This is a genomic window from Bartonella sp. OC16QHHD (assembly GCF_042194035.1).
In the GTDB taxonomy this organism is placed as follows: Bacteria; Pseudomonadota; Alphaproteobacteria; order Rhizobiales; family Rhizobiaceae; genus Bartonella.
In genome coordinates this window covers 115,343-173,013 of sequence record NZ_JBHIMJ010000014.1, presented here as the reverse complement: position 1 = coordinate 173,013, position 57,671 = coordinate 115,343, and the positions used below count along the sequence as shown (strand labels likewise).

General features: G+C 36.8%; 34 protein-coding genes and 1 pseudogene (2 of these 35 running past the window's edge). 16 read left to right on the top strand and 19 right to left on the bottom strand.

Annotation, left to right across the window (positions count from 1 at the left end; all coding sequences use genetic code 11):
- The 4 genes from ACFIK1_RS02475 to ihfB all read right to left on the bottom strand — a co-directional run.
- Positions 1 to 515, bottom strand: the 5' portion of a protein-coding gene (locus ACFIK1_RS02475) for a TrmH family RNA methyltransferase (protein ID WP_375662005.1). It extends 340 nt beyond the left edge of the window; only the first 515 of its 855 coding nucleotides appear in the window; the start codon lies at positions 513 to 515; its stop codon lies beyond the left edge, outside the window.
- A 2-nt stretch (positions 516 to 517) separates the two neighbouring features.
- Positions 518 to 1,450 (bottom strand): class I SAM-dependent methyltransferase, encoded by a 933-nt coding sequence (locus ACFIK1_RS02470; protein ID WP_375662004.1) that lies wholly within the window; start codon positions 1,448 to 1,450, stop codon positions 518 to 520.
- Positions 1,451 to 1,621: 171 nt separating this feature from the next.
- Entirely contained in the window at positions 1,622 to 1,918 is a 297-nt protein-coding gene (locus ACFIK1_RS02465) for a lipopolysaccharide assembly protein LapA domain-containing protein (protein ID WP_273790185.1), read from the bottom strand.
- Positions 1,919 to 1,925: 7 nt separating this feature from the next.
- Entirely contained in the window at positions 1,926 to 2,204 is a 279-nt protein-coding gene (gene ihfB / locus ACFIK1_RS02460; protein WP_273790186.1) for an integration host factor subunit beta, read from the bottom strand.
- Between the two features lie 183 nt (positions 2,205 to 2,387).
- Between ihfB and lptC the strand changes: the two genes are divergently transcribed.
- From lptC to rlmN, 6 genes are all read left to right on the top strand, one after another.
- Positions 2,388 to 3,032: an LPS export ABC transporter periplasmic protein LptC gene (gene lptC / locus ACFIK1_RS02455; RefSeq protein WP_375662003.1), complete on the top strand. Its 645-nt coding sequence runs from the start codon at positions 2,388 to 2,390 to the stop codon at positions 3,030 to 3,032.
- A gap of 76 nt (positions 3,033 to 3,108) precedes the next feature.
- Positions 3,109 to 3,708 carry an LptA/OstA family protein gene (locus tag ACFIK1_RS02450; protein WP_375662002.1) on the top strand — a complete coding sequence of 200 codons (600 nt, stop codon included), beginning with the start codon at positions 3,109 to 3,111 and terminating at the stop codon, positions 3,706 to 3,708.
- Between the two features lie 6 nt (positions 3,709 to 3,714).
- On the top strand, positions 3,715 to 4,509 hold the full coding sequence (lptB, locus tag ACFIK1_RS02445) for an LPS export ABC transporter ATP-binding protein (RefSeq protein WP_012754448.1): 795 nt from the start codon (positions 3,715 to 3,717) through the stop codon (positions 4,507 to 4,509).
- Positions 4,510 to 5,420: 911 nt separating this feature from the next.
- Positions 5,421 to 5,885, top strand: a complete 465-nt coding sequence (gene ptsN, locus ACFIK1_RS02440) for a PTS IIA-like nitrogen regulatory protein PtsN (RefSeq protein ID WP_375606109.1) — start codon at positions 5,421 to 5,423, stop codon at positions 5,883 to 5,885.
- 1,884 nt (positions 5,886 to 7,769) lie between these two features.
- Positions 7,770 to 8,273 (top strand): invasion associated locus B family protein, encoded by a 504-nt coding sequence (locus ACFIK1_RS02435; RefSeq protein ID WP_375611465.1) that lies wholly within the window; start codon positions 7,770 to 7,772, stop codon positions 8,271 to 8,273.
- 41 nt (positions 8,274 to 8,314) lie between these two features.
- The gene (gene rlmN / locus ACFIK1_RS02430; RefSeq protein WP_375662001.1) at positions 8,315 to 9,541 is read left to right on the top strand and encodes a 23S rRNA (adenine(2503)-C(2))-methyltransferase RlmN; all 1,227 of its coding nucleotides are present in this window, start codon (positions 8,315 to 8,317) and stop codon (positions 9,539 to 9,541) included.
- Positions 9,542 to 10,048: 507 nt separating this feature from the next.
- Here rlmN and ACFIK1_RS02425 read toward each other — a convergent pair.
- Positions 10,049 to 10,690: a LysE family translocator gene (locus ACFIK1_RS02425; protein WP_375662000.1), complete on the bottom strand. Its 642-nt coding sequence runs from the start codon at positions 10,688 to 10,690 to the stop codon at positions 10,049 to 10,051.
- Positions 10,691 to 10,859: 169 nt separating this feature from the next.
- Between ACFIK1_RS02425 and ACFIK1_RS02420 the strand changes: the two genes are divergently transcribed.
- The 6 genes from ACFIK1_RS02420 to trxA all read left to right on the top strand — a co-directional run bounded on the left by ACFIK1_RS02420 (position 10,860) and on the right by trxA (position 23,193).
- Positions 10,860 to 12,095 (top strand): argininosuccinate synthase, encoded by a 1,236-nt coding sequence (locus ACFIK1_RS02420; protein ID WP_375636390.1) that lies wholly within the window; start codon positions 10,860 to 10,862, stop codon positions 12,093 to 12,095.
- A gap of 375 nt (positions 12,096 to 12,470) precedes the next feature.
- Positions 12,471 to 14,132, top strand: a complete 1,662-nt coding sequence (locus ACFIK1_RS02415) for a lysine--tRNA ligase (protein ID WP_375661999.1) — start codon at positions 12,471 to 12,473, stop codon at positions 14,130 to 14,132.
- Positions 14,132 to 15,706 carry a peptide chain release factor 3 gene (locus tag ACFIK1_RS02410; protein WP_375661998.1) on the top strand — a complete coding sequence of 525 codons (1,575 nt, stop codon included), beginning with the start codon at positions 14,132 to 14,134 and terminating at the stop codon, positions 15,704 to 15,706. The genes ACFIK1_RS02415 and ACFIK1_RS02410 overlap by 1 nt, the downstream gene beginning before the upstream one ends.
- A 386-nt stretch (positions 15,707 to 16,092) precedes the next feature.
- Positions 16,093 to 19,212: a double-strand break repair protein AddB gene (gene addB / locus ACFIK1_RS02405; RefSeq protein ID WP_375661997.1), complete on the top strand. Its 3,120-nt coding sequence runs from the start codon at positions 16,093 to 16,095 to the stop codon at positions 19,210 to 19,212.
- A gap of 2 nt (positions 19,213 to 19,214) precedes the next feature.
- Complete coding sequence (addA, locus tag ACFIK1_RS02400; protein ID WP_375661996.1) at positions 19,215 to 22,691, top strand: double-strand break repair helicase AddA; 3,477 nt, start codon at positions 19,215 to 19,217, stop codon at positions 22,689 to 22,691.
- Positions 22,692 to 22,869: 178 nt separating this feature from the next.
- On the top strand, positions 22,870 to 23,193 hold the full coding sequence (gene trxA / locus ACFIK1_RS02395) for a thioredoxin (protein WP_375611361.1): 324 nt from the start codon (positions 22,870 to 22,872) through the stop codon (positions 23,191 to 23,193).
- A gap of 652 nt (positions 23,194 to 23,845) precedes the next feature.
- Here the strand turns inward: trxA and tsaE are convergent.
- The 11 genes from tsaE to gyrB form a co-directional block, all read right to left on the bottom strand.
- Positions 23,846 to 24,343, bottom strand: a complete 498-nt coding sequence (gene tsaE / locus ACFIK1_RS02390) for a tRNA (adenosine(37)-N6)-threonylcarbamoyltransferase complex ATPase subunit type 1 TsaE (RefSeq protein ID WP_375661995.1) — start codon at positions 24,341 to 24,343, stop codon at positions 23,846 to 23,848.
- A 51-nt stretch (positions 24,344 to 24,394) separates the two neighbouring features.
- On the bottom strand, positions 24,395 to 26,860 hold the full coding sequence (locus ACFIK1_RS02385; protein WP_375661994.1) for an ATP-binding protein: 2,466 nt from the start codon (positions 26,858 to 26,860) through the stop codon (positions 24,395 to 24,397).
- Between the two features lie 33 nt (positions 26,861 to 26,893).
- Positions 26,894 to 28,291, bottom strand: coding sequence for an adenosylhomocysteinase (gene ahcY / locus ACFIK1_RS02380; protein ID WP_375633659.1), 1,398 nt, complete (start codon positions 28,289 to 28,291; stop codon positions 26,894 to 26,896).
- A gap of 718 nt (positions 28,292 to 29,009) precedes the next feature.
- A complete protein-coding gene (locus ACFIK1_RS02375) occupies positions 29,010 to 30,008 on the bottom strand; it encodes a complex I NDUFA9 subunit family protein (RefSeq protein WP_375661993.1) in 999 nt (332 codons plus the stop codon).
- A 42-nt stretch (positions 30,009 to 30,050) separates the two neighbouring features.
- Positions 30,051 to 31,370: a bifunctional folylpolyglutamate synthase/dihydrofolate synthase gene (locus tag ACFIK1_RS02370; protein WP_375661992.1), complete on the bottom strand. Its 1,320-nt coding sequence runs from the start codon at positions 31,368 to 31,370 to the stop codon at positions 30,051 to 30,053.
- A gap of 4 nt (positions 31,371 to 31,374) precedes the next feature.
- Positions 31,375 to 32,295, bottom strand: coding sequence for an acetyl-CoA carboxylase, carboxyltransferase subunit beta (accD, locus tag ACFIK1_RS02365; protein WP_375617476.1), 921 nt, complete (start codon positions 32,293 to 32,295; stop codon positions 31,375 to 31,377).
- Positions 32,296 to 33,275: 980 nt separating this feature from the next.
- Positions 33,276 to 33,995 carry a sulfate transporter family protein gene (locus tag ACFIK1_RS02360; RefSeq protein ID WP_375661991.1) on the bottom strand — a complete coding sequence of 240 codons (720 nt, stop codon included), beginning with the start codon at positions 33,993 to 33,995 and terminating at the stop codon, positions 33,276 to 33,278.
- 1,891 nt (positions 33,996 to 35,886) lie between these two features.
- Complete coding sequence (gene coaBC, locus ACFIK1_RS02355) at positions 35,887 to 37,308, bottom strand: bifunctional phosphopantothenoylcysteine decarboxylase/phosphopantothenate--cysteine ligase CoaBC (protein WP_375661990.1); 1,422 nt, start codon at positions 37,306 to 37,308, stop codon at positions 35,887 to 35,889.
- A gap of 68 nt (positions 37,309 to 37,376) precedes the next feature.
- Positions 37,377 to 38,963 (bottom strand): 2-polyprenylphenol 6-hydroxylase, encoded by a 1,587-nt coding sequence (gene ubiB / locus ACFIK1_RS02350; protein WP_375661989.1) that lies wholly within the window; start codon positions 38,961 to 38,963, stop codon positions 37,377 to 37,379.
- Positions 38,964 to 38,965: 2 nt separating this feature from the next.
- Complete coding sequence (gene ubiE / locus ACFIK1_RS02345) at positions 38,966 to 39,748, bottom strand: bifunctional demethylmenaquinone methyltransferase/2-methoxy-6-polyprenyl-1,4-benzoquinol methylase UbiE (RefSeq protein ID WP_375654775.1); 783 nt, start codon at positions 39,746 to 39,748, stop codon at positions 38,966 to 38,968.
- 118 nt (positions 39,749 to 39,866) lie between these two features.
- A complete protein-coding gene (gene gyrB / locus ACFIK1_RS02340) occupies positions 39,867 to 42,299 on the bottom strand; it encodes a DNA topoisomerase (ATP-hydrolyzing) subunit B (RefSeq protein ID WP_375617480.1) in 2,433 nt (810 codons plus the stop codon).
- A gap of 1,257 nt (positions 42,300 to 43,556) precedes the next feature.
- On the opposite strand from gyrB, the gene ACFIK1_RS02335 reads away from it, so the two are divergent.
- Positions 43,557 to 44,462: a transporter substrate-binding domain-containing protein gene (locus tag ACFIK1_RS02335; protein ID WP_375661988.1), complete on the top strand. Its 906-nt coding sequence runs from the start codon at positions 43,557 to 43,559 to the stop codon at positions 44,460 to 44,462.
- 11 nt (positions 44,463 to 44,473) lie between these two features.
- Here ACFIK1_RS02335 and ACFIK1_RS02330 read toward each other — a convergent pair whose 3' ends face one another.
- Positions 44,474 to 46,006: a YifB family Mg chelatase-like AAA ATPase gene (locus ACFIK1_RS02330; protein WP_375661987.1), complete on the bottom strand. Its 1,533-nt coding sequence runs from the start codon at positions 46,004 to 46,006 to the stop codon at positions 44,474 to 44,476.
- Between the two features lie 408 nt (positions 46,007 to 46,414).
- Between ACFIK1_RS02330 and ACFIK1_RS02325 the strand changes: the two genes are divergently transcribed.
- The 3 genes and pseudogenes from ACFIK1_RS02325 to ACFIK1_RS02315 all read left to right on the top strand — a co-directional run.
- Positions 46,415 to 48,379 carry an autotransporter assembly complex family protein gene (locus ACFIK1_RS02325; protein WP_375654769.1) on the top strand — a complete coding sequence of 655 codons (1,965 nt, stop codon included), beginning with the start codon at positions 46,415 to 46,417 and terminating at the stop codon, positions 48,377 to 48,379.
- Positions 48,379 to 53,037 carry a translocation/assembly module TamB domain-containing protein gene (locus tag ACFIK1_RS02320; protein WP_375661986.1) on the top strand — a complete coding sequence of 1,553 codons (4,659 nt, stop codon included), beginning with the start codon at positions 48,379 to 48,381 and terminating at the stop codon, positions 53,035 to 53,037. The genes ACFIK1_RS02325 and ACFIK1_RS02320 overlap by 1 nt, the downstream gene beginning before the upstream one ends.
- A 455-nt stretch (positions 53,038 to 53,492) precedes the next feature.
- Positions 53,493 to 53,770: pseudogene (locus ACFIK1_RS02315) on the top strand (Arm DNA-binding domain-containing protein); the annotation flags it as partial.
- A gap of 1,528 nt (positions 53,771 to 55,298) precedes the next feature.
- On the opposite strand, the gene ACFIK1_RS02310 reads toward ACFIK1_RS02315, so the two are convergent.
- Both ACFIK1_RS02310 and infC read right to left on the bottom strand, forming a co-directional pair.
- The gene (locus ACFIK1_RS02310) at positions 55,299 to 57,065 is read right to left on the bottom strand and encodes an ABC transporter ATP-binding protein (protein WP_375661985.1); all 1,767 of its coding nucleotides are present in this window, start codon (positions 57,063 to 57,065) and stop codon (positions 55,299 to 55,301) included.
- A 597-nt stretch (positions 57,066 to 57,662) separates the two neighbouring features.
- Positions 57,663 to 57,671: the final stretch of a translation initiation factor IF-3 gene (infC, locus tag ACFIK1_RS02305; RefSeq protein WP_375617486.1), read on the bottom strand. Its footprint extends 510 nt past the window's final position; the window shows 9 of its 519 coding nt (coding positions 511-519); the start codon falls outside the window, past its right edge; its stop codon occupies positions 57,663 to 57,665.

Here is a 57,671-nt window from a genome sequence, read left to right as displayed (position 1 = left end):
GTTGCACGGACTGTTTCAGGCGAGAAAGGGTCTGTTGTTTCGCCAATTAAAATAACACCTTTAGCACCTACAGCATCAGCTGTTCGAATAATGGTACCAAGGTTTCCAGGATCACGTACACGATCAAGCGCGATGTAAACATCTTTAATCTGCCCTTTTATCATTCCAAAAGAGTGCCATTTTTGCTTGAAAATACCAATAACTGTTTGTGGATTATCGCGTCGGGTAAGTGATTCCATAACCTTTTGTGAGGCTTTAATAACAAAACCACCGTTGGCTACAGCACGTGCAGCAGTATTTTCGATAGTAGCATTACCGATTTCACTTTTAGAAAAAATAAGCGTCTGTATTGTCCAGCCAAGATTGAGAGCATCAATGACCAATTTCAATCCTTCTGCCATGAAAAGACCTTCTCTATTACGGTTTTTCTTTTGGCTAAGTGCTTTAAGATTTTTTATGATGGGGTTGCTAAGAGAGGTAATTTCTTTCACTCTACCAGTTTTGGGTCTACACATATTCAAGCAATCCAACGGCTAAAAAGAGAAGTAGAAAGAGCACGTCCTGCAACTTCTTCACGCAAAATGAGTTCTCCTGATTCGACCGTACCACCAAGATTTACAAATGCATCACGCATTAAAGCATGAAGTGCAAAGAAGGAAGCACGAATAGAATAAGCCGTAAGGACAACAGAAAGCGGTTTATCAGAGAGAAGTTTACGACAATTTGTGATCATAGCGGGTAAATGATCAAACAGTTGCCAAATTTCACCATGGGGTCCACGCCCATAAGCAGGGGGATCAAGAAGAATCATATCATAGCTTTTCTTACGACGCAGTTCACGCTCGACAAATTTCATAGCATCATCGCAAATCCAGCGAATAGAATGATCTGGTAATCCTGCTCTTTCTTGATTAGCTTTTGCCCACGCAATGGCTTTTTTAGAAGCATCAACATGGGTAACATTCGCACCCGCTCGTGCTCCAATCAAAGAGGCAATACCTGTATAGCCAAAAAGATTCAACAATTTTATAGGGCGTTCGGCTTTAACAATTTGTTCTTCCATAGAGCGCCAATGGGCATCTTGTTCAGGAAAAACCCCCACATGACGAAAGGAAGTAAAACGGCCTAGAAAAGACAATCCATTCCAAGCAAGAGCCCATGTTTCATCAAGTGGCTTTTTAGGAAAATGCCAACGCCCAACCCCTTCTTCATCAAGGTTTCCTGTGAAAATAGCATCAACATCAGCCCATTGTTTTTGTGGTAAAACGGGTTTCCATAGTGCTTGACCTTCTGGTCGAATAATGCGGTAAGCTCCATAACGTTCTAATTTTTGTCCATGACCAGAATCAATGAGAGCATAGTTTTCGCTTATACCCGTTTCTAAAATAAGGGGCAGCTTTTCCTGCGGATATCTATTGTTATGGGAGAATTGAAAGCATTGTGCGGGCATGTTTTGTATCACGGTATATGAGGTATAAAAATATATTATAAAACTCTTAAATGTTTCGTAAAAGTGCAAAAAAGCTAAAGTCAATTAAAACATGTATAAAAAAGAAAAAGAGCACTTTTAACTCTGTACTGAATATAGAATACAGAGAGAAAAGATTTCATTTAAATACCATTACACCAGATTTGTGATAGATGTTTTCAATTTTTCAATCTCGGCTTTACTTTTTTTGAGAGCTTTTTTGTATTTGTGGTAGGAAAACCAACTGATCAGATTTCCTAATAAAATACCAAAACCAAAGAAAATAAAGAGCCATATAAAGAGGGGAGCATGATAAGTAAAACTTTCAGGATTTGCTCGAAAAGGATCAAGGGTTAACGGAACCATTTGACGATTAGCCACGATAAAAACAATCAAAACCGCTGCGAGAATCACACCGATACTTGTTAGAAGAATACGTTTAATTATCATAAGTTTCTCACTGATTAAGACGGTCGCGTAAATCCTTGCCAGTTTTAAAAAAAGGAATCCACTTTTCTTCAACAGAAACGGCTTCACCTGTTCGTGGATTACGTCCATTACGGGCTGAACGGCTTTTTACAGAAAAAGCTCCAAATCCACGAAGTTCAACGCGATTGCCATTTGCAAGTGCTGTTGCAATTTCCTCAAAAATAGCATTTACAATATTCTCCACATCCCGTTGAAAAAGATGCGGGTTATGACGAGCGATAATTTGCACAAGTTCTGATTTTACCACAATAGCCTCACTTTCACACAAAAAAATTTTGTAATTGTGCACTCCATGCATATTACAATATATAAACGGATAAAAGCAAAATAAAATCAAGAAAAAACAAATTGCAAGAAACAAAATTTGAAAATACCTTCTATAAAGGGTATACAGATTAAAAATGCGGAGGATTTAAGAGATCAGGAGAGTATGTTCGTACACAATCATTATAAAGCCTTTTCAACGCAATCATCTTTTGGAGATGTTTTAAAAAAAGCATCTCGTCATTCGCGTCGCATTAGCATATTAAAATTTTTTTTACCTCTCTTAGCGTTGATTTCAGCGCTGGTTTTTTGCTGGTTTACGTTTTTCTTGGTTCCCTTTACTTCTGATTCTATGCCTTTGAATAATGGAGAAAGTGGCGTGATGAATTTGACGATGCTCAATCCAAAATTAGAAGGGTATACGCGTGCTCATGAACCTTATTGGCTTAAAGCAGAAAAGGCATTTCAAGACCATACCCACGCTGGAATGATTGGGTTGCAAAACATTACAGCTAGAGCATTTATGGGCCAACAAAGACAGGTTTTTCTTTCAGCACAAGGAGGGGGGTACGATAACATTAATGGTTTTTTACAGTTGGATAAGCCATTCACGATTACGACGAATGATGGGATGATGGTACAATTTATGTCAGCTAGTATTAACTTATCCGAGGGACAGTTAAAAACAGATCAACGTGTTAATATTAAGCAAGCCGGTTTGAATCTTGCCGCAAACGCCTTACAAATTCGAGAAAAAGGAAAAAACATATATTTCCATGGTGGTGTGCATTTAGTGCTTCAAAAGCAATAACGCAATATCAATACAAATCTTTAAAGGATATTTATAAAGAGAAGTATGTGTATATACAAACAGAAGAATTGAAATAATGAAATCGTACAAAAGATGGATAGGTGTGATGTTGGCTGTTAGCATGGGAATGTTAGGAGAAGGAGCAGTTTTAGGATATGCTGAAGTGGCCCATTTTGGAATAAGTCTATCAAGCGATAAAGAACCGGTAGAACTTCATGCAGATTCTTTGGAAATACGTGATAAAGAAGGGATAGCGCTTTTTAAGGGTGACGTTTCAGTGGTACAAGGTGAACGTCTTTTAAGAACGGCAGAATTAGTTGTTTACTACGATAAAGCATATAAAGAAATTGATAAAAACAAGGAAGATACAAAGGCATCATCTGTTTCTTTATTTGGTTCGTCGAGTATACAAAAAATGGAAGCTTTAGGAAAAGTTTATATAAAAATTGCTACGCAAGTTGCTACGGGTGATAAAGGCGTTTTTGATGGAAAGTCAAAAATGATGAGTTTGACAGGGAATCATGTTGTGTTAACTGATGGTGACAATGTGGCAACGGGGTGCAAACTAACGGCAAATATGGAAAGCGGAAAGGCTTTTTTAGAAGGTTGTGAGACGCCTAAGAAAAAAGGTCGTGTTTCTATTATTTTAAAACAAAATCAAAAGAATGGCCATTAAGATTTCATGTTTGGAATCAAAAGAAAAAAACAGACCGATAGGTATAATCTTGAAAGTGAAGCTTCAAAAAATCCCTTAAAAGGGACCTTGATTGCCAGTAATTTGATTAAAGTTTATCGAGGAAGACGAACTGTTAATGGTGTTTCTTTTGGCATTCGTACGGGAGAAGCCGTTGGCATTTTAGGGCCCAATGGGGCAGGTAAAACAACTTGTTTTTATATGGTGACAGGGCTTATAAAATCTGATGGAGGATCCATTAAAATTGATGGATTTGATATTACGCATCTTCCGATGTATCGACGTGCGCGTTTAGGTATTGGATATCTTCCACAGGAAGCGTCTATTTTTCGTGGTCTTTCAGTAGAAAATAACATTAAAGCTGTTTTAGAGGTCGTTGAAAAAGATCGCCTTAAACAACGTGAAGAGTTAGATAGCCTTTTACATGAATTTAAAATTGATCATTTACGTAAAATGTCTGCACTTTCGTTATCTGGAGGTGAACGTCGGCGACTTGAAATTGCGCGCGCTTTAGCTTCTCGTCCCCATTTTATGTTACTTGATGAACCATTTGCAGGAATTGATCCTATCGCTATTTTCGATATTCAACAACTTATTCGTCATTTAACGAGGCGTGGCATTGGTGTTTTAATAACGGATCATAATGTGCGTGAGACATTAGGGCTTGTCGATCGCGCTTATATTATTCATACAGGGCGGGTGTTAGTTCACGGTTGTCCTAACGATATTATCAACAACGTTGATGTACGCAGAATTTATTTGGGAAATCAGTTTTCTCTTTGATTTTACAGCTTTCACGAGTTTCCATTTAAGTTTAACCAAACATTATTACTGAAAATCTCCTTATTTATGCCAAAACTTCTTTTATGACTATAACCTTAATGTTGTTATTGAGTGGTGAAAAAGGCTTCATCATTAGAGGTTAGTCTGTTGTTTTATAAGTTTAGCTTACTCATAATTGTATCATAGAAAAGATATCACTAGATTAACGTGATAATGAGTGATAAACGAAGCGCTCAATAAATGCGTGTGTTATTGAAAGGTAAGAGATATTTATCATATTTTTCTCTGTCGAATCAGACCATATATCGATGATGCTGTTTTAGGTATTTTGATGGGAGCACCGGTTTATATATTGCGGTTATTCAATAGGAGTTGTCGTATTTTATTGGTTTATATGGCCTATTTGAAAATAGGAGCTTGGCTACAGATATCAGGCTAAATCTATAAATCTTTTAAAATAATCATTAAATTTCTAAAAATCTTTATATTCTTGTTATAAGTCGATGTTCAAGCTATACAGTAATTTTCAAAGTAAAGGTCCATTTTGCTCAGTATGCTTTTCATCTTAATTTAAGGGCTCATTTTTAAAGAAAGAAAAACTCTGATGGCGGATTATACATCAACTCTTATGACAAGTTTAATAAATTTATGAATAATGGCCTTTTCTAGAGTCGTAAGGAAATTAACTTTATGAACAACTTTATTTCTTTGGTTTCTTATGCCGTTAATGATGATCCGAATAATATTTATTGTTGTTTTAGAAGTGATATGAGATGTATTGAGCCATCACCCATTATAAATTGAAAAGTAAAAACACATGCGATGTTGCGAAAAGTGAAAGAACATTAAGTATCTATAGCGTTTATAGGTTTATTGATGAGCATTTTAGCGTGTAAGAGGAAAATTAAAGTATGAATTTGAGTGAGTTAATAGCACCGGAAGCGATCATTCCGGCTCTTAATGCTAATTCGAAAAAACAGGTTCTGCAAATTTTAGCCGAAAAAGCTTCCAAGCTAACAGGTCTTAGTGAGCATGTGATTTTTGATGTTGTTTTACAACGCGAGAAGCTTGGTTCAACGGGTTTGGGTGGAGGTATTGCGATTCCTCATGGAAAATTACCTGATATTAATCGGATCATTGGTATATTTGCACGTCTTGAAAGTCCTGTTGATTTTGAAGCTCTTGACGACGAACCTATAGATCTCGTTTTTCTCCTTTTAGCACCTGAAAATGCTGGTGCAGATCATTTAAAAGCTTTATCACAGATCGCACGTGTTTTGCGTCACACTGATGTTGTACAAAAGTTGCGCAGTACGCATAATGCCAATGCGCTTTATGCTTTATTGATTCAAACTTCAGAATCAAATGCAGCTTAAAAGTTATTATGAGCGTATAAATTGCGAGGTATGCACTACAGAGCGTAGGAAATAATATAATTTGCATCTTAAGACTAATAACAAAAGGTTATGTCATGAGATTTAAGAAAATTACTTCTAATTGAACCTTCTTTTTAAAGAGCAACCAACAAAAACGAAGGGCTTTTCCTTTCTTGTTCTCGTATATTAAAGCATCTAATTATTATGTTCGTGGATTCTTTTATCCTGTTATACTGTAAAAACACTATCATTTGAGATATGGTGAGATAAATTCTGTAAGTCTTCTTAATATATTAAGTGCTTTTAGAGTGCGTGGTAAATGTTTTTAAGCAGGACTTGTTTGTAGAGCCTTTAGTTAAGTGAATCACATGAGTGGGAAGAAAAGAGGAGACCGCTCGACAAGAATCCAAACTTTTTCAGTCCAGATTGGATTAAGAATCTTCGTCCTTTGAAAGCGGGAAAGAAATCAACAGAAAAGTTTATTTGTGCATTGAATTTTTTTGTAAGTTGAGTTTGAGTGTTTAGGGATAATATTTTAATGCTCAAGAAGAAATAAGAGATATATTGTATCTTCAGTATAGCAAGATATTGATTTTAAATATAATTCACTATTTCGCATGTTGGATGAGAGATCCGAATATTGTAAAATTCTCTTATTCCAAACTTGTTTATGTTGAATCAATCAAAACCATTTCCTTGCACGTTGTAAACGAAATTAGCGTGTGGATAAAAACTGTACAAGAAAGGGGTAAAAATGCTTCCTATGAATCGTCTCAAGTATCGAGAGTTGTAGCAAAACATTGGGAGCTGGAAAATAGTGTTATGGTGCCAGCTTTCTTCTTCACAAGTGGAGAGATCAACTATTTTATAGATATGATTTAGATGTCTCTGTTGTATAGAGCTCATGCTAAAGAACAATTTTGTACGGTAAGAATGAAAATTATACCTTTAGGTTGGGTGAAAGAGTTTTATGCATAGGAAGATTTATTTAAGTGTCTTTAATTGATTAAAATATTGTTTAAAAAACGGTAATGTTAGAACTGCTATAGAAAAAAGTTTTATATTTCTTTTTATAAATTACTTAGAAATAAGATAAGGAGACTTTCCCAAAGAATTCTTAAGAAGTTTTTTATAACAGAAAGAAAAATATCGTCTAATACATTAAAATAATACGATTAAGCTATTATAAGCTACTAAAATCATTTTAGAAATTAATAATTGGAGATGAAATATATAGGGAAATAAGATCAAAAGAAACAAAGTTGTATGTGATTATTGAGATAGAATCTAAACTCTTTATGTTTTATTATTAATATCTTGATAATATTTTATTATTTTTACAAGGTCTTTTGAAGATTGAGAAAAAGTGTTATCGGGACGATATTGAATACGAAATATGAATGCACTATAATGAGTAAAAGATGGAGTATTTTACGAACATAAATATATTGAATGCATAAAGTCGAGAAGTGATATTCGTAAGGCGATTAAGCTTTTTTGCGGGGAGTCCGGGGTGTATTTTCAAAATTTTGCATCAGATTGCTTGTGATATAAAGAGTATGGTTTATTTCTTAACAGAGTGATGGTATATTTTCATCTCGTTTTGAAGTTCTATAGCTTAAAGAAATCGTTTTTTATACAAAAACGAAATAAGTAGCGTAAAATGAAGATATTATTTTTTAATGTGGTTATTGAATAAGAAGTTTATGTTTTGGTAACGATTAAAAGGTCACAATGAAACGTAGAAATCTATTTTGATTAGTGTGAAAATATTTCGCTTATTGAAGGAATTAGGACAATAACACATGAATATCGAGGAGTTTTTGTTGAATTTTTCCAATGAAGAAAATCTTGTTAGAGACTAAAGAAGTGAGCTAAATGAAGATGTTTGAAAAGACTGTTATTGCTGCATCTGTAATGGTTCTTGTTACAGCGGGAGTGGCATATGCACAAACGCCAAGCCGTTTAAATCAATTTGAAGCGTGGGGAGCCTATTCTTATAAATCGCCCAAAAATACGATTTGCTATGTGTTATCGGTACCTTTGAAGGCTCTTCCAACGACAGTTAATCATGGTGATAACTTTTTCTTGGTTACCAAGCGTTCTCATTCACCTATTTCGTTTGAACCGCAGTTTATGGCTGGTTATACCCTTCAAGAAGGGTCGAGAGTGACAGTGACCATTGGAGGTAAGGACTTTGATTTTTTCACGAAAGATTCCTCAGCTTGGCTGGCGTCATCAGAGCTAGAAAAGCAGCTTGTTTCTGCTATGCGTGCTGGAAGCAATATGACAGTGCAAGCGATATCAAAACGAGGAACGCATACCACTTATACTTATTCCTTAAAAGGGGTCACTGCTGCATTAAATGCAGCTCAAAAGTGCCATTAAGGTTTCGATAACTCTAAAATAGTGATGTGAATTGGAAAGCAATGGCCATTTCCTATGACCTTAGACCAGTTGGTTCATGTTTTGCACGAAAAACAGATAATGTGGTCGTGAAGGAGAGTTCTAAGCTCTCTTTAATTGGTTTGTCGCAAGATGAAATGATGCAAGCTTTAAAGACTGTTGGTGTACCAGAGCATCAAACGCGTATGCGTGTGCGTCAGCTTTGGCATTGGCTTTATGTGCGTGGTGTTTCAAATTTTGATGATATGCTGAATATTTCTAAAGCAATGCAAGAAACACTTAAGTGTCATTTCTCCATTGCGCGCCCAGAAATTGTTGGAGAACAAATATCAAAAGATGGTACGCGTAAATGGCTCTTACGTTTTCCTGCACGTGGAGCTGGAAGGCCTGTTGAAATTGAAACGGTTTATATCCCTGAAGAAGGACGTGGTACTTTATGTCTTTCATCGCAAGTAGGGTGTACGTTAACCTGCTCTTTTTGCCATACTGGAACGCAGATGCTTGTTCGTAATCTGACCGCAGAAGAAATTTTGGCACAATTATTGGTTGCACGTGATTGTTTGGGTGATTTTCCTGATAAGAATACCCCTGATGGAGCAATTGTTCCCATTGAAGGACGAAAAATTACCAATATTGTTATGATGGGAATGGGAGAACCTCTTTATAATTTTGAAGCTGTTAAAAAAGCTTTATTGATTGCCTCTGATGGCGATGGACTTTCTTTATCAAAACGTCGAATTACGCTTTCAACTAGTGGAGTTGTTCCTGGAATTATCCGAACTGGAGAAGAAATTGGTGTTATGTTAGCAATTTCACTCCACGCAGTACACGATACACTAAGGGATATGCTTGTTCCCATTAATAAAAAATATCCGCTTGCTTTACTAATGGAGGCTTGCCGTAATTATCCTGGTCTTTCCAATGCAAAACGAATCACATTTGAATATGTTATGCTGAAAGATATCAATGATAGTTTAGATGATGCTAAGCGATTGATTCAGTTATTGAAAGGGATTCCTGCTAAGATTAATTTAATCCCTTTTAATCCGTGGCCAGGGAGTAATTATCAGTGCTCTGATTGGGAGCAAATCGAGCGTTTTGCTGATGTCGTTAATCAAGCGGGCTATGCTTCTCCTATTCGGATACCGCGTGGACGCGATATTTTAGCTGCATGTGGACAGCTTAAATCGGCTTCAGAGCGCTTACGTAAATCTGAACGGTTACAACTTGAAAATGCCATTGGTCATTAGTTAACGTAATTTTCAGCGATATCGAGGCCTATACTTTTTTGTTTGTAATTTAATATCCAAACCTCATGCGATGGCATACGTGAGACAGAGATTAAGATGGATAAGTGCTAGACGAACAGTTTCAGCATTTATATGCTAAATGGGGTAAGAGATTGTCTATAGTCTGTTTGCATAATCTCTGAAATAAGAAGGAAGCCTAATTTAGAGGGAATATGAAGTCTTAAGGATTGTAACTAATTTCTACCTTATTATCATACTCATTAATTAGGTTTTGTGTCTTTTAAAAGCATCTACGGTAATATCTTTTAAAAAGTGGAGATTGTGCAGTGGCTCATGCTTTTGTTTATTCTTTTCTTAGATAGTTTTTATCCATACGAAAACTCCAGCTTCTCTTGTGGTGTACAAAGGAAAGGTATTGTTTTATTCAAAATAAACAGATTTGAAATGAAAAAATCTTATAATATTTGTTTTTTATTCAAATTAAAAGCGATACATTACACTTATAAATCAATGTTTTGTAACCACAAGGAGATGGAGGGCAAAGCTGGTAAAAGTACCAGCAATAAGCCAGTCGAGAAAGCGAATATAAAGAGGGTTCTTTTTGAGAGTTTTGGTAAGTTTATGCGCTGTAAAAACGATTGCAATTGTAATGGGGAAAGAAATAGGGATATAAGAGAGTCCTAAAAAGAGCAATTTTTGTGTTGCCATAGGATCATTCGCATTGATAAATTGTGGTAAGAATGTCGCGTTAAAGAGTATAACTTTAGGATTGAGAAGATTAATTCCAATACCAGCAAGATAGTTACGTTTAGCGCTTTGAGATTTAGAAGATGTCTGTTCAAAGGAAAAAGTGGGGTTTCTCCGTAACGCTTGAAAGGAAAACCATAAAAGATAAAAGGCGCCAACAATTTTCAGAAGAACAAAAGTATGTGGTGCAGCAAAAATAAGCGCTGATAAGCCAAGTGCTACAGCGGTAACCTGAATGGCAAACCCTGTTGCACTACCCAAGGTGCACATAATTCCAGCTTTTTTGCTTTGTGTAATGGTTCGTCCTACAGAAAGCATCATATCTGGTCCTGGAATAAGTGCTAAAATCAACGATGCTAAAGCAAATTGTACAACAATAGACCACTCCGGTAGAAATGACACGTAAATCTCCTTTTATTTTAAGCAGTGTTCACTATTTATACTTTGAGGCACCTTTATTTACGGTTTTTGCGTCTTTTTAATGTTGCTTAAAAAGAATTTATTTTTATATTTCTTGCATCGTTTTGATTTTTGGGTAGAAATAAAAAAGTAGCTCATATAGAACGTTAAAATGAAAAGGTGGCAAAATATTAGAAAAGTTGTTTTGGCTTATTCAGGTGGATTGGATACGTCAATTATTCTTAAATGGTTGCAAAGTGCGCTAGGTGTTGAAGTTGTAACTTTTACAGCAGATTTGGGGCAGGGGGAAGAGCTAGAACTTGCTCGTCGTAAAGCTGAAATGCTAGGTGTTAAAGAGATCTACATTGAAGATTTGCGCGAAGAATTTGTGCGTGATTTTGTGTTTCCGATGTTTCGAGCCAATACCGTTTATGAGGGGACTTATCTTTTAGGAACATCAATTGCACGTCCACTTATTTCAAAACGCCTTATTGAAATTGCTGAGGAAACAGGGGCAGATGCCATTGCTCATGGAGCAACAGGAAAAGGCAATGATCAGGTACGCTTTGAGCTTTCCGCTTATGCGCTTAATCCTGATATAAAGATTATTGCTCCATGGCGTGATTGGGATTTTAAGAGTCGGACAGATCTCTTTGAATTTGCTCGTATTCATCAAATTCCTGTAGAAAAGGATAAGCAAGGTGAAGCGCCTTTTTCAGTGGATGCAAATTTATTGCATTCTTCATCAGAAGGAAAGATTTTAGAAGATCCAGCACTTCCTGCTCCTGAATATGTCCATATGCGTACTCTTTCGCCGGAAGATGCTCCAGATCAAGCAACCAGAATTACTCTTGGCTTTAAAAAAGGCGATGCTGTTTCAATCAATGGAAAAAATTTATCTCCTGCAACTTTACTTGCAGAATTAAATCGTTACGGGCGCGATAATGGTATTGGTCGGTTAGATTTGGTAGAAAATCGCTTTGTGGGTATGAAATCGCGGGGTATTTATGAAACACCAGGTGGAACCATTCTTTTGACGGCTCACAGAGCTATAGAATCTTTAACGTTAGATCGTGGCGCAGCTCATTTAAAAGATGAGTTGATGCCACGTTATGCAGAACTCATTTATTATGGATTTTGGTTTTCGCCGGAACGTAAGATGTTGCAGGCAGCTATTGATTTATCTCAAGAACATGTTGAAGGTGAAGTCACGTTAAAGCTTTATAAGGGGAATGTAATTATTGAAGGGCGCCAAAGTAAGAAATCACTTTATTCCAGTGAGTTAGTAACTTTCGAGGATGATCAAGGTGTTTATGATCAAAGAGATGCAACTGGTTTTATTAAATTAAATGCTCTACGTTTGCGTACATTAGCAATGCATCATCAAGGTGATAAAGAAAAGAAATAGAAAGTTACGGTGACAAGTGTAAAGTAGGTGCAGTGCTTTTGTATGAAATGCCTAGTTTGAGCATTTTTTCTGTTGGTTTTTACCGTTCTTTCGTTCAATACTAGAAGCTTATCTTTTGCGCTAATAAATATAATAAGCAAAACCCATGATAATAATAGCAATGAAGGCTTCGATAATCAAAACAAGTCAATTTTGCTTTATAATATTGAATGTTTTTGATTTTTATCAGAACAAAATATGTTTATAACGAGGGCGGTTTTTGTATTGTGGCTTAAGAGTATAAAGAAATTTTCATCTTTTTGCTTGCTATTATTGACGAATAAATTCAAGAACCATACACCCTATTTTGAAAGAGTGTAATTTTTAGGATAAATAATGATGCGTGATCAGTGTGATACCCTCAACCTTACGCCTGAATTAAAAGATGCAGCTTCTCAATCGAGAACTTGGCCATTTGAAGAAGCACGTAAGATTATCAAACGGTATGAAAAAACGGGTTATCCAGACAGTGTGATATTTGAAACAGGTTATGGCCCTTCTGGTTTACCGCATATTGGAACTTTTGGGGAAGTTGCACGTACAACCATGGTGCGTCATGCATTTCATATTCTCACGGAGAATAAAGTAAAAACAAAATTACTTTGTTTTTCTGATGATATGGATGGTTTGCGCAAGGTTCCTGAGAATGTGCCTGATCGCGAGAGGATGGAACATTATCTTGGTCAACCGTTGAGCCGTGTACCCGACCCTTTTGGAGATGATTATCCTTCTTTTGGAGCGGCAAATAATGCGCGGTTACGGGCTTTCCTTGATCGTTTTGGTTTTGATTATGAATTTGCAAGTGCTACGGATTATTACAATTCCGGTCGTTTTGATGAAACACTTTTGAAAATCCTTGCCTGTTATGACAAGGTTATGGCAATTATTTTACCAACATTAGGTGAAGAACGGCAAGCGACCTATTCACTCTTTCTACCGATTTCTCCCTTTTCTGGAAAAGTATTACAGGTACCGATGATTGCGCGTAATGTTGAAAAAGGGACAGTCACTTATATTGAACCTGAAACAGGAGAAACCATAGAAACAGAGGTTACGGGGGGCAAAGTTAAGTGTCAGTGGAAGGTAGATTGGGCAATGCGTTGGACAGCACTTAGCATTGATTATGAAATGGCCGGAAAAGACCTTATCGATTCCACAAATCTTTCTTCTAAAATTTGTAAAGTATTAGGTGGAAACCCCCCAGAAGGATTCAACTATGAGCTCTTTTTAGATGAGAAAGGGCAGAAAATTTCCAAATCCAAGGGAAATGGCTTAACCATTGATGAATGGCTTACATATGCCCCAACAGAGAGTTTAGGGCTTTATATGTTTTCAAAACCTAAAACAGCAAAAAGGCTTTATTTTGATGTTATTCCTAAAGCTGTGGATGAATATTATGCTCATCTTTCTGCTTATGGTCGTCAAAGTTGGCAAGAACGGCTTAGTAATCCTGTATGGCATATTCATAATGGTTGTCCACCGCAGGTTGATTTGCCTGTATCCTTTGCGATGCTTTTAAATTTGGTAAGTGCTTCAAATGCGGAGAATGCAGAAGTTCTTTGGGGTTTTATTTCTCGTTACGCTAAAGAAGCAAATGCACAAACTTATCCAGAACTTGATCAATTGGTGAAGTTTGCCATTAAATATTTTGATGTTTTTGTTAAACCAAACAAGAAATTTCGTATACCAGATGATAGCGAACGAGCAACATTAGCACAAATTGATGAAAAATTAGCTCATTTACCTGAAACTGTTGATGGCAACATATTACAAAATACACTTCTTGATGTTGCACGGTTAACGGAACGCTATCAAGATCATAGCAAAAAAAGCCCTGAAGGTGGGCCTGGTGTTTCCAATGTTTTTTTTCAAATGTTGTATGAAGTCCTTCTTGGACAAGAGCGAGGTCCACGATGGGGATCATTTATAGCGCTTTATGGGATTAATGAAATGCGTGCACTGATTGCTGAAACACTTGCACGTCCTGTGGAGGAATAATGGAACGAAGAGTGCAGGAAGTAAAGCGACGCCGTACATTTGCAATTATTGCTCACCCAGATGCGGGGAAAACAACATTAACAGAAAAGCTTTTATTGTTTGGTGGTGCTATTCAACTTGCAGGAGAAGTAAAAGCCAAAAAAGATCGTATTCAAACCCGTTCTGATTGGATGAATATTGAGCGTGATCGTGGTATTTCCGTTGTGACTTCGGTGATGACGTTTGAATATGAAAATCATATTTTTAATCTCCTAGATACCCCAGGCCATGAAGATTTTTCAGACGATACCTATCGCACACTCACAGCTGTTGATAGTGCTATCATGGTATTGGATGGGGCCCGCGGGATTGAGCCTAGAACATTAAAATTGTTTGAAGTATGTCGGATGCGGGATATTCCTATTGTTACTTTTATCAATAAAATGGATCGTGAGGCACGTGACCCTATAGAGCTTTTAGATGAAATTGAAGAAAAGCTTGCTCTTGATACCGCCCCTATAACATGGCCCATTGGTACCGGTAAAGATTTTGTTGGTACCTATGACCTTCATCATAATCGTTTTCGTCAAAAAGATGATGAGATAATACAGCAGATAGTTTCAAATCCCAGAGAGGTTGTCCATTTACTCCCTGAATATCAACGTTCAACTTTTATTGAAGGGGTAGAACTTGCTCAAAGTGTTTGCAAGAATTTTGATCTTCAAGCTTTCCGTGAAGGTCATATGACTCCGGTTTATTTTGGTTCAGCTTTACGAAATTTTGGTGTTCGTGATTTGATCAATGCACTTATTGATTTTGGTCAAAGTCCTCGTGATCAAAGTGCAGATCAGCGCAATATCATAGCAACTGAACCTAAAATGACGGGATTTGTTTTTAAAATTCAAGCGAATATGGATCCTAATCATCGTGATCGTATTGCATTTTTTCGGGTATGCTCGGGAACACTTGAACGTGGTATGAAAACAAAGTTGGTCCGAACAGGAAAACCGATGACACTTTCGGCTCCACAATTTTTCTTTGCGCGTTCGCGCCAAATTGCTGATCAAGCCTATGCTGGTGATATCGTAGGGATCCCTAATCATGGAACATTGCGTATCGGCGATACTTTGACTGAAGGAGAAGATATCCTCTTTAAGGGAGTACCAAATTTTGCACCAGAGATTTTGCGTCGTGTTTGTTTAGGCGATCCAATGAAAGCAAAAAAGCTCAAAGAAGCTTTGCAACAAATGGCTGAAGAAGGGGTTGTGCAATTGTTTATTCCTGATGATGGGTCGCCTTCTCTCATTGGTGTTATTGGTGCTTTGCAAATTGATGTTTTAAAAGAGCGATTAAAAATAGAATATTCTTTGCCAGTGAATTTTGAGTCTGCACGCTTTAATTTATGCCGTTGGATTTCAGCGCAGAGCAAAGATGAGTTGCAAAAGTTTCTCAGCAATCACCGCTCTGCTATTGCGTATGATTTAGAAGGTGATCCAGTTTTTTTAGCGGAGAACCATTTTTCATTAAATTATGAAGCAGAAAGAGCTCCTAAGATAAAATTTTCTACTTTTAAAGATTATCAAGTAAGCTTTTAATGTAAAGAAGAATTTTTTATGTAACAATTTGGTGGATAATGATTTTTCATATTGAGTTGAGGATCTGAATATTGTTATTTTTTCTGAAAACAAAAGGAGTATGTAAAGAACACTTTCAGATTGCACTGTATAAAGAATACGGTAAATTTATTTATTAATATTCAATAAGTTATAATATATTTGTAATTGTAACGTCTTTTAAAATTTTGATATATTTTTTCACAATAGCTTAAGACAAGGTCATATATTTCAGTATTTTGAATGTCAGCTAAAAATCTCCTGTATAAATAGAGCTTTTCAGTTTTTTCTTGTATGAAAATTGTATACAGTCAAAATAATACAAATAATCAATAAGCTAAAATTTGTTATCCCAAATATGAGATCATATGACCCATAAACCGCATGTTTTTTCTATTTCTCTGGGAACTGCTTTTTTGCCTCACTTTGTTGATGCACTACTCTCTGGTAGCCTTATTGATAATTTCGCTTCAAGTGGAGACATTCAAACTGCCCTTGCCGATAGCCTTATTTATGTTCCGACACGTCGTGCTGCTCGCGCTTTACGTTTAGCTTTTGTTGAAAGAAGCGATACACAATCAACTTTCTTACCAACCATTCGTGCTCTAGGAGATGTCGATGAAGACAGTTTCCTTTTTGTTGAAAATCATACCAGCGCTCTGAATCCACCCATTGGAAAAAGTGAACGCTTACTGCTTTTAGCGCGCCTTATTCGCCCATGGCGTGAAAATTTACCTGCGCATCTGCGTGCCATGTTTGGTACAGAAGATGTGCTTATTCCGGCTCATAGTGCTGATGCAATTTGGCTTGCTCAGGATTTAGCGCATTTGATGGATGAAGTTGAAACAGAAGGAGCAGATTGGTCGAAGCTTAAAGATATTGCACCTGACATGGTCGCTGAATGGTGGCAAATAACGCTCGACTTTCTGACTATTGTTACGCAAAATTGGCCACAAATCTTGACCGAAAGGCAACGAAGCAATCCCGCTGAATGGCGTAATCAAGCACTCACAATGCATGCAGAGACTTTGCGATGCACGCATCCTGATAAACCTATCATTGCTGCTGGTGTGTCGGGTTCTATGCCCGCAGTTTCTCATCTTTTAAAGGTTATAGCTTCTCTGCCCAAAGGGGCTGTTGTTCTTCCTGGTCTTGATCTCCATATGGATGAAGAACAATGGAATGCATTAAGCACAAGCAATAAAGAAAAAACAGCTTGCGATTTTTTTGATCCTGCAGAAAATGTTTTTAGCCATCCTCAATATCATTTAAAAAAACTTCTTTCTCTCATGGAGTGTCAACGTCATCATGTTTGCGAAATTGGCCAACAGAGTAGCACAAAGAAAAGAAGAATGGCTCTTTTATCAGAAGCACTCCGACCAGCTTCTACGACAGATAAATGGATACAAATTGTCCGTGATGACTATGAAAATCTTTGTGCAGATTGGTCATTTATTGAAGCTATAAATGAACGTGAAGAAGCTCTCGCTATAGCTGTTACCTTACGCAAAGCTATTGAAGAACCTCAAAAAACTGCGGCTCTTATTACAAATGACCGTAATTTAGCACGCCGTGTTGCCGTGGAATTACAGCGATTTGGAATTGAAGCAAATGATTCAGGCGGAATACCACTTGCACAAACATTGCCTGTAACTCTCTTACGACTTATCTTAGAAAATGTATTGCAACCTGATGATCCCATTGCTTTTCTTTCTCTTCTTAAACATCCCCTTACAACACTCCAACAAAATCGTCATCGTTTACGGGAAATGGCAGAAAATTTTGAACTTTTTGTTCTTCGAGGGAATACAGGGCGCATCAATCTTTGCGAGTGTGATCAATTTCTTGAAAAATGGATTGAAACATACTTTCATAATAGTTCTGAAATCAACGCTCTTGATCAGCAGAAATGTGAAGAAGCACGTTTCCTTTGTCATCTTTTGAGGACAGCTGTTGAACCTTTAACATCTCTTATGAAACAAGAGAAAGAATGCACCATCAACGAAGCTGCGATAGCAACTGTTGAAGTTTTTGAAAATTTTGGTCGCAATGAGGATAATTCTCTTGCACATCTTTATCAACACGAAGCAGGACAAGCCCTATCAAAGTTTTTACGTGAATTGGTCAGTGATCAATCAGGATTAACATTTCATCTTTGTGAATGGCCTGCTATGTTTTCTGCTATAATAGCAACTCGTTCCGTCGCACCTTCGCCTGGAGGACATCCACGTTTATTCATCTGGGGTACTTTGGAATCGCGTTTGCAAACGGTTGATACAGTGGTCATCGGCGGTCTTAATGAAGGGTCATGGCCGATATCAACCCGAAATGATGCTTTTTTATCGCGACCGATGAAAATGATGTTAACTCTGGAACCACCAGAGCAGCGTATTGGTCTTTCTGCGCATGATTTTCAATGGGCAATGGGAATGGATAAAGTGGTGATGAGTCGCGCATTGCGCGTTAATCATACGCCTTCCATTCCTTCACGCTGGCTACAACGCATGGAAACAGTTGTAGGAAAACAGGTTTGGGAACAAATCCGTGAACGAGGTGAAATACTACGCCATTGGGCAAAGATACTTGATCATACAAGCATAACTTCTGAGGTGGAACGTCCTTGCCCTTCTCCACCTCTTGATATACGCCCGCGCCATTTTTCAGTCACTGAAATAGAAACATTGCGATATGATCCCTATGCTATTTATGCCAAAAAAATCTTAAGGCTCAAACCACTTAAAGAACTTATTCATGATCCTAGCGCTTCAGAACGTGGAATACTTTATCACGCTATTCTTGCGGCTTTTTGTACACAAATGAAAAATCCAAATGATGCAAATGCACTCAACGTACTGCTTTCTATTGGACGTAAAGAATTTGATAAATTCAACTTTCCACCCGATATTGAAGTAATTTGGTGGAATAGTTTTGAAAATCTTGCTCCACGCTTTATTCAATGGGAACAAAGTTTAGGACTGCGAGAGCGATATTCGGAAGTGGTATCACAAAAAATCCCTATAGGAACAACAGGGGTAACCCTTTCAGGACGTGCTGATCGTCTTGATGTTTTGCCAGATAAAACGGTTGAAATTCTAGATTTCAAAACCGGAACGCCTCCTTTATCAAAACAAGTTCGTGAATTATTATTTCCGCAATTGGCTTTAGAAACAGCTTTACTCATACAAGGGGGCTTCCCAGATTTTCAAGATTTTACACCTTCAAATTTATTTTACATTCCCCTTAACAAAAAAGGTGAAATTAAATCCCAATCAATTCTTTTAAAGAAAAAAGACGGAAAAACTTATCTAAGTGCTGTTGATCTTGCTGAAAATGCATGGGAAAATCTTATCGCACTCATAATTTATTATCAAAATCCACAACAAGGCTATCTCTCACATGCTGTCCCCATGTCAAAACGATATGAAGGTGACTACGACCATTTGGCTCGGTTGTGGGAATGGTCAAGTGGTTTTCATAAAGAAGAGTAATCATGACGTTTTTTTCTATTCCTGAAGCCGCTCTTGATGCACAAGCAACAGCAACACATCCCCAAAAAAACGTGTGGGTTTCTGCAAATGCTGGATCTGGAAAAACCCACGTTTTAAGTGAACGTGTTATCCGTTTGCTTTTAAACGGTACGCCTCCAGCACGTATTTTATGCCTTACTTATACAAGAGCTGCTGCTGCTGTTATGCAATCACGAATTTTTCGCACGCTTTCCAGTTGGAATGAGCTCGATGATGCACAGCTGCAAGAAACCTTAACACGGTTTGAAAAAAAAACTGTTAATGCGCAAAAACTAACTTATGCACGGCAACTCTTTGCGCGTGCCCTCGAAACGCCTGGTGGCTTAAAAATCCAAACGATTCATGCTTTTTGTGAATCTCTCTTGCATCAATTTATGTTAGAAGCCAATATTGCAGGGCATTTTGAACTTCCCGATGATATCAGTCGAAAAAAATTACGACAAGAATCTCGTCGTCAACTTTTAGCTCGTCGTGATGTACAACCTGCTTTGCAACAGTTACTTCAAGTTATTAGCGAACATACTTTTAACCAATTGCTCTATGAGGCAGTTGAAAAGCAACATAAATTGTCTGATTTTTTATCTTCTCTTTTATCTGAAAATGGAGAAGAAAAATTGCGCGCGCTTTTTAACTTAGCGCCCAATGAAACAAATCAATATCTTCTGGAACAAATTAAACAAACAGCGCGCCTTCCTCTTTATGCTCTTAAGCATTGTGAAACCAATGGTAATCAAAGCTTTAAGGATATGGTGGCAAAACTTTCCCAATTAGAAAAGGTGCATGATGAGACAAATATTCTCAATCTTATTTCTGATGTTTATTTTACAACAAAAGGTGAGCCGCGTAATTTTTCACATTTATCTCATAAAAAATCAGACGAAATTTGGCCTTTTATTCAACAAATGCTTGAAGATAAACAAAACAAGCTTTCTGTTCTTTTAGAAAAATATCAATGCGCAAAGGTTGCCACCCTCAATATGGCTGCTTTTCAGCTCTGTACTATTTATCTCAAAATTTATAAGAATCTAAAAAAGTCCAATGGCTTCTTAGACTTTGATGACCTTATTGAGCGTACACTTCATTTGTTACAGCGCAAAGGTGCAAGCCAATGGGTGCACTATAAACTTGATCAGGGACTTGATCATATTCTACTTGATGAAGCACAAGACACCAACCCTGAGCAATGGCAAATTATTCAACTGTTGGCACAGGAATTTTTTTCAGGGTATAGCCAACGAACAAACATACGGACTCTTTTTGCTGTTGGAGATGAAAAGCAATCTATTTATTCTTTTCAAGGCGCTGCTCCAGAAAATTTTGCTGCAAATGGACGAATTATTCAAAAAAAAGTGCAACAAACAAATCAACAATTTGAAAAAATACAACTGCATTATTCTTTTCGCTCTACAGCAGATGTTCTTAAAAGTGTTGATCTTGTTTTTGAAACACCAGAAAACTATAAAGGGCTTTCGGCAGAAAATACAAAAACGGTGCATGAAGCTATCCGTATTCACAGTCCCGGTGAAGTTGTTATATGGGATGCCATTTCCAAAGAAACGAGTGATTTTCCTCAAGATTGGCATACAACTGTTAATCATTTAGATACACCTGAAGTTCGTTTAGCAGAAAAAATTGCTGAAACGATTGCCGACTGGTTACAAAAAGGCGAAATGCTTCCAGCAAAAGGACGCTTAATACGTGCAAGTGATATTATGATCTTGGTCCGTAAACGTGATCAATTTGTCTCAGCTCTTTCCCGTGCTCTTAAACACCGTAATATTCCCGTAGCAGGGGCTGATCGTTTACAGCTTACCAAACATATTAGTATCCGTGATTTAATGGCGCTTGCGCGTTTTGTTTTGCAGCCACAAGATGATCTTTCTCTTGCTTGTGTTTTAAAAAGCCCACTTTTTGCTCTTAGTGAAGAGGAACTCTATCAGCTTGCCGTACACCGCACCGGCTCTCTTTGGCAAAGTCTGTGCGCGCATATATCATCGCAGGTATCTTTTAAAGATGCTTTTGAAAAGCTAAACCATTATCGCGCTTTAGTGGATAAAATACCAGTTTTTGAATTCTATAGCTATATTCTGAACAATGATAAGGGACGACAAAAAATTCTGTCTCGTTTAGGATCTGAAGCAAATGATGTGCTCGATGCTTTTATGGATTATACGCTCACTATTCAAAAAACAGGATTACCAGGATTACAAGCTTTTTTAGAAACATTAAGTGCAAGCGAACCAGAAATTAAACGTGAATTTGAACAAAGTAATGAAGAAATTCGTATCATGACTGTTCATGCTGCAAAAGGACTAGAGGCTGCTGTTGTGTTTTTAGTCGATCCTGGTAGTGCGATTTGGCATCCTCAGCATGCGCCTCACTTGCTTAAAGTTCCTTTAAACAATGCACAATGGAACGGAAAACAAGCCTTTATTTGGCATCCCAATGAAAAGTTTGATACAAAACTCTCTAAACAAGCAATTTCATATTTAAAAGAGCGTGCAGAAGAAGAATATAGGCGTCTTCTTTATGTAGGAATGACACGCGCTGAAGATCGCTTGTTTATTTGTGGGTATAAAGGTCCGAAAACGCCATCTCATACATGGTTACAACTCGTAAAAAAAGCCCTCGAACCGCATGCCCTTGCTATAAAAGATTCTTCGGAAGATATTGCAGCTTGGCGTTATTGCATTACACCTGCTTCTTCTGCTTCTATAAACTCAAAAGTTCCTTCCGCTGAATGCCAAACCTTACCACCTTTGCCTGCTTTTTTCTCTCATAAAGTACCAGCAGAACCAGTGTTACCAAAACCGTTAAAACCGTCAGTGGCGAGCCTTTCCATTGAAGCTGATACAGAGCTGTCCTCAAGTCCAAAACAGCTTACCACTTCACCTGTTTTAGGAGCCATGAACACAAACAGAGCTTTTTCCATTGAATATGGTAATCTCGTTCACCGATTGTTACAATATTTGCCCGATTGTCCCCCACAAAAACGTCGAGATTATGCTCGAAACTATCTCAATATCAAAGCCTCTCATTGGCATGAGAGCCAAAGAGAAGATGCTCTTTGCCATATTTGGAAAATATTAGATCATGTTTATCTCAAACCCCTTTTCTCTGAGCATTCACGTGCTGAGGTCTCCTTAATGGGTATTGTGAAAATTCGTGGAAAAGAACAAGCAATCTCTGGTCAAATTGACCGTCTCTACATCAAGCAAAACAGCATTATCTTTGCCGATTTTAAAACCGGAACTCCACCAGAAAATGAAGCTGCTATTGCTTCCCATCACTGGTTGCAAATGGCCCTTTACCAAAAATTGTTGCAAGCTATTCATCCCGATAAAGATATCCAGGCTCTGCTTATCTACAGTAAAGAAGCCAAAATTTTTAAACTTCCTCCAGAAAAACTTGAGGCATTTCTTAGTGAAGTTGCCTTATAAGTTACTCTTTTCCTTGCAAAGCATTTTTACATTTTATTTACTTTCATAAAATCGCTCAAACAAACACAACGCACAATCCCTGGTGTAAAAAAGTCCTTTAATAATTTATCTTTGCAATAACTTGATATGAATTGTTATTATACCAATCTATAAAAAGTGAATATAAAAGGATAAATAAATGACGTGTATAAAAGTTGATAAGGACAATTTCGAAAGTGAAGTTCTAACCTCTTCCACCCCTGTTGTGGTTGATTTTTGGGCAGAATGGTGTGGCCCTTGCAAAGTGATTGCTCCAATTTTGGATGAAATTTCAATAGAAATGCAAAATCAAGTTAAAATTGCTAAGGTAAATATTGATGAAAATCCGGAACTGGCTACCCAATACGGAGTACGTTCTATCCCTACATTATTAATGTTTAAAAATGGAAATATTTCATCGAATATGGTTGGCGCTACCTCTAAAGGACGTCTTTCTGAATGGATAAAAGATGGGCTTAGTTAATTCCACATATAATCACTATAAAGGAGAGAAATTTTGTCTCTCCTTTTGACTTTTTTAAAATATTCTTTTTTGCATTATATTATAATGAAAAGACAATAAAAATCAAAATTTTAAATGAATTTAAGAATTCATGCTTTTATGCATGTTTCAATTGACTATTTTTTATAAAAAATTGCTTTGTATGAAGAATATAGGCAATTCTTTCCTTATAGGCGCGTTAAAAATATTAGGTGAATGATAATTTCATAAAGGTATTTCTTCTTAGATAAGACTATTGAGATAGATAGTGTTTTCAACACATAAAAGGAGATTTTAAGCAAAAACTTTGCAAATTACTTTTCTGAAGCTCACAATTTTTAAGCAGAAAGAAACAAGCAATTCACTACAGGTTATATAATGCTCTTCTAAAGGGTTACCACTTCAATTTAAAATTCTCTTATACTATTCTCTAGAATCAAAATTGTAGGTATCAGATTCTCTAAAATAAATTGATGAATTCCTATAAATTAACGGCTGTCCTTTGCAATTTATGTCATTGTTATATGAAAGAGTCAGCATTTCGTTTCATCTTCCATGGTTGGTACCTCCATGAAGCCTTCTTTATGTTGTCCATCATCTCAGATTTCATAGGTAGTATTGAGGTATTATCAAATTAAAAAATGATGATGTTCATGTTTTTTTTAAATGTACGAATTGCGAAAGACTGTTGCAAACATTCAATGGAATGTTGCGCTGATCTAACTGTTACATGACGCCCATGTTCTTTATAGTGTAAGGTGAGTGCAAAAGTGGCAAGCTCTAAAAGAGCTGTATTTCTTTCTGGCCATTCAACAAGTAAAATATTTTTCTCACGAGCTTCATGAAGCCCTAATTCATCAATTTCTTCTGCCATAGAAAGGCGATAAAGATCAGCATGAATAATTTCAAACTTTGGAAGTTGATAGCTTTGCACAAGAGTAAAAGTAGGGCTTGGAACATCCATAGTGTTATTGTTCGCAAGTGTTTGAATGATTGTACGTGCAATGGTTGACTTTCCAGTTCCAAGATCCCCTTGCAGCGTCACAAGATCTCCTGGCTTTAAAGAGAGAGCTAAATTTTGTGCAAAAAGCTTTGTTGCCTCTTCATTTTCAAGAAAAAAACTAAAATTCATTAAAAGTTCCATGAAATGGATGAAAAATTTTTGTTATCATAAAGGTTAAAATTAAAAAATCTTATCTCCTTTGGAGAGTGGGAAAAAACATTTAACTGTTGTTCCTTTTCCAGAACCGGTAAGAATTTCAACATGTCCACCGTGTAGTTCAACGAAACTTTTTACAAGGGAAAGGCCGAGACCCGCTCCCGCACGCCCACCATGGTGTGAATGGGAAGAAAAACGTTTAAAAATACGATCAAGGACGTCTTCTGGGATGTCAGAGCCCTGATTGTGAACGCTAAAGACAATGTTATCATCTTGTTCATCGACGCAAAATTCAATAGTACTCGCCTCCGTTGCAAAATTAATAGCATTACTCAGTACATTCACAAAAATTTGATGCAAGCGCTTTTCATCAGCAGAAATAGAATTTAAGGAAGGAGAAATTTGTTGTAAAAGCGTAATATGACGTCCATTAAGGCGATCTTCTACACGTGCTACTGCTTGTATCATAGCATCGGCAATGTTAACCGATTTTATGTCCAACTCCATAATGCCTGCATCAAGGGTAGCAAGATCAAGAATATCGTTAACAATATTTAAAAGAGTTCCTGATTCTGAATGAATGTGTTCAAGATATTCTTGTTGACGTTCATTGATAGAGCCGAAAATTTGATCACGTAAAATATCGGAAAATCCAATAATATTGGTGAGAGGTGTGCGTAATTCATAAGAAACATGTTGAACAAATTCATTACGCAAACGATCAGCACTTTCTAATGCTTCATTTTTTTCTTGAAGAGCACGCGCAACATGGACAGTGTCCGTAACATTCACAAAAGTAAGCATCGTTTGTCCATTAGGAAGAGGGACCAGAGTATAGTCAATAATCATATCATTTTTAAGATCTATACGACCTGAAAATGTTTCACGTTTTTCAGCAAAACCGGTAATGAACTTGGTAAATTGATCCCATTCTTGCCCCAAGGTTAAGGCTGAACAATGGCTTTGTAACTGTGTAATATGGGTCCCTTCTACCAGTAAATTATAAGGAAGAGACCACAATTTCGACAAGGCAGGATTCGATAAACGAAGGCGTCCATCAGTACCAAAAACAACCACGCCTTCGGAAAGTTTATCAAGTGTTTCACCTTGTATTTTAATAAGTGTATTATAACGGCGTTCAAGATCAATTTTTTCTGTAAGGTTTTCGTAAAGCCAAGTGACACCTCCTTGTGGATGAGGGTTCGAGATAACACGCACCGTACGCCCATCTGGAAGATTCCAAATTTGTTGGTTCGATTCTGTTTGTCGATAGGCTTTAAAAAGTTCTTCTTTCCATGCGCGCCAATCGGGGTGTTCAGCAATGAGCCCTTTTTCACGTAGACGTTCAAGAAATAATGTATGGCTTGGTTCACTTTCTAAAAAGGAAGTCTCCAACGGCCATAAAATTTTAAAAGCATGATTACAGAATTTTAATTTTTGGTTTGTATCAAAAATAGCTACAGCTGTTGAAATTTGGTCAAGTGTTTCACAATGGCTTTGAAGAACATAACTTAATTCATGAGCAAGATTTTCATATGCGCTGTCATCACGCGCAAAAGCTGCCATCCCTTCGGCTGTTGTAATACGTGTGAGATGAAAACGATATCGTTCTCCATCAATAACTGTGTGAACATGTTCTTGAAAAATTGTTTCTGTTTCATCTGTTTTGCGTTGTGTATTTTCATTGAAAAGATCCCCCACTTCATCACTGCCTTCACGAAAATCTGTCATTTCTCTAAAGGCGCGATTGATAAAACAAACTTTTCCTTCACAATCTTTTATCCATACGGGCTCTTGAATAAGATCAAGAAGATTACGCTGCATTCTCAGTTCAGTAAGAAGGCGGGCGATATCTTTCTGTAAACGAGCATTTTCACTCTGTTGTTTTGAGATATCTTGAAAACGAGCAATAGCGACTGTTCCTGCGATGACGCCTGTAACTTGTAGCAGTACATTGTTTGTGGTGGTGATAGAAAGATCAAAAGGGTGACATTTACAACGTAGTTGAGTCAATGCATAATCAAGTTCTCGCAGAGAATTTTCTTCAACCCAGAGCTCAAAACGCTGAAAATCTTTCTGATCGATTCCTATTTTTTGCAATGCAGAAAGGGCACCAACGACACGGGGTAAGGTTGTTGGATTTTCCCAAATAAGAAGGAATTGCTCGGTTTCTTCCAGAAGCCATTCATAATATTTAAGTTTTTCAGAAAAATTTGCCTGAATTATCTTCAATGGCTTCTGTGCAGTTTTTTTTGCACGCATAATAACAGCTAGACACGTGAGAAGTGAAGCACAAGAAATTCCTCCACACAGCGCTAAAAGCAGCCATGGACCATCTAGTAAAGTGAAGAAAAATGGTAAATAACCTTCCAATGACTGAGCAACAGCGCATGTTGGAGAAAAAAAGAAAAAAAGGCAAAATATATACGCATAGATTCGAATCATTTTTTGAGCTTTTTCTTTGGGGTTATAGTCACCAAAGCTGCGCACGACATCTTACCCTTTTTTAACCCAAGGAAATGTTTAGTAACGGTAATGGTTTGGTTTATAAGGTCCTTGTGGTGTGACTCCAATATAAGCGGCTTGTTCTTCTGATAAAACACTTAATTTTATTCCTAACCGATCAAGATGTAGACGTGCAACTTTTTCATCAAGATGTTTAGGCAAAACAGTGACTTCATTTGTATAGTGTTCTGCACGGGTAAAAAGTTCAATTTGCGCTAAAACTTGATTAGTAAACGAGGCTGACATGACAAAAGAGGGATGCCCAGTCGCATTCCCGAGGTTTAACAAACGCCCTTCAGAGAGCAAAATGATGCGTTTTCCATCGGGAAAGGTGATCATATCAACTTGTGGTTTAATATTTGTCCATGGCAAATTTCTAAGGGCTGCGACTTGGATTTCGTTATCAAAATGACCAATATTGCCAAGAATACACATATCCTTTACTTGTCGCATATGGTCTAAACGAACAACATCTTTATTGCCTGTTGTCGTGATGATAATATCAGCACTGGAAGCAGCATCATCCAAATTAACAACTTCATAGCCATCCATAGCTGCTTGAAGAGCGCAAATAGGATCAATTTCTGTTACTTTAACACGAGCCCCAGCACCAGAAAGAGATGCTGCTGAACCTTTTCCTACGTCACCATAACCACAGACAATGGCAGTTTTACCAGCGATCATCACGTCTGTTCCACGTCGAATACCATCGACCAATGATTCTTTACATCCATATTTATTATCAAACTTTGATTTAGTAACGCTATCATTGACATTAATAGCAGGAAAAGGCAAAAGCCCTTCTTTTTGTAACTGATAAAGACGGTTTACACCTGTTGTGGTTTCTTCGCTTACACCTTTAATTGCTGCGCGCTGTCGTGTAAAAAATCCTGGCGTTGCATCCATACGCTTTTGTATTTGTTTGAAAAAAATTTCTTCTTCTTCTGTTTTGGGATGCGATAGGATATCTTTATTTTGTTCTGCACGACTTCCCATTAAAATATAGTTTGTGGCATCAGCGCCATCATCTAAAATAAGATTGGAAGGGTTACCATCTGGCCATTGGAAAATTGCATCTATATAAGTCCAATATTCTTCCAATGTTTCACCCTTAACGGCGAATACAGGAATACCAGTTGCGGCGATAGCTGCTGCTGCATGGTCTTGCGTAGAAAAAATATTGCTAGAGCTCCACCGTATATCGGCGCCAATCGCTTTTAATGTTTCAATTAAAACAGCTGTTTGAATTGTCATGTGCAATGAGCCAGAAATACGCGCTCCGCGCAAAGGTTGATTAGAGGAAAACTCCTTACGACAAGCCATCAAACCAGGCATCTCAGTTTCAGCAATATCAAGTTCTTTACGACCATAAGCGGCAAGTGCAATATCTTTGACAACAAAATCTTGAGCTGCCATTCTTTATTCCTTTAAAATAAGTTTTTCCAAGACGGTAGGAGAAATTAAAAAAAAATGCAAGACAAGAAGAGGACTTCTTTATGTGAAAAAGCTCTTTTAAAATCTCCATAAATTTGTGCAACAAATATGCATTTATGAATCTGAGTAATGATGTTACTGAAAGAATAAGAGATCTTCATGATAAGTCTTATTATATAAACAAAACTCTATCCTTTTCACGTAACTTTAAAGCTTTTAAAAATCTCCAGAGAGAATACCTTTTAAATAATAAAAATTGTGCATTGCTTCACAGTTTTTATATCGATTTTTTATGGGATAATATCGAAAGTAGAATACTTATATTCTACGCGCTTATGCGGTTGTTGAAAAAGGAAGTATTACCTTACTTTAATCTCATTATTAAGCTTTCTACCAAAATAATATAATGCAAAGTCATAGGTTATCATATTTATGAATAGGCAATTCAGAATCGGTTCTTTAGGATTCCAATGTTGCATCTGCTCTTGGATAAAGACAGTTTATAAGAAGTGCTTTTCTCTTGTTTTCAACGATTTTTATCAAAATACTATAGGTATACGATTAAACATTTTTTGTGATACTGAATAGAGCATTTAAAACGCAAAAACATTACTCTATTGAGCATTCTGATTTCAGAATCGCTAACAACGAGCTATAAATTATAAATCAAATAATTAACTCAGTTTTGGAAAAATTTATTCTAGACGAATAAGTTTTGCGAAAATTGACCATGTGGACGAAATCGCCAAAGATAACTTGGCAAGAATGCAGCCATTGCTCTGGGGGTAATTCCCACACCGTCTAGAGTATATCCATTCTCTATAGCCTCTTTAGAAACAATGTTATCCATTTGCAAAAAACGTATCTGATTGGCTGTTACGAGTGTTGGTACAAAAGGCAATTTACCGATAGTTCCCAAAATTCCTCCAATCAATAGACCAGCAGAAAGGGGCATGGATAGGATTGTTTTTTTACGGTGAATAATTTTGAGTATATTTTCAAGAGTATTTTGAAAGGTGATAATCTGGGGACCACCAAGATCATAATTTTTCCCCCAAGCAACCTGTCCATCTAAAGCGCGCGCGATAAACTCAGCAACGTCACCAACATACACGGGTTGCAATTTGCTTTGCCCACCCCCAAAAAGAGGCATAATTGGTAAAAAACGTGACAAATCTGCTAAGGTGTTAAAGAAACAATCCTCTGGTCCAAAGATAACGGATGGACGGATAATAATTGCTTGAGGATGCTTGTTATGAACGATTTGTTCACCCATAAACTTAACACGTGCATAAAGACATGAAGCATTCTCGTTAGCCACAAGTGCTGACATATAGATGAGTGGAATAGCAGCTTGTGCTGTTAATTCAGCAACATTGTAAGCACCATCAATTTGTGTGTTTTTAAAATTCGATTGATTTGCTTGTTTTAAGCTACCAGGTAAAAACACTGCCGCATCAGCTCCAAGTAACGCGCGTGCAACAGAAGCACGATGCTTGATATCCGTTTTAAGCATTTGGGTTTGTCCTACTTCTCCTATTTGGAGCATGTAATAAGCTTTTTGTGGATAACGAACAGCGATACGAACGCGATATCCCCGCTTAGTCAAAGTTTCAACGACATGTCGTCCTACAAAACCAGATCCGCCAAAAACAGTAATAAGTTTAGGATGTTGATAAAGTGCACAATCAAGTTGCATGATTAAAAAGTCTATCTTTCAAAGCTTTAAAATAATCAATTTCTAGCATGGAGGTGTTTTATTGTCACGTAAAATATCGCCCGCAAGATAAAGGGAACCACTAATAAGGACAATTGCCTCTTTATATTCGGCTCTAATCTTATGCAAAGCATCTTGTAGATGTGCTTGTGGAGTAGCAAAGATTCCTGCTTTTTGCGCTGATTCAGCTAATTTTATTGGAGAGATACTGGCATTATTGTTAATCAGCGGTATCGTATATATTTTATCGACAAGGTTCGCTAAGGAACGAAAATAACCGACAGCATCTTTGGTATTGAGCATGCCAGCAATCATAATAATGGGACGATCTGTTTTTTTTCTCCATTGTGTAAGTTCTGCCGCAATAACTTTTCCAGCAGCAGGATTGTGACCACCGTCTAACCATAAATCAATATTAGGAGACAGTTGATCAACCAAATGTCCTTGGATAAGATGTTGCATCCGTGCGGGCCAATAGATATTTTTCAAAGCGTCATTTATGGTTTGTTCTGAAAGTTGAAAACCTGCTTGACAAACTGCTTCAAGAGATGCGCCAGCATTGGCAACTTGGTGGTCTCCAATAAGGTTAGGAAGTGAAAGATCCATGAGACCTTGATTGTTTTGAAAAACCATACGTCCATGTTCTTTATAACTTTGATAATCTTGATCAAATAGAGAATAAGGTGCTTTATTTTTATCGGCAAGGGGTATTAAAGTAGCAAGAGTTTCTTCATAATTTTGCTTCCCGATGACTACTGGAACATTTGGTTTGATAATTCCCCCCTTTTGAAAAGCGATTTGAGCAATTGTGTTTCCAAGAAAGTTCTCATGATCATAATCAATGGGCATAATAAGCGATACAGCTGGTTTGTTAATGACATTGGTAGCATCAAAACGCCCTCCCAACCCAACTTCTAAAATGACAACATCAGCTGGATGTGTACTAAACAGCATAAAGGCAGCGGCTGTAAAAATTTCAAAAATAGTAATCGGCTCTTGACGATTTACTTTTATAATTTCACGGATTGTCTCAGCCAATTGGTTTTCTGTAACAAGTTGACCACCTCCTTTTTGACCTAACCGGCAGCGTTCATTCCAGTTGACGAGATGAGGTGAGCTATAGACATGAACGCAGTATCCTGCACTTTCTAAAAGAGCACGGCAAATCGCTGAGGCAGATCCTTTGCCATTTGTTCCAGCGATGTGAATAATAGGGGCAAGTTTTAAATGTGGATTACCAAGACGCTCTAAAAGGTGAATAATACGCTCTAAAGAAAGATCAAATTTTTTCGGATATTTTTTTAGTAAATCATCCACCACCCTTTGTATCTGGTTTTGTTGCATAAATTTAAGCTGCTTTTGTTGTAGAAAGCGATGTTTGAGAGTCTGTTGGGGATGGATCGGAAGGGTTAAAAACAGCAGGGCGTTTCATCATCAAACGTAAAAGACGCGCAATTGTTGTTTTCATTTCTAAACGTGAGACAACCATATCAATCATACCATGTTCGAGCAGATATTCACTACTTTGAAAACCTTCTGGTAGGGTTTCGCGTATAGTTTGTTGAATCACACGTGGACCAGCAAAACCAATCATAGCGCCAGGTTCAGCAATGTGAATATCACCAAGCATGGCGTAAGAAGCAGTAACACCACCGGTGGTTGGATTAGTCAGCACAACAATATAGGGAAGTTTTGCTTCTTTCAACATTTCAATCGCTACGGTTGTACGAGGCATTTGCATCAACGAGAGTGTTCCTTCTTGCATGCGTGCGCCACCAGAAGCAGAAAAAAGAACTAACGGGCGCCTTTCGGCAATGGCAGTATCAAAAGCTTTAATAATAGCTTCTCCTGAAGCCATACCGAGTGATCCACCCATAAAGGCGAAATCTTGAACGGTTGCAATGATTGGTAAGCCTTCAATCGTACCACGTGCACTTAAAATATTATCATCAACACCAAGTTTAGAACGATAATCTTTTAACCGGTCAATATAGCGTTTTTCGTCACGAAATTTTAAAGGATCTGTTACAACTTTTGGATTTTCAAGAGCTGTATAAACACCATCATCAAAGAAATGCATGAGACGATTTTTAGCGCTGATACGCATATGATGGCCAGAATTGGGAGCTACAAATTGATTAGCTTCCAGATCTTTATGGAAGATCATTTCACCATTGGTAGGATCTTTAATCCATAGATTTTCTGGAATTTCACGGCGCCCCAATATAGAGTTAATTTTAGGACGAACATAATTTGTAATCCAGTTCATCTTTATAACCTTCCTTTAAATATTACACATCTTTTGCATGATTTGAAAGAATATGAACCTAAGCAGTCACATTTGCTTTACCAGTGGAACAAAGGAGTCTATTTAATACTTTTATCAGTGTACGTATAGCTTGTTTTTTTAATTTTTAATTTTCCAATATCATAACAATCATATCTATGAAGAGTATACCCTATAACAAATTTGTCGTAAGCTTAAGAACTTACATGTTTTTATTTTTTATTTTGGTATTAAAATTCACTCCTTGCGATGGTTAACAAACCCCTTATTTTTTAATAAAAATGAATATCCAATTAATCATTTGTATCAACGGCTTTGAAGAAAAGAAACCTTATAATATAAGGCGTTAATAAGGCTAAAATAATCCATTTAAGATAATGTACACGATAACACCATATTAGCGAAACGCTAACATCAGAGCAAGATTTTTTTCAAAAGGTTTCTTTAAAGCGCGCGCTTTTCACAATTAAAATAGAATACCCTCAAAAATGCTATTATATTACTCATTTACGTGTTTATTTTACACAGATATCTTTCAATAATTTCCAAAACTCTCTTATGAAGAGTATACACTCTCCATGAATGGTATAAAATACATTATGCTCTTCATTTTTACTGAAATAGAAGGTACAAATCGATACCATCATACTCTTTTCCAGTTTTAATTTGACGATAATGTTTGCATTGAGAGGATTCATAAAAGATATTTCACGCCTTTTTGAAAGTACTTTTATCCGCACACCATCTCCGTTTGTGACATATTAACAAACGATTTCAATTGATCCAATATGAATAGGATTAAAATGAGAAACCCTCATGATATTTAGGTTTTTCACTCATGTTGTGAAACGATAAGTTATCATTATAAATCAATATATTGCTTTAATAAAAGATAAAGCATAAAATTTTATATTATGCTTTCTTTGGCTAGCAAGTTTTATTAACCTTAAAGTCAAGGAATATTATTTTTGTGTAATGCGTGCCATGGTCTTTTGGGAAAGCATTTTGTGTAAATATGTCATAAAGGCGGCTGCAAAAAGCGGTGTTGCTAAGTTAAGAATTGGAATCGAAACAAAAAGCGCTATCAATAATCCTGCACCAAAAACCGTTGTGTAATGAGTATGTAAAAAAGCACGTGCATCTTGCTCTGTTCGAAAACGATAAGCAGCAAACAAGAAATATTCATGACCGAGCAAATAACCATTAATAACATAAAAAGCAATTAAATTAATACCTGGTATGAAGAATAAAATAAAAGCAATTCCATTACCAAGAAGGCTTAAAATAACAAATTTAAAGGAAATGATAAGAGAACGCTGAGACGGCAAAGCTTGTCCAATAGGCTCGTTTGGGTAATCCTCTTTTTCAATGATTTCAGCAGCAGAGTCAATGAAAAAACCACCAATCATAGCTGAGATCGGTGCAATCAAAAAAGCCAACAAAAGAGCCAAACCAAGATTAAAAATGATAAGCATGCTAAAACCAATCCATCCCGCCCAACTAGGGAATCCAGGAAGAAATTGAGCAATCCAGGGCCAAAAGTAAGACACAAAAAGTTGGTGCACACATAACCATAAAATGGTGAGAATGAAAAAAGTAACCCCCAATGCTTTCAGTATCATAATACGATATTGCGAGGTCAGAAGACGTTGTAAAGCACGATAAGCAGCAGTAAAAATCATAGATTAACAAACTAAGGAAAGAAGCAAAAAAACAAGAAATATATTTAAAGTATGTACAGTGTAATTTTTTCTTTCTTTGAATTACAAGATTTTTTTTCAAGAACATTATAAAAAACGGTTAAGGTTTCTTTGTTAAAAATAAAGTTTGAATAAATAGAAATTTTGATTTTTAAAAACAAAGAAGAATTTAAAAAGTAGCTGTTGTAGAAGAAATTTTTAGTATTTTTGTACATAGTGTAGATTATTGCGTTTATATGATATATGTAAAAAATTAAGGAATAAGAACTATTTGGGAGAAAAGTTGTTTACTTCTATTTATTCAGTAGAGTTATCTAACTTCGTTTATCTAAGTGTTTAATTGTTTTGCACAATTCCTAAAATTCTGTACTTTTCTACTATTTGGCGGCATGCTTTTGCCTCTCGCTTTCAAAAAAATATTGAGTTCAATGGAATAGGGGTAACGTAGTAGCTCCGTAGATATTCTAATTTTGGGCAACAGAATGATTAATATGATAGAAGTGGAAAAAATAAGCTTAGGCGATTGATCGTCCGATCCCATAGAAGAGCAGTTTTTTGAGAAGAAGCAAAGAAAGGGAGAAACCACGGATGCTTAAAAATGATGAGATTTTGAATTTTAAAAGCTATAAGTGCAATGAAGTAAGCATTCATTGAAGCACTTTTCATACAAGTGGTGCACTGTATCAAATAATTTTTAGATAATAACACCACTAATTTATCGAAGAGAATTGATCATTTTCAACTTGAATAAGAATCCCAAATATAGAAATATTCTTTAATTTCAAAGACTCTATTCAACATCAAAAAATTATTTACGTACACATTATAGGCGAGACCAATGTATGGATACAAAGCTTTCAATAAAGGAATAAAAATGCTACTCATGAAACATCACAATGTGAGGATATCATGGATAAAATTCTAGTTTTTGTGGTCTTGGTATTCTGGAGAGAGGACACACACATTTAATTTTAAAGACCGATCACTGAGAAAAATAATAAAGGCTTCAGTTTCATAAACTTATAGACAGTGGTGCAGTGAATTTTGTCTACACTCTTTATAAGCGTCAGTGTGAGATATGCTTCAAATTGCATTGAGATATTATAATATCATTGATTTATACATTATTTTTCATAGCGAATAAGAGCTCAAAATAAAGTTTTCATATTTTCTCATTAGCTGCTCTCATCATGAAACAATCAAAATCATTTATTTGCATATCATAAATATGACCGATATGTGGATAAAAACATTGAAGAAAGAAAATGCTTTTTATAAATTTTATCCATTACAAGAGCTTTGTCAAAATTGATGGTAGCCAAAGTGAATGATAGCTTGTTTTTTTTATAAGCTGGCGAGACAGTGGTGCAATAGATCCTACTTTTATGAAGGCTAGGGTGAGATAGGATTTTTTAAAAAAAACATTTCCCAACGCTCATCACACCCATTTCGCAACAGCGTTTGTGAATGGTATATGGGTAAAGCTCTCGTGAATAATATAAAACTTATAGGGCATCACTAACTTTACGCTTAATAAAAAGAGCACGCTGGCACCATCATCCTCAGTGTTTGTCCGAGACAAGCCCTTGGTTCTTGAGACGGTCCATTATAAGCGCTTTTAGTTCTTTCTGAAACGTTTTGTATTCATACAGTTATCCTTGTTTACAACGTGCAAGAAAATGATTTTTATTGATTCAACATGAGAGAGATTGGGAATGAGAGAATCTTATGATATTTGGGATTCTAATTTAATATGAACAATGCGATATTATCATTATAAACCAGAAATATTATATACTAATTGAGATGGATAGACACCTATTGTCAGTTCTATTTTATAAGGTGTTTTAATATCAACGCGTTTGAAGAGTTCTTATTTGCAAAGGGGTATATTTTCCTCATGAGGAGTAGGTGTTTTGGGGGCAAAAAATGATACAATCACGTTTGCTAATTTTTGCGCTACGTGTTGTTTACTCATATGGGGCCATTGTTCAACTTTTTTTCTACTTACGAGATAAACTTGATTTGTATCAGCGCCCATGACACTTGTACCATCTAGTTGAAGAGAAATATCATTAGCAAGAATGAAATCAGCTCCTTTTTCAACACATTTTTTTTGTGCATTGGCAATGATATCACATGTTTCAGCAGCAAAACCAATGACCAATGAGGGGCGGTTTGGAGCGTGTCCAATCGTTGCTAAAATGTCAGGATTTTCAACCATATGAAGGGATGGTGGTATTTTATGAGCATTCTTTTTAATTTTGTGTAAAGACTGCGTTTGACTGCGCCAGTCACAAACAGCGGCAACAAAGATAGCACCATCAGCAGGCAATGCGGTTTGAACGGCTTGTAACATCTGTTGTGCTGTTTCAACATGAATGGTTTTTACTTCTTGTGGGTCTGCGAGATTAACAGGTCCACAAATAAGTGTTACTTTTGCACCCAAATGTGCAAGAGCGGTTGCGATGGCATGACCTTGTTTACCTGAAGACCGATTAGCAATATAACGCACTGGATCAATTGGTTCATGGGTAGGGCCAGAGGTAACGATGAAATGGCGGTCAGAGAGAGGTTTTTCATGCACATTCAAAAGATTCTCTATGGTAGCGACAATAGTTAAAGGTTCGCTCATGCGTCCATATCCCATCTCGTCACGTTCAGCCATATTTCCGATTTCTGGTCCGATGATATGAACGCCATCTGCGCGCAATTGTGCAACATTGCGAATAGTGGCTGGATGCGTCCACATGGACGGATTCATAGCGGGTGCAATCAAGAGTGGACAGCGTGCCGCTAAAAGAATGCAATTAGCCAGATCATCTCCTATGCCATTGGCTATTTTTGCAATACGGTTGGCTGTAGCAGGAGCTAAAATAATCAGGTCAGCATCACGTGCTAATCGGATATGTCCGATATCGTGTTCTTCTTCGTGTGAAAATAAATCAGTATATACAGTACCACCGCTTAAAGCTTCAGCGACTAAAGGCGTAATAAATTTTTGCGCTGCTTTTGTCATCACAACTTTTAAATGTGCTCCACGTTCTTGTAAACGGCGAATCAAATCAAGTGCTTTATAGGATGCAATACTTCCACCAATAATAAGAAGGAGAGATTTTGATTTCAATGATTGCATTTCAACAGCGCTAGCATGAAGGGGTTGTGTGGTGAGAAGAGAGGGATTGCTTAAAAGGCGCCGGACTTCTTCTTCCATAGAAATACCATTTTGCGCGGCGCGTATGCGCAAAGCTTCTTTGGTTTCAGGAGACAGGTTACGAATGGTAATACTGGCCATAAAATACCTCCAAGAAATAAAATGATTGCAATGATTTCATTGTTGATATTTTTAGCATATTAAGGAGATTAGAAAAGATGAAAAAAGTAAAAAGTAAGACAAGCGCAACAAAGTGCAATGATGAAAAGACTATAACGACCATAACGGTTTCTGTGACTTTGTTCTACAGCAAGTTGTTTGAGGGTAGCAGGAGAAAGATTAAAACCTGTTTTTCTCATTTGATTAAAATCTTCTTCTATTTGTTGGAAATTTTGAACCAATTGTGGTGTTTTGCGTGCCAGCGAAAGGAGAGCTTGTGCTCCTTCACTAAAGTCTTTTGCAACGCCTACGGGTCCTAAATTTTTACTAATCCATTCTTTGACAATGGGTTCAGAAGCTTTCCACATATTAAAAGTGGGGTCTAATGTGCGGGCAACACCTTCCACGACAACCATCGTTTTTTGCAGCAATAAAAGTTCAGGTCGCGTTTGCATGTCAAATAATTCAGTGACTTCAAACAATAAAGTGAGCAATTTAGCCATGGAAATGCTTTGTGCTGATTGTCCGTGAATTGGTTCGCCAATAGCGCGGTTGGCTTGCGCAAAGCTTTCAATATTATGGTGTGAAGGAACATAGCCTGCCTCAAAATGGGCACGTGCAACTCGATGGTAATCGCGGGTAATAAAGCCGTAAAGAATTTCAGCAAGGAAATGCTTTTCTTTTTTTCCAAGCCGTCCTGTAATACCTAGATCAACAGCGACAATACATCCTTTTTCATCTACAAATAAATTACCAGGATGCATATCGGCGTGAAAAAAACCATCACGCAGTGTATGACGAAGAAAAGATTGAATAAGCGTAATAGCAAGCGCCTTCAAATCAAATCCTGCTTCTTTGAGTTTGGAAGTTTCGGATATTCTTATACCATCAATCCATTCCATTGTAAGAACATTACGTCCTGTCCGTTCCCAGTCAATACGTGGAACCCGAAAGCCTGTATCATGTTGAATATTTTCAGCCATTTCAGATATAGCTGCTGCTTCTAAGCGTAAATCCATTTCAAGTCGTGTTATTTGTGCTAAAGTATCCACCACACAAACAGGACGAAGCCTTCGAGAGGCAGGGATATAGCGCTCTTGCAAATGAGCAATGAGATAGAATCCTCTAAGATCTTTAGAAAAACGTGCTCTGATATTGGGACGAATAACTTTTACAGCACATTTTTTCTTATGGCCAGTTTCATCACTGTATTCAGCTGGATGAACTTGAGCAATAGAAGCGGCGGCAATGGGGGGATAAAAATTTACGAATAAATCATCAATAGAGCGACCAAGAGAACTTTCAATTTGAGCAATAGCAGCGGTGCAAGAAAATGTTTGGACGCGATCTTGTAGTTGTGACAAATCTTCCGCAATATCACGGCCGACAATATCAGGCCTTGTTGCAAGAAATTGACCAAGTTTTATGTAAGAGGGTCCAAGCTTATTAATGGCATATGAAATATTTTCAGATCGCTGTTTCTTTTTTGTTTTGCGTCGTGCTAATGCACTCGCTATACGATGACATAGCGCTGGAAATCCTTGAAGATCATCATGAGGAAGAGCACTTAAAACACCTTCACGTGTTAAAACCCATCCTGCACGCATCAATTGAAAGTAAGGGGAAATTTGCACCATTTTTAAATTTTCCAACCTGAATGCAGCGCTGCAATCGCACCGGTGAGATTGCGGTACGATACCCGCGAAAACCCCGCATGCTTGATCATATGGGAAAAATCATCTTGCTTAGGAAATTTGCGGATAGATTCAACCAAATAACGATAAGCATCGCCATCATTTGCGATAAATTGACCCAGCTTAGGGATAGCATGGAAAGACCAAAGATCATAAATTTTATCGAGCCAAGGCATCTCGACATTTGAAAATTCTAAACATAAGAAACGTCCACCGGGCTTTAAAACACGAAAAGCTTCTCTAAGAGCTTGATCAATATGAGGAACATTGCGAATTCCAAAAGCAATCGTGTAAGCGTCAAAGCTTTGATCTTCAAAAGGTAGATTTTCTGCATTGGCTTCAACAAAATCAATCAGAGGGGCAAGACCATTTTTTTGTGCGCGTTTTTTGCCAACGCTGAGCATTGAGCCATTAATATCAAGCACTGTAGCATGGGCTTTTTGGCGTGAAGCATTAAGAATACGAAAAGCAATATCACCTGTACCGCCAGCGACATCAAGAACTTTCCAATGAGAAAGTGCTGGTGGGGAAAGCCAAGCAATCATGGAATTTTTCCACACACGGTGTAGCCCTAAGGATAAGATATCATTCATCTTGTCATAATTTTCAGCAACAGAATGAAACACATCATCCACCATGAATTGTTTTTGTGTTTCATCTACTCTTGTAAAACCAAAAGAGTGCTCCATGCCACCCTTGGTTCCTACACGTTCTGTTTCAATTGCCATGTATATGATCTTCCTTATTTTTCTTTTATCGTAAATGAAATAGAGAGGGAATGTTCAACTACGAAAAAACAACGTATAAAACTACGACGTTTACACAGCCAAAAACAGAAGAGTACCTTTAGATATCAAGATTGGCAACGCTTAAGGCATTGTCTTGAATAAAAATACGTCTAGGTTCAACTTCATCACCCATGAGACGAGAAAAGAGTGAATCTGCATCGGTTGCATCATTAATTTTTACTTGTAAAAGAGAACGTGCATTGGGATCAAGCGTTGTTTCCCAAAGTTGTTCAGCATTCATTTCCCCAAGACCTTTATAACGTTGAAGAGTAACACCTTTTTTACCGTTTGTAAAAATGCTCTCTAAAAGGCTCATAGGACCAAAAATACGCTCTGTTTTATCTTTGCGACGTAAAAGAACAGGAGGATGATATATGTCGATAAAATTTTGGGAAATGCGATCAATTTGGCGTGCGTCAGTTGAATTTATAAGTCCCACATCAAGCGTAACAACATCTTTAACACCACGCAAAATACGCTCAAAACATAAACTTCCATCTGCTGTATATTGTCCACTCCAACCTTGTTCCATATCATCAGCAATCAGATTAAGGCGGTGTGCTGTAGTATCTGCTATTTTTTGCGCTTTTTCTTGTGTTGCAAAGACTTCAAGATTAAAAGCGCCAGCAATTGCTGCTTGTTCAACAATATTACGGTCATAACGGGTATGAAGACCATTTAAAAGTTGACGTAATATACGAGCATCTTTAGCGAGTTGATACAAATCAGCCCCTGCACGAACTTCTCCCGTTGAAAGCTCAAGCGTTGTTTCTTCTAATCCAGTATCGATCAAGAATTCTTCAAACGCTGCTTCATTTTTAATATATTGGGAAGATTTTCCACGCGACACTTTATAAAGAGGAGGCTGAGCAATATAAAGATGTCCACGTTCAATCAACTCGGGCATTTGTCTAAAAAAGAAAGTGAGCAGCAGAGTACGAATATGGGCTCCATCAACGTCCGCATCCGTCATGATAATAATCTTATGATAACGTAATTTATCCGGTGAAAATTCATCCTTCCCGATAGACGTTCCAAGAGCTGTAATAAGTGTTCCAATCATATCAGATGAGAGCATGCGGTCGAAACGTGCTCGTTCAACATTGAGGATTTTACCACGAAGGGGTAAAATTGCTTGATTTTGACGTGAGCGCCCACTTTTTGCTGAACCGCCAGCCGAATCCCCCTCGACAATAAAGATTTCTGATTTTGCGGGATCTCGTTCTTGGCAATCGGCAAGCTTTCCTGGTAGAGAAGTGATATCAAGCGCCCCTTTTCGTCTTGTGAGTTCACGTGCTTTGCGTGCTGCTTCACGTGCTGTTGCAGCTTCTACCACTTTACTAATGAGAAGTTTTGCTTCATGAGGATGTTCTTCCAGCCATATTGAAAGACCTTCATTGACCAAACTTTCAACAATAGGGCGCACTTCAGAAGAGACTAACTTATCCTTTGTTTGTGAAGAAAATTTTGGATCAGGAACTTTGACAGAAAGAATAGCTGTTAATCCTTCACGGCAGTCATCACCGGTTAAGTTCACTTTTTCTTTTTTAGCAATACCTGAAGATTCAGCATAGCCATTAATTTGGCGTGTAAGGGCACTTCTGAAACCTATCAAATGAGTTCCACCGTCACGCTGAGGGATATTATTGGTAAAACACAAGACCTTCTCATGATAGGAATCATTCCACCATAGGGCAACATCAACGCTCATACCATCCTTTTCACTTGCAATATAAATAGGAGTATCAAGCAGAGCTTTTTTTGATTGATCAATATATTTCACAAACTCTATTAATCCACCTTCATAATGCAATTCAACGGATTTAATATCAGCATGACGCTCGTCAACAAGAAGAATATAAACCCCAGAATTTAGAAAGGCTAATTCCCGTAAGCGGCGCTCCAAAATTTCAAAATCAAACTCAACCATAGTAAAGGTTTCAGAGCTTGGTAAAAATCTAATTTCTGTTCCACTTTCTTGATCACAATCGCCAACAACTTTTAATGGAGCATCAGCTACCCCATGGGTAAATGATATTTCATGAATTTTACCATTGCGTTTGATTTGCAATTTAAGCCAAACGGATAATGCATTCACAACAGAGACGCCAACACCGTGTAATCCGCCTGAAACTTTATAAGAGTTTTGATCAAACTTTCCGCCGGCATGAAGCTGTGTCATAATAACTTCAGCTGCAGAAATACCTTCTGTTGGATGGATATCTGTCGGAATTCCACGTCCATTATCACGAACAGAACAAGAACCATCAGCATGGAGTGTGACGTTTACAAGAGTTGCATGACCGGCTAAAGCTTCATCGATAGCATTGTCTACAACTTCATAGACCATATGATGTAACCCCGATCCATCATCAGTATCACCAATATACATACCAGGACGTTTGCGTACAGCATCAAGACCTTTGAGAACTTTGATAGAAGCGGCATCATAGTTATTGCTTTGTGCTGGTGAGGTTATTTCATCACTCATAAGTTAGTCCATTCCTGTGTTCAATTTACAATATTTTATCCGCTTTTTTTAAAGCTCAATGTTCTGATCAGTTATCTATGGAATAACCACATTAAATATTTACCGTATATCAGATCTAGATTCAATATCTGTCGATATATAATGGAGAGAATGATAAAATGATAGTGTACTGTTATGCTGTAAAACACTAGGGCGGTGATATAAGGCGAATAAACACTTATGACTTATACAAAAAGCTGTTTCATAAACGATGCTATTTACTTTGTTTATTTTTGCATATACGTAATGTTTCAGAATTAGTTATGCATTTTTGTGTTACACTAATAAAGGTCTCACTTGTTTTATCCATAAATCAATTTTTCAATCCTAATTCTACCATATATTTAAAACAAAGGTTGCGAGCTCTCTAAGCAGTTCAAACTTTTGTATGTTAGATTGAGGCGAAAATATTATGTATATTGGTTTGTGTCATCTTTAAAATGTGAAAAAAGCTTCATTTGAGGAAAATATAAATGCGTAAATGTAAAAACATGTTTCCACGATCATCTTTATATTCAACTTTACAATTTAAAAAAACGTCTTACGGTGATGTTTTTGAATAATGAGGGTAATGACGCATTATCTTACGCTTTTGTTTCTTGCATTCTCGTGAGGTTGCATCGCTCATTCAAAACAAAACGCCATTGTACTGTTTATTCACGCGCTTTTTTAAGGAGCATCTCTCAATGTTCCCAAACTCATTTTACAACGATGTTTGAATAGTATAACGCAAAATACCCTGTGAATACTACAAGATTTATGTCCCCCATCTTTCCCATCGTGACAATAAAGTGCAAATCAGAATCATCATTTTATTTTTCAGCTCTTAAATGTTGGTGCAACCTTAATGTTGAGAAAACCCTCGGCATTTGAGGGGTGTTTTTACTCTTTTCTTCAATAGTATCTATATACTTCCCAGGTTGTGATACGCAAGGAAGTGGTCTTAATATTTTAAGGTACGCGGGATATTTTGATAAAATAAAGTGTACCACTAAAGTATATACAGCTTATTTCTTATATTAAAAAATTAAATCGCTTTTCTCTAAAATTACTTTTTATATATTCATTTTGGAAAATTAACATCAGAAATCTAATCATTTTCAATGGTTTCAAAAATAGCAAGAATTTTATTTATTAAACGCCAGATATTTTGGTGAAGTGCGTTAGATAATAGTTAAGAAGTGTTGCATCTTAGTTTTGAAAAATGGGGGAGAGATTTTGAAAATAAAAAAATCTATATATGTGAAACATCTTCAATTGCGTTTACAGTACTTTTTATTCAATAATCCATACAATATTTTTATTCGTATTTTATTTGTAGCAGGGGGGGTTCTATTTTCCTCTTACGCAGAAGCTGAAAGGCTGCCTTCTTTTTTTGATTCGCATGAACATTTGGTACAACCTGATACAACGGATATCTTTCGTTTGCGTTTTGTAACAAGTTTTGATTTTCCTCCTTTTAATTTTATTGATCAATCGGGGTATCTTGCAGGTTATAATATCGATTTATTGCGCGCTATTTGCTCAAAATTAAAATTAGAGAAGCTTTGTGAAATAGAAGTGATTCCTTGGAAAGAGCTTGTAGAACATGTTAAAAATGGTGGTGCAGAAGTCATTATTGCGGGTTTAAAAGAAGCAAGTAAAACCCAGCAAGATCTTGTTTTTACAAAGTCATATTTGCGCTTTCCAGCGCGATTTGTTGCTTCTCGACGTTTAAATCTCGATGAGCCAATAAGCGATCAATTGATACATTTAACCAGTGGTGTTTTGTCTAAAAGTGTTCACGAAAAACTCTTTCAACATTATTTTCCTAAAGCCAAATGGCAAGGGTTTAAAAAGAGAGAAGAGCTCTATAAAGCATTACAAGAGCGTAAAATTGACCTTATTTTTGATGATGGATTTGCTTTATCATTATGGTTCAAAAAACAAAAATCTGTTGATTGCTGCCATTTTGTTGGGGGGGCATATATGGCGCCACAGTTATTGGGGCAAGGAATGCAGCTTGCTATTGCAAAAAAGAATGAAAAATTGGTTGATATACTCAATTATGCGCTGAAATCTCTAGAAGAGGATGGTAAACTTACAGAACTTTATTTGCGTTATTTTCCAATAAGTTTTTATTGATGAGTAGTTTTTTAATTAAGGGCTGTTAACCTTTCTGCGCCTAGTCGATAGGAAATAGCTTCTGCGAGATGATAGCGTGAAAGAGTATCTGATTCGTCAAGATCAGCAATTGTGCGTGCAACTTTGAGAATGCGATGATAAGCGCGTGCAGAGAGGTGCATTTTTTCACTCACATCTCGTAAGAGTATGGTCGCACTTTTATCAGGAATGGCAATCTGTTCTATAATTTTGGCAGGGCAATCGCCATTGGTACGAATATGATCAAACCCCATTGTTGAAAAACGTTTAGCTTGAATGGTACGGCACCGTGCGACGCGTTTGGCAACGTCGCAGCTTTTTTCTGATTGTTCTGGTTGCATAAGGTCTATAGCCGTCAAAGCAGGGACATCAATCCGTAAATCAATTCGGTCAAGCAGAGGACCAGAAATACGGGACTGATAATCGATTTGACAGCGTATCCCTTTAGGGCAAACATGGTCTTTTTCGCCTGCCATACCACAACGGCAAGGATTCATTGCGGCAATAAGTTGGAAGCGAGCAGGATAGCTAATATGGTGATTAGCGCGGGCGATAACTGACACCCCACTTTCTAAAGGTTGACGAAGAGAATCAAGAACCTGTGGAGAAAATTCAGGCAATTCATCAAGGAATAACACACCATTATGAGCAAGGGAGATCTCTCCTGGTCGTCCTTTAAGCCCTCCACCAATCATTGCGGCCATGGAAGCAGAATGATGTGGGGAACGAAAGGGGCAATGAAGTGAAATGGTATTATGAACCGTTTCTCCTGTAATAGAAGCAATCAGAGAGACATCTAAAAGCTCACGGCTATCAAGAGGTGGCAAAATGGAAGGTAAGCGTTGCGCTAGCATAGATTTTCCAGCACCAGGGGGACCTACAAACAAAAGGTTATGGCGTCCAGCAGCACAAACTTCTAAGGCACGTTTGGCTGTTTTTTGTCCTTTGATTTCGCAAAGATCTGGAAGTCCAGTTTCGATAGTATATTGGCGCGGTTGTGGACGTTTTTGAATTTGGGTTCCTTTGAAATGGTTGACTATAGTGAGCAGAGTCTCTGGGGCAAGAATATTTATTTCTGCATTTGCCCATGCTGCTTCAGGTCCACATTGGAAGGGACAAATCAGTCCTTTATCGAGTGATAAAGCTGTCATGGCAGCTGGTAAAACACCATTAACAGCGGTAAGTGAACCATCCAGTGATAATTCTCCTAAAATGATATAGTCTTGAGCTACTTCGGGAGGGAGGATTCCCATAGCAAGCATTAAGCCTACAGCGATTGGCAAATCGTAATGCGATCCCTCTTTAGGCAAATCAGCTGGTGCAAGATTAATCGTAATTCGTTTAGTAGGCATAGAAAGTCCACAAGCGTGGAGGGCTGCTTGTACACGTTCACGGCTTTCTGCAACTGCCTTATCAGCTAATCCAACAATAGCCATTCCTATTTTACCAGACGAAATCATAACCTGTACATCGACAGGTACTGCTTCTAGACCGCGAAAAGCAACAGTTGTAATACGTGCGATCATTTATTTATTTTCCCCCTTTAGACTTGGTAGAGACAATCATATCTATTTATAAAAATCAAGAAGCATCTCTATAGCTTTTTTTATAGAGAGAACTATATACGTGGGCAGTTTTTTAGCATTCCCATGGAAAGTCATTTGTACAAATTTAACCATGATAGTATGGGACGCAATAAAACATTTATAATAAGCTAAATAAATATGTTAAGAAAAAAAGAATGAGGCTGTTCGTGTTATACAACAGTGCAGAATTTTATGAAAATATAAGGGGAGGATAACGTTATGTATCGCAGAGTGTTATTTGATGTGATAAAACGTGTAAAATGTGCAAAGTAATTATATTTACCTTTCTTATTTTTATATTATTTAAAGCGTAGTAGATGCAAAGTGTATTATAAGGTATCTGATTTTATGGTATACCAGACAAGAATTTTGTTAAAATCAGGGACTGTGCGCTGTGTATTTATAGGCTTGTGTTTTGCTTTTTCTTTTCCACAGCCACTTGCTGCATTTGATTTTTTCGGCATCCCTCTTTTTGGTCAAAAGAAAACAAATTCTTCTTCACATTATGCCAAAAGTACAGAGAAATTTTATAAAGTTGATGTTGTTGCACCGCCAGGTGCACCATTAGAAGGTATAAAAATAGTTAAATCTGTTTCTTCTCTTGTTGCTGATAAAGAGAAAGCATCCGCCAGTTCTTCTGGTTTGCTCGCCAAGGCGCGTTCAGATTATCGAGCAATTCTTTCTGCTCTTTATGCTGATGGACGCTATGGTGGTGTTATTAGTATTAAAATTAATGGCTTAGAAGTCGCTGATTTAAGTCCGGTAACTCAACTTCCAGCACGGTCCAATATTGTTATTACAATTAATGCTGGTCCACAATATGTTTTTAGTATTGCAAATATTGATAAAGTAGCTCCGTTTGAAAAACGTAAAGCGCATAAAATGCCCACAATTGAAGAATTGGGCTATAAAGTTGGGGCTATTGCTAAATCTGAAACCATTTTGAAAGCAGAAAAATGGGCGATAGAAGGATGGCGGCAACAAGGTTATGCTAAAGCTAAAATTATGAAGAGTGAGGTCGTGGCTGACCATGCTGCGTTGCGTGTTGAAGGACGGATTGTTGTTGCTCCTGGACAAAAGGCTTATTATGGTCCTTTAAGTGTGCGTAATATAAGTAAGAAACCACGTGTAGATTCAGCTTATATCGCGTGGATGACCGGATTGAAACCAGGGCAGATATACGATTCTGATGCGTTAGCTAAGGCAAATGAACGTCTTGCGCGCCTTGGTGTTTTTCGTGCTATCAATATACGTGAGGCTGATACTATTAATCTAGATGGTAGTTTACCGCTTGCACTTGTTGTACAAGAACGTAAACCGCGTCGTTTTGGTGTAGGCGGTAGCTATTCAACTTTAGACGGTGCTGGTTTTGAGACTTATTGGATGCATAACAATCTTTTTGGTCATGCAGAGACTCTTAAAATTGAAACAAAAATAAGTGGTGTTGGTAGCAATAAAAAGCAATCATATAATTTTAAAAATTTTGATTATCTTTTCGGTGGCACATTTGTAAAGCCCGGTGTACTCACGCCAGATACAGATTTCAGGTCAGAATTAAAAATACAACAAGATGTTTTAGAAAATTATACGACAAAAGCCATCAAAGGAAAATTAGGTATTACGCATATTTTTAATGGTAATCTATCGGGACAGGCTGCTGTAGAAGTTTCAAATGGTTATTCACGTGATATCTATTTTGGGAGCCGTAATTTTACAACAATCGGTTTCCCTAGCGGTTTGATTTACGATAGTCGTAATAATAAGTTTAATGCAACAAAAGGTTTATATGGTGAAGTTTTCATTGAGCCTTTTTATGAGATGCGTTTTAGCAACTTTGTTGCAAAAGTAACAGCAGAAGGTCGTTCTTATTGGGCGTTGGATGAAGGGGATCGTTTTGTTGTTGCTGCGCGGGCAAAGCTTGGTACAATTCTTGGGAATGATACAGCACAAGTACCCGCAAATACGCTTTTTTTTGCTGGTGGTGGGGGCTCTGTTCGTGGTTATGCTTACCGTAATATTGGTATCAAAACAGAAAATGATGGGGTTGTTGGTGGACGGGCGCTTATTGAGGGGTCAGCAGAATTGCGTGTTTCTTTAAATGATAAAATAGGGTTTGTCAGTTTTCTTGATGGAGGTTTAGTAGGGGAAAAGGCGAATTTTGATTTTTCTCAAAAAATTAAATGGGGAGCCGGTATAGGAGGTCGTTATATGACGGGTCTTGGTCCTTTACGCGTTGATTTAGCCTTTCCTTTAAAGAGAGAGAAGGGTGACCCTCGCATTGGTTTTTATGTAGGTATAGGGCAAGCATTTTAATGAAAAAAGGTGTACGTTTATCAGCTTTCTTCTTTGTATTTTTGTTTTTTTGGGTGGGTGGTTTTGTTTTTGCGCAAAGAGGAGACATTCTTCCCTCTAGCGAAATGAAAACAGATGATCGCTCATGGTTTGTTTCTTTAATTGAACGAAAGCTTTCAGCACCTAATCGTCAAGTTCGTTTACACAATATGCAAGGGACACTGTCTTCTCAAACATCAATTGATACTATTACTGTCAGTGATAAAAAAGGGGTTTGGCTTAAAATTACCAATGCTAAAATGGATTGGAATCGTCTAGCGTTGCTGAGAGGGCGGATGGATATTAACCAGCTTTCGGCAGAACAGGTTACATTTTTACGCAAACCGCAAGGCAATTCTTCTTTTGTTTCTTCCCTTGAGACGGGTAAGTTCTCTTTACCAAAATTGCCGCTTGCTCTTTCTATCAATACGCTTACAGCTCAACATGTGACATTTGAACAGAATCTTTTTGGTTTTTCTGCTGATATGTCCTTAAAAGGCAATTTCACCTTGGCTGGTGGTAATTTTGATGTCGATATAGCGGCGCATCGTTTAGATGCACCGGGTTCTTTTTCTGTTCTCACCAAGATATCTGATAGTAATCGTACAGCTCAAATTGATATTTCTGCTAACGAACCACAAAATGGTATTTTGGCGAATATTTTTAACATTGAACAACGTCCAGCATTAAGTCTCGTCGTGAAAGGTGATGGTACTTTTGATGATTTGGTTATCAAACTTTCTTTAGAGTCCGATCATCATTCTATTTTAGATGGTAATGTTATTCTTGCAAGTGTTCCAGAAGGACAGAGTTTTTCTACGAAATTAGAGGGAACACTGAGCCCTTTAATACCTGTTCAATATCGTAGTCTCTTCGAATCTGATATAACATTAAAAGCAAAGGCAAGAAGAACAAAAGAAGGTGTGACACACCTTGATCAGATGGTTATTCAGAACAAAGCAATGAATGTTATAGCCAATGCTGAAATAACCGCTGATGGATTCTTGCGACGGCTTTTTGTTGATGGCAAAATGGCTCTTGATAACGAAAAGGAGTCTGTTCATTTACCTATATCAGAAGTGCCAAAACCTGCGAATACTCTTGCTTTGAACATTGACTATGGTCGCGAAGGTCAACAATCTTGGAATGGGCGGTTGGTTGTAAATCATTTAAGCAATAAAAATATTTATATTCGCGATGCAATTTTTGATATGGGAGGAGTAAGCGAAAATCTTGATAATGCAGCTTCTCGTCATGTTGGTGTTCAGGTTAAAGGGACGCTTCAAGGGGTTAAAAAGATTAAGGGAGCGTTAGTAGAAAATTTAAGCCAAGCGGTTCATGTGCATTTAGATACGGATATTGTTTCGAACAAACCAATTTTGATTCATGATCTGAGTGTTACGGCTCAGAGTTTTTCTTCTTGGTTAAAAGGGACAATGGAGAATTTTGTTTTTAAAGGCGATCTCGGTTTAAAAGCTCAAACATTAACTCCTTTGGAAGTGTTCAGTAAACAATCACTTTCTGGTAGTGCAGATATTAAAGCCAAAGGAACGATCAATTTATTGAGTGGCATTTTTGATCTCCAATTATCAGGAATGGCTGACGATATGAAAATAGGCGTGCAGTCTTTTGATCGTTTATTCAAAGGAAACATCACTCTTTCAGGTGGTGCTACTCGAAATACGAAGGGTTTCATTTTTCGTCATTTTAATTTGAAAAATCAATATACAAACATAAAGGCTAATGGTTATTTTTCAGATGAAAGCGCTAAAATGGATCTATCTGCTGAAATATCTGATTTGTCCAAATTAGATCCAAAGATAAGCGGTGCGCTTACGATTGAAAGTACGGCGAGAGGGCGCAATAGCCATATAAAACTAAATACACGTGCCCATATTGCTGAAGCATTAATCGTAGGGAAGAAACTTCAAAACACAACATTTAACATAGATGTACTTGTAGATAATACAGCACCAGTTACTGCTTTAACGGGGGGGGTAAAAGGTGAAGGAATTTTTGCTAAGAAACCTTTGCATTTATCGGCCTCTTTTAAAGATTCTCATAAAATTCGAAAACTTGAAAATATCGATATTAGAGGGGGAAGTGCAAAAATAACGGGTGATCTTTCTCAACAACTTGGCGGTTTTTTGAAAGGAGCGCTGCATATTGATGCCGATGATATTTCCGTACTTTCAGCGTTATTTTTGCAGGATGGTAGTGGAAAAGTAAAAGGAGATTTTATTTTTGATGAACAAAATGGCAGACAAAAAACCAATGTGAAGGCGCATGTTAACCATTTGAATTTTTCCAAGAATAAAATAAAAAAATTGGCAATAGATGCTGACATATTCGACCCTTTTGGCATGACTCAGTTTGAAGGAGTTATCAATGCAGAACATATTCAAACACCTTTGGTAATGGTCAATCGTTTAAATGCTCACGCCGATAGGAATAATGGACAAACGGTTTTTACTGTCCAAGCGATGTTGCATGATACTCTCAATGCACGGCTTTCTGGTCGTTTAATGGTTGAGGAACTTCCAGAAAGTATAAAACGAGAAGTGCAAATTGAAGCTGTGGACTTAAAACAACACACTTTTCATGCAACATTGCCGAAGCCATCTATAATTTCTTTTGATAAAGATGGAATGACAATCAATGAATTAGGAATTGCAATAAATGGGGGCAACATCATCTTAGCAGGAAATATTCAAGATACCCTGAATTTACAACTTACAATGAATGCCCTTCCTGCTACTTTAGTCAATTTGTGGAAATCCGATCTTGGAGCAGCAGGGAGTGTAACAGGGCAGGTTATGATTCGTGGTCATTTAAAAAAACCTGATATAACTTACGATATAAAAGGTGAGGGACTGACAACCGTTGCTTTTCAAGATAAAAAAATTATGCCTTTTTCTTTTTCTGCTACGGGAAACACTGTAGATCAAAATCTTACTTTGAATGCAAATTTAACAGGAGAAGGAATACAAGCACAAGCTCAGGGGCGTGTATCTCTAGAGAAAAATGCGCTTGATCTTCATATTAATTTGCAAAATTTATCTGCACGTTTGGCGAATGGTTTTATTGCAGGACAAGCGCTTGATGGGACAGTAATAGGTAAAGTTGATATTGATGGAACAATGAAGGATCCATCTGCTCATTTTGAGCTTTCTAGTCAAAATTTAACCGCTATGACGCATAAAGGACCGATGTCAATCAATATAAATGCTCGTGGTTCTTATAAAAAATCGACATTTCATATTGAAAATATGATAGCTACTGGAGATAAAGGATTAGATCTTTCCATCCATGGGCCTTTATCTCTTAATGGTTCAGAGGCAAAATTAAACGTTAAAGGGATAATGCCTCTTGATTTTGTTAATCTCTTATTAGCTAAGCGTGGTGCACATATAACGGGTACAGCAAGAATTGATACAGCTCTTAATGGGTCATTATCAAAGCCACAATTGATAGGAAATATTTCTATAGGCGACGGTAGCTTTTTTGATTCACAAACAAATGTAGGATTGAATAATATAACGATTGAAGGCAAATTGAAAGGTGATCATATCCTTATAGAAAAAGCTTCAGCTTCTTCGTTTGAGGGGGGAGGAATTTCTGCTTCAGGTCGTATCTCTAATGGTCTAGAGACAGATTTAATATTTCATCTTGATAATGCCAATTATAATGATGGTTCTATGATTCTGGCAACATTATCAGGTGAGATGACAATGACAGGTCATTTTTTAAATAGTCTTGTTCTTGGTGGTGATATCATCGTTGAAAAAGCTGAAGTTTTTGTTCCTGATCATTTTAAAAGTGCCAAGTTTCTTGATGTTAGAAATAAGAATTTAACTAAATCGATTCAAACAACACTTGAACGTGCTGATGTTAAGAACACGAACAAAAGCAAAAGCCGTATAGTTACACAAGAATCTTCATCTGTCGTGCTATCAAATATGCGTATTACAGCACGCAATCAATTTTTTGTACGCGGAAAAGGCTTAGATGCTGAACTGGGAGGACGCATTAATCTAGCAGGTCCATTGAATGATGTGCATCCAGTTGGTGAATTTAGAATGATTCGTGGACGTTTTGATATCCTGTCGCAACGTCTTAATTTTGATCAAGGACAAGCGAGTTTTAGTGGTAATCTTAATCCTACGGTTTATTTTGTAACCAACAATAACAGTGGTGATATTCGCGTCACTGTAACTGTAAGTGGGACGGTTGATAATCTTGATATTAATTTTTCATCACAACCAAATTTGCCTCAGGATGAGATTTTGGCGCGTTTGATTTTTAATCGCTCTCTTAATGAATTATCACCATTTCAGATTGCTCAACTTGCAGCAGCAGCGGCTGATCTTGCAGGTAGTTCTAATACATCTTTGTTGAATACTTTACGAACTAAAATTGGACTTGATGATCTTGATGTTATCGTTAATGAGAAGGGGAATACAGGCTTACGTATTGGACGCTACATACACAATAATATTTATTTGGGCTTTGAAGCAGGGTCTGATGGAACGACGAAAGGGACAATTAATTTAGATATTTCGCGTCATCTCAAAGCTAAAGGTGCCATAGGAAATGAACAAAATTCTAGTATAGGTCTCTTTTATGAAAGAGATTATTAAAGATTGAATTTAAAAAAACAATTTCTTCGTTTTTTGTCTCTCATTTCTAAATCTGAGGAAGAAGAGATAGACTAGAAATCCTATAAAAGAAGAAGCTTTTTGTTGAGGCGTGAAGAGATATATCTGAAATATTCGATTTTTTGTTTATGCTATTCTCTAAAGGGAAAAAATCTTCACGAAAGATAGTATGTTATTTTGCTGCTATATATTTATTTTAGAGAAATACCTTACCTTGTTTTCAAGCCCATATCGTGCTGTTGCCTAAAGAATGGAGTGTGTGCAATATATTGATTTATAAAGATAATTTATTGTTATTCAACTTGAATTAGAACTTTGAATATTATATGATTCTCTCATTACTAATCTCTTTCGTATTGAATCAATCAAAACCATTCGGCTTGCATGCTACAAGCGGAGAATCCTGTGTGGATAAAACTATTAAGAAATGACTAAAAATGCCTCTTATGAATCATCTCGAGAACTAAGAGCTGTCGCAACATTAGGGACTGGCAGAATAGTGTGAATGGTGCCGGCTTGTTACTCCATAAGCGTAAAGATAGGGCAGCTTAATGGATTTATCATTATACAATTCACGGACGTTATCGCGAAATGGGCTTGGGGAAGACTTTGAGAGAGGTTTCTTTAAAACAAGCACGTGAATTTGCAACACAATGGCATTCTGTTTTTATGTGAAGGACATGATTCCATTAAAGAACGTGATAAACAAAAGCGTTAAGCGGAGAATTCATAAGATATCGATTTTATTGTCAAACGCATTTAAAGCAATATTTTTTAATAATAAAAATTACCTATTATTTTAGATTTTTGTTTATTGTGTCTTGAATGAGATCACTTTTCTTATAACGAATAGCTCCGCGAACAGAATACTCCAAAATATAACATTATTGTATTGCAAGTTTATGTACTTGTTTTAAAGCAACATTTCTCAGTGTGCGCTTGAGTCTATTTCATAAGATTGCTTGTGAAATGGTATAAAGTACCTCTTATGAATGGTATAAAATCCACACTACCGTTATTAATAAAGGTATAAGTATTTACTAAAGCTATAAGCCGGCATTATCATTCTATTTTTCAGCTTCTCATGTTGCTGACAATCTTTTCACTTGAAAGTGTAGAGGTATTTTTATTGCTTATCTTAAGAGTTTTTATGCATATACCAATATCTCTTATGACGTACAACAAGCGCTTTTGATTGATTCATCATAAATATAAAGAAAATTTGCAATAAGCAAATTACATCTTATCTTTTGTTTAAGATGTAAAATAACAAATTATGATTATAAATCAAAGTATTAAAATGTATATTAAAAGATATTTTTGTAAAAATATTTATCAGAGTTATATGTCGTATTTTTCTATTTTAGCGGTTAAAAGAAAGAGGAATGTCATTTTGCTTTTCATCTGTTTTTTTGCATATTGAAATTATAGCCTTATATAAGCACTAACGTTGTGCATTTATAAACTCTTCAAGCAGTTAAAGTATTGGAGGAATATCATTTTAGTTTCTAAATGTAGAAAAAACAGCAAAGCTTGCTTTAAAGCAAGCTACAACAGTAAAAAAGTTTTATAATAAAACCTCTCTTATTTTTTCAATGTTTTTCTTTTAAACGGAGTGTATCTATAATTTGCAACACAATTTATAATTGTTAGCTTATTCTGTTGTACCATAAAAGACCGACATTTGAGGTGTGGTGATATAAGGTATGTAAGCCTTTTTGACACAGTATTCTGAAAGCACGTGGTGAATATTTAGGGTAAGCCTTGTATAAGTGAATCACATAAGTTGTTATCAAGTGGAATGAGCTCAATAAAAATCTAGATTGTTTACAGATCAGATTGGGTAGAGTCTTTGTCCTTTAAAAGTTGTGTGGAGAAAAGAATTATCAGTGCAGGGATAAACACGGATAAAGGTTGTATTGATCCAGATTCATTATCATCTGCGATAATTTTTTCAAACCTTGATGCTCTCTCTTTCAGGATTCACAACACTTATGAATGTTTCAACACTTATTTGAGGAAGGGAAGGGGTTTTTGAAATTTCATGGTTAAAGTCAATTGCATTCAACAAAATAGCGAGTAAAGTTTTCATTTAAATCCAAGAAGTTTATTTTCAATAAACCATAAATTCTTCGCAAACTTTGATTAAAGTAATACTTTTTCTTGGTAACAAGTCTTTTTTATAAATGGAGCATTACCTTCTATCCATTTTTTATTTCAAATTTTATTTAAGGATCTAGAAATTAGGAGGTATGTTTTTTGAACTGGATATTATGAAGTTTTTTATAAAACCCATGTTCTTTTGCTAGCAATTCTTTTTGAGTACCTTGTTCAATTAGTTGTCCATTTTGTATGACCACAATTTTATGAGCACGAGCAATCGTTGAAAGGCGATGAGCAATAATGATCGTTGTGCGTCCTTTAGTAAGGTGATGAATAGCTTCATTAATTTGTGCTTCGGTGTGTGAATCGAGCGCACTCGTTGCTTCATCAAGAATCAGAATTTCACTATCGTGAATCATTGCTCTAGCGATAGCGAGTCGTTGTTTTTGCCCCCCTGAAAGATTACAGCCATTATCACCTATCTGTGTATCATAACCATTTGGCAAACTCATAATAAAGTCATGAGCATTTGCTGCTTTTGCTGCTTCGATAATTTTGTCATCACTAGCTCCTTCTTTTCCAAGTCCGATATTATATTTAACAGTTCCTTGAAAGAGAAAAGTATCCTGTCCTACATAGGCCATCAGGTTTCTCAGAGAGCGAAATGTTGTGTAGCGAATGTCTTGATCATTAATCAATATGCGTCCTTTTGTGGGGTCATAGAGGCGCATAATAAGGTTGATAAGGGTTGATTTTCCCGAACCGGATGGTCCCACCAATGCTGTCATTTTTCCGGCTTCTATTTCTAGGTTGATGTCTTTCAATATCATTTTGTTATTAGTGTATGCAAAAGAAACATGTTCGAAACGAATAGTTCCTTGCGTTTTATTCAGATCTTTAGCTTCTTTATGTTCTACAACTGTAAGGGGACAATCGAGTATTTCAAACATCGTACGGATATTGACCAAGCCAGATTCAATTTTAACACGTACATTTGCTAGTCTTTTTGCGGGTTCATAAGCTAAAAGTAAAGCAACAATAAAGGACATAAATTCACCTTGAACACCTGCGCGTTGGGTTGCAAGATAACCGGAAAAACAAATAATACCTGCAATGGCAACACCCGTGAGTGTTTCCATAATTGGATTGGTAATAGCTTCGAGTGTTGCAATACTGTTTGTTTGTTTTTCAACATCACAAATGGCTTTGTCCATCCGTTTTTTCATGACTTCTTCTAGTGAAAAGGCCTTGATGATTCGAATACCAACAGCCGTTTCCTGTACGATTTTGATAATTTCACCAAGTGAAAGGAGCTCTTTTTCCATCAAGCTGCGAACGCGTTTTAAAGCCATTCGAACGCCTAAAAAAGCTAGTGGTCCTACGATTAAAGTAATGGAGATTAACACAAAGTTTTGAATGAACATGACAAGCAACAGACCACTAACGGAAAGCAAATCACGTACAAAAGTTGTGATAATAGTATCAATTATATTACGTACGGCTGTCGCATTATGAGTTACACGAACAAGAAGATCAGATGAAGTGTTATTATGATAAAAAGAGACTCCTTGTTCCATAAGTCGTGCAAAAATTTTACGCTGTTGTTCAGCAATGATACTATTGCCTGCTTTGTTTAGAAAGTAAGTTTGGAAAAAAGTTGCAACTCCTTTGAGAATAAAGATAAAAGCAATGAAGCTAGAAATCAAAACAATCATAGGAAAATTTTGTGCATCAATAATCTGATTAACAACATCCCGCATAATCCATGCACTGGTTGCTGTGGTACAAGAAATGATGATCATTGAGAAGATAGCCGCACTATACCAACGCATATGTTTACGAAAATTTTCTCGCAAAAGGCGGATAATAAGATGTTTGTCAAAAGAGGAAATTTGTTTTTTAGCCATGAAGAGCTTCTATATTCTCTCATTATTTTATGCAAGATTGAAACACTCTTAATTAAGAAGCCCCTTAATCTTTTTTACAAAAATAGCTTTTTCTTTCAAGGTTCATCACATCAATTTCACGACGGTGAGAGTGAAGAATGTAGTGCAAAGTTTCTGTGAAAGGTATAACGAAAATTCGTTGTTCATCATTATTTTTAGTTTTCAATAAAAGCTACCGGCAAGTTTCACTATTGTATTTACCAATTTCCATATTGTGATAGTCTTTGGCACTTGAAATAGTTCACAAAAAACATTTCTGCTTTTTTGATAATTTTTATGTATCATCTCCATTTGTGATGTGTAAGCAAACAATTTTGCCGCATTGCATGATACAGAGAGCTTGAAATAAGAAGACCTTACGATGTTTGAGTTTTCTCATTTAATATGCAAAATAATGAATTCTTCTTATAAATCGATCAAGCATTATTAAACTCTTAGAAGGATTTATACACATTTATAAAACCTTAAAAGCACCACAAAAACTCTATGTGGTGCTTCTAAATAATACTATACACATCATTTTGATGAATTGCATGCGAATATTATTCCAATGCAAAACTATTTAGG

Excerpts from the sequence above, each read along its gene's own strand:
- trxA (WP_375611361.1), top strand. The coding sequence starts at position 22,870 with ATGACGTGTATAAAAGTTGATAAGGACAATTTCGAAAGTGAAGTTCTA.
- ACFIK1_RS02360 (WP_375661991.1), bottom strand. The coding sequence starts at position 33,995 with ATGATTTTTACTGCTGCTTATCGTGCTTTACAACGTCTTCTGACCTCG.
- ubiE (WP_375654775.1), bottom strand. The coding sequence starts at position 39,748 with ATGGCAATTGAAACAGAACGTGTAGGAACCAAGGGTGGCATGGAGCAC.
- ACFIK1_RS02470 (WP_375662004.1), bottom strand. The coding sequence starts at position 1,450 with ATGCCCGCACAATGCTTTCAATTCTCCCATAACAATAGATATCCGCAG.
- tsaE (WP_375661995.1), bottom strand. The coding sequence starts at position 24,343 with ATGAATTTTAGTTTTTTTCTTGAAAATGAAGAGGCAACAAAGCTTTTT.
- addB (WP_375661997.1), top strand. The coding sequence starts at position 16,093 with ATGACCCATAAACCGCATGTTTTTTCTATTTCTCTGGGAACTGCTTTT.
- coaBC (WP_375661990.1), bottom strand. The coding sequence starts at position 37,308 with ATGGCCAGTATTACCATTCGTAACCTGTCTCCTGAAACCAAAGAAGCT.
- rlmN (WP_375662001.1), top strand. The coding sequence starts at position 8,315 with ATGGCCATTTCCTATGACCTTAGACCAGTTGGTTCATGTTTTGCACGA.
- ACFIK1_RS02465 (WP_273790185.1), bottom strand. The coding sequence starts at position 1,918 with ATGATAATTAAACGTATTCTTCTAACAAGTATCGGTGTGATTCTCGCA.
- ACFIK1_RS02420 (WP_375636390.1), top strand. The coding sequence starts at position 10,860 with ATGAAAAGGTGGCAAAATATTAGAAAAGTTGTTTTGGCTTATTCAGGT.
- lptB (WP_012754448.1), top strand. The coding sequence starts at position 3,715 with ATGTTTGGAATCAAAAGAAAAAAACAGACCGATAGGTATAATCTTGAA.
- ptsN (WP_375606109.1), top strand. The coding sequence starts at position 5,421 with ATGAATTTGAGTGAGTTAATAGCACCGGAAGCGATCATTCCGGCTCTT.
- accD (WP_375617476.1), bottom strand. The coding sequence starts at position 32,295 with ATGAACTGGATTACAAATTATGTTCGTCCTAAAATTAACTCTATATTG.
- ACFIK1_RS02310 (WP_375661985.1), bottom strand. The coding sequence starts at position 57,065 with ATGGCTAAAAAACAAATTTCCTCTTTTGACAAACATCTTATTATCCGC.
- ACFIK1_RS02330 (WP_375661987.1), bottom strand. The coding sequence starts at position 46,006 with ATGATCGCACGTATTACAACTGTTGCTTTTCGCGGTCTAGAAGCAGTA.
- ACFIK1_RS02410 (WP_375661998.1), top strand. The coding sequence starts at position 14,132 with ATGGAACGAAGAGTGCAGGAAGTAAAGCGACGCCGTACATTTGCAATT.
- gyrB (WP_375617480.1), bottom strand. The coding sequence starts at position 42,299 with ATGAGTGATGAAATAACCTCACCAGCACAAAGCAATAACTATGATGCC.
- ACFIK1_RS02435 (WP_375611465.1), top strand. The coding sequence starts at position 7,770 with ATGTTTGAAAAGACTGTTATTGCTGCATCTGTAATGGTTCTTGTTACA.
- addA (WP_375661996.1), top strand. The coding sequence starts at position 19,215 with ATGACGTTTTTTTCTATTCCTGAAGCCGCTCTTGATGCACAAGCAACA.
- ACFIK1_RS02325 (WP_375654769.1), top strand. The coding sequence starts at position 46,415 with ATGGTATACCAGACAAGAATTTTGTTAAAATCAGGGACTGTGCGCTGT.
- ACFIK1_RS02370 (WP_375661992.1), bottom strand. The coding sequence starts at position 31,370 with ATGCAACAAAACCAGATACAAAGGGTGGTGGATGATTTACTAAAAAAA.
- ACFIK1_RS02320 (WP_375661986.1), top strand. The coding sequence starts at position 48,379 with ATGAAAAAAGGTGTACGTTTATCAGCTTTCTTCTTTGTATTTTTGTTT.
- ACFIK1_RS02375 (WP_375661993.1), bottom strand. The coding sequence starts at position 30,008 with ATGCAACTTGATTGTGCACTTTATCAACATCCTAAACTTATTACTGTT.
- ACFIK1_RS02415 (WP_375661999.1), top strand. The coding sequence starts at position 12,471 with ATGATGCGTGATCAGTGTGATACCCTCAACCTTACGCCTGAATTAAAA.
- ubiB (WP_375661989.1), bottom strand. The coding sequence starts at position 38,963 with ATGGTGCAAATTTCCCCTTACTTTCAATTGATGCGTGCAGGATGGGTT.
- lptC (WP_375662003.1), top strand. The coding sequence starts at position 2,388 with ATGTTCGTACACAATCATTATAAAGCCTTTTCAACGCAATCATCTTTT.
- ahcY (WP_375633659.1), bottom strand. The coding sequence starts at position 28,291 with ATGGCAGCTCAAGATTTTGTTGTCAAAGATATTGCACTTGCCGCTTAT.
- ACFIK1_RS02450 (WP_375662002.1), top strand. The coding sequence starts at position 3,109 with ATGAAATCGTACAAAAGATGGATAGGTGTGATGTTGGCTGTTAGCATG.